This window comes from Sarcina ventriculi (genome assembly GCF_900456775.1).
Classification (GTDB): domain Bacteria; phylum Bacillota; class Clostridia; order Clostridiales; family Clostridiaceae; genus Sarcina; species Sarcina ventriculi.
The window spans coordinates 1-57,671 of record NZ_UAUL01000010.1 but is presented as its reverse complement, the minus strand read 5'-3'; the positions used below and the strand labels follow the sequence as shown (position 1 = coordinate 57,671).

Below are 57,671 nucleotides of genomic sequence, written 5' to 3'. Positions count from 1 at the left end.
CTGAAATTACACAAACTCAAGATTCTCCCAAAATACCACAACAAACCTCTGAACAATCTACACAGATACCATCTACTGATCAGTCGTCTCCGTCTCAGGATGCACCAGTAAAGAATTGTACAAATATGTACGCAAATCCTGATTACCAACATTTTGTTGTTGAATATAGGGGAAATATTTTAGAACAAGTATCTAAATATGAATATCTTTGTGCTGCTATTTTAAATAGACAATATGCTATCATCGCAATTAAGCCATCTGATTTAGCAAGAGCTAGAAAAGACATTCCTGCTATAATATCTATAAATTTTAGAACCATGCATGTTTTGCAACAAATTTCCTATTTAGATGCTTCAAATATATCTAATATAAAGATAAATCCTTATCTTTCTTTAACAGGGCGTGATGTTTTAATTGGAATAGTCGATACTGGTATTGATTATTTAAATAAGGAATTTATAAAAGAAGATGATACAACTAGAATTATAGCCATTTGGGATCAAACTTTACCTACTAATCCTGAAAAAGGTGTATATCTTGGTACAACTTATACAAATGATGATATAAATAAAGCAATAGTTCTTTCTAAACAAGGAGGAGACCCATACTCTATTGTTCCTAGTAAAGATGAAAATGGTCACGGAACTTATGTAGCATCAATTGCTGGTGCTAGAGGCTATGACAAATCTATTGAAGGTGTAGCAAATGACTGTGAATTTGTAGTTGTTAAATTATCTCCCTCTCCCAATTTCACTAAGACACATTTAGAAAATGGAATACGTAATGTACTAACATACACTTCATCAGAAATAATGGCTGGAATAGAGTTTATTTCAAGAACAGCTATTTCTAAAAATAGACCTGTTGTTATAATATTATCTACTGGTAGCACCGAAGAAAGCCATGATGGTAATATTATCTTTACAAGATACTTAAATAGTCTTGCTTCTAATAGGTCGACTGCTATTATCTGTGGATTTGGAAATCAAGGTTCAGCTAATGGACATACTTCTGCTATTTTAAACAATATGGGAGAAACCAAGTCCTCTGAACTTTCAATTCCGCGAGAAATGAAACACTTAACGTTTAGAGTATGGTGTCGTAAACCTGGTAAAGCTGCTATAAACATCATTTCTCCATCTGGTCAAAACTCACAATTTATAATACCTAAAATTTGTGTATATAGAACTATTAAATACGTAAAAGAAAACACTACTTTAGATGTTTCAATTTTCACACCAGAAGCCGTTACTGGTAATCAAATGATAGTATTAGAATTTTCTGATATAAAACCTGGCATATGGACAATTCAACTAAAATCACAACATGATGACTCTTTTAGATATGATATATGGTTACCACCAAAGGAAACTTTGCCAGATGGAACACAGTTTTTAAATCCAGATCCTTATGTTACTTTTACTATTCCATCAGCTACTAGAAATGCTTTAGCAACATCTTATTATGACCAAACCTTAAATACTATCGTTTCTGAAAGTGGAAAAGGTTTTACTTTAGAAAATATTATAAAACCAGATTTAACAGCACCTGGAATTAATTTAAAAGCTACATCTCCTGGAGGGAAAACAGTTTTTGTTTCTGGCTCAAGTTGTGCTACTGCTGTTGTTGCAGGAGCTATAGCTTTGCTCTTCCAGTGGGGAATAATTGATAAAAATGATATATCGATGAATGCTATTAAAGCTAAATGTTATTTATTATATGGAACATCTAAAAGAAGCATAGACTCTTATCCCAATAAAGAATGGGGTTGGGGAAAACTCGATTTAGAAGGCACTTTCAATTTTATAAGTGGCAACAGAGGATATGCTATCTTTTCTGATTATATAGAATATTTTAATAAAAATTTATTTATAAGAATTCCAAAAGAATTAGGAGATGATATTTATGAAAGCTGATCCTTCTGCACCAAACGATTTATTTATAAATCCTATGTATAAACACTATGTAGCACAATATCAAGGAGATATAATTTCACAATCAATAAAAAATCCCTACATTTATGCAATCATTATTGATGATAAATATGCTATAGTTTCAATTCCTGTTAATAATTCTATAGATAATATACAAAAAGATATCCCTGCAATTATTTTTATAAAAAGAGGCTATATTTACACTCTCGAAACTCTCACTGTTATGACTGCTGCTAACATTAATCTTTTACACCTTGACAATCCATTATCTTTATTTGGAAATGGAGTTTTAGTTGGCTTAGTTGACACAGGCATTGATTATTTAAATCCTGAATTTATGTTTAAAAATGGTGAAACAAGAATTCATAGAATATGGGATCAAACACTTCCAACAGATAAAACTAATCAGAACGTACCTTTTGGAGTAGAATATACCAAAGAGCAAATAACTGATGCTATAAACGTTAGTAAATCTGGTGGAAATCCTTATGATATAGTAAATAGTAAAGATACAATAGGACATGGCACATCCATGGCTGGTGTTATTGGCGCAACTGGAATAAATCCAAACTTACAAGGTGCTGCACCTAATTGTGAATTTGCAGTAGTTAAACTTGCACCTTATATAAATCCCCCCTTGAAAATAAAAGAAAATTTTCCTATTTTTGACTTAACATCTATATCCTCAGCAATAACATACCTAGTTAATTATGCATTAAATATTAATGCTCCTATGGTTGTATATATTCCTCTAGGTTCTAATTTAGGGAATCATAATGGTGAAGGAATATTAGAAGATATTATTGATACTTTATCTATAAATAGAGGTATAGTCATGGTTACAGGTTCTGGAAATCAAGCTAACAAAGGTTATCACACATCAGGAATGCTATCTAATCCTGGTGATTTTAATATTGTTCAACTATATATTTCTCCTGAACAAAAAAATCTATTATTGGAATTTTGGATTAGCGAACCCCATAAAGTATCTTTAAGCATGCTTTCTCCATCTGGCGAAAGCACTGGAGTTATTCCTAGTACTTTAAATAGCCAAGATACTAACACATTTATCTTTGAACAAACCACTGCTAAAATAAGCTATTCTATTCCAGAGCAATTAAGCGGCGATGAACTTATCACTGTATTTTTAGATAATATTCAATCTGGTACATGGACTTTTAAATTAAATGCTGATTATACATTAAATGGAGTTTTCAACGTATGGATTCCACAAGAAGGTATTACTGTGGGAAACACGCAATTTCTTTCTTCAATTCCTTATAATACAGTTACAAGCCCTGGCACATCAAGATATATAATTACTGTGGCTTGTTATAATCAAAATAATGATAATATTGTAATAAGTTCTGGTACTGCTTCATTAAACAATATAATAAACGTAGTAGATTTAGCAGCCGGTGGAGTTAATGTACAAACCATAGGAGCTAATAGCACTACTATATCTACAGTAAATGGAACGAGTGTTTCTGCAGCTGTTGTAGCTGGTGCTTGTGCACTTTTACTTGAATGGGGAATAATAAATGGAAACGACCCAAATATATATTCTCAAAGTATAAAATACTATTTGACAGGAGGAACTAGAAAACGTTCTGGTGATGTTTATCCAAACCCACAATGGGGCTTTGGTATTTTAGATATGATAAAAGTTTTTAGGAATATGACATAGATAATTATATTTATACAATTCAACGCTTCATTAAAAAACTATACAGTTAAATTAAATATATTTAAGGAAGTAAATAATATTTACTTCCTATTATTTTATTGATTATTTAAATTACCATAAATTACATAATTATATATGCCATTTAATACTTTCTCCGCATTTTCAACATTGCCAAAATTATAATCTATTTTATAAGTTCCTTGAGATAAATTAACATTAAATGAAGCATTGCTCTCTTTAATATTTGATGGAGCTAAAGTTATATCATTATTATTTATATAAACATTTATATAATTATCTTTTTGATTATTTTGTGATATAGTATATTCTATTTGTCCTTCCCCAGTATTTGAATTTAATGTCGTAACTTCTCCTTTAAAAGAATTGTTATTCACATTTCCTTCCAAACTATAAACTACAGAAGTATTATTATTTGAACTATCTTCATTTGAGTTTTTAGTTAAATTACTATTTTGTGTGGATCTATAAGGATATATTATATAATTCCTAACTATTCTAGGATATCCAGCAGATAATGATATATACTCTCTAGTACATTGTGCTGTAATAGAATTTTTTAAAGCCTCTATCTTGTTATTATCATCTATTTTTTCTAACTTATTATTATTCACATAGTATACATTTCCTACATTATTTAAATTAGCATTTATTATAGGATTATTTCCATTAACATCTAAATTGGTAAAAGGAATATTATATACATAATTTCTAGATAGATAATAATTTACACTAAAAAACAATGCTATACAAACAATTATCAAACCTATAATATACAATAATTTATTATTTTTCTGTATTTTTTTATCCACCCTTAATTTTCTTTGTTTTTCTTTTTTTCCCATAATGAGATTTTCCTTTCATAAATTTAAACTTTATTACGTATATATTATTTTAATTTAACTCCATGACAAATATATGGCACTAAAAAAGACTTTACAATTTTATTGTAAAGTCTTTTTGGGTTATTATTGTAAATATATATATCCTTGAAAATTTCCTGTCGCAACTTTGCTCTTAAAATCATTAAAGGATAACTTTTTAAGAGCTCCATTTGTTCCACCTACATTAGATTCAGTATAATAAATCCATTTTTCTGGTGAACTGTTATCTACATATTCTATATAAACTAAATGCCCATATCCTGTACTTCCACCATTTCTACAAAGTATAGAATTACTTCTAACATCGTTTACATTGCTACTTGTAGGTGCACCTTTCCTTACTGCTGCACTATACCATTGATTAGCATTTCCTGTTATTGACCATACACTATGTCCTAATTTTTCTTTAGCTCGTCCCTTAACATACCATACGCATTGTCCCCAACTACTACCGTTATTATAATATGCACTATGTGTAAAATCAGCTAAAACATATCCTACTTTTGATGTATTAATATCTGCAGATGATGTTGTAGGTTTTGTAAATGTCACATAAGAACTGCTTACATATCCATATCCACTTCCATATTTAATTTTATACCATCCACTTAATGTCTCCACTATATTTATCTGAGATCCATTTGATAAACTTCCTAAAATAGTTGAACTTGTACTCGCACTTTTTCTTACATTTAAACTTGATCCATTTGTTTTTATATATGCCGTTTGATTACCTACCGCACTATTATTTCCAGAACTTTGAGTCATTGATATATAGGAACTACTTACGTATCCATAACTATTACCATATTTAATTTTATACCATCCACTTAATGTTTCTACAATCTCTACTTGTGCTCCATTTGATAATGTTCCTAAAATACCAGAATTCGTTGTTGCATTTTTTCTTACATTTAAATTTGAGCCACTTGTTTTTACATAGCCTACTGTAGCTGATGATTGTCCATTAAAGCTCACATAACTACTGCTTATATATCCATAACTTGATCCGTAATTTATTTTATACCATCCATTTAATGTTTCCACTATTGTAACTTGTGATCCATTTTTTAAGCTTCCCAATATGCTAGAATTAGTACTCGCACTCTTTCTTACATTTAAGTTAGCACCATTTGTTTTTATGTATGCTACTTTCACTGACCTTGAGTTACTATTTGTGCTTTCAATCTCATTAGTAGTATCTTCCGAGGCAAATGCAACTTGTGTATTAAATAAGTTCATTTGACCTATCAGAAGCCCTGATAAAACTACCTTACATAATATTCCTTTTTTCATTTATTTTCCTCCTTAAATACTTATTATATATAAATTTTACCATCTTAATTCTTTTTTGTAAAATAATCTGTACCATAAATTTATGTTTTTTTATATTTTTTTATAAAAAATACCTATTTTTTACTTTTTCTTTTCATAATATAATATCGCTCTTTCGCCTTTATAGCTATGTTTCAAGCATTCATAATTTATTAATAAATTTAGTTTTTATTTTTTTATTAATATTTTGTAAATTTTTATTTTTAATGAATTTTTATTATATTTAATCATTTTTTACCTATTAAATTAAAATTAAAATTTACATAATATTAAAAACAATATTATCTTAGAAATAAATAAAAAAGCTATGAAAAATATTTTTCATAGCTTTTTTATAATGCAAGATTATATATGTTTATTATATCATTTTTATTTAATTTTACAAAATTACCACATAAACCATTCTTAGTTGCTCTTTTTGCCATATATTCAAAGTTAGAACTATCTATATAAACTTCTTTTAAACTTGTTGGAAGACCAATTTTTTTATAAAAATCTTTTAATGCTTCTATTCCTCTTAATGCAGTTTCCTCTAAATTGTCATAATTTATATCTATATTCCAAACTCTATTAGCTAATTGAACAAACCTATTTATATCCACTTTATAAACATATTTCATCCAAGCTGGAAGTATTATACTAATACCTGCGCCATGGGTTATATCATACAAGCCACTTAACTCATGTTCTATAGTATGTGTAGCAAAATCTCCTTTTCTTCCTACACTTAAAAGTTCACTATGAGCTGCAATACCTCCTAGTAAAATCTCCAATCTAGCATCATAATTTTCTTTATCATCTAATAATTTTTCACCATTATCTATAAGAGATTTTATTGTGCTTTCACAAAGCCTGTCCGCAAGATCAGCTCGTGCATTTGGAGTAAAATAAATCTCTAATATATGAGCTATTAAATCAGCTACACCGCATTGTGTCTGATACATTGGTACTGTAAATGTCAATTCTGGATTTAAAATAGAAAACTTTGGTGCTATTGATTTATGACGAAGAAGTCTCTTTTCCTTATTTTCTTCATTGTTAATTACAAGAGCTTCACTTGTTTCGCTCCCTGAACCTGCAATTGTTAAAATTACTCCAAGAGGCAATCCATCTCTTTTTATTTTACCATTTCTAAATATATCCCATATATCTTCATCATTATTTACACCTATCGCTATTGCTTTAGCTGAATCTATTACACTTCCTCCACCTATTGCTAAAATAAAACTTATATCATTTTCCTTACATATTTTTATGCCTTCTCTAACTAATGATACCCTAGGATTAGGCATAACTCCAGATAACTCTATAAATTCTATATTATTCATTTTTAAAGATTTTACTACTTTTTCATAAAGTCCTATTTTTTTAATGCTTCCTCCGCCATAATGCAAAAGAATTTTATTACTATACTTTTTTATTTCTTCACCAACTAAAAGTTCACTCTCTCGCCCTATTATAATCTTAGTATTGCTACTAATTGTTAAATTCTCCATTTCTATTCCTCCATAAAATACAATTATTAGCATAAAAAATTAAATAAATATGTTTTGATATTACAATACATTTTTTATATATTAAGATTATAATTAATATAATAAAAAAAAATAAGAACCACTATTATAATTTTTTTTATCTTTAGTGGTTCTTATTTAAGAAATAAATATAATTAAATTATATTAAGCTCCGTATATAAAAACATCTGCTTCTGTGTCTGTTAATTTATCAGTATATGCTTGTCTTCTATTAACTGTATGATAAGCCTTTAAATTTTCGACATAAATTTTCATTATATTTATTTTCTCCTCTGGTGTTAAATCATCAAATTTTACACCAATTATTCCATTTTTTATTCGAGCAACAGTTCCTTTAATAAATACATCATGTCCAAATTCTGATATATTCATTTCTAATTTTTCGCCTACTTTTAGTATACTATTTGTTACTTTTTCTATAGTTTTGTTTTTTGCATTATCTTCTTTATAAAGGTCTATTCCAACTCCTTCATCAGATATATTTAATATCCTACATGCAACAAAACCATCATTTTGTATTTTAAATCTTGACTTCATAGGTACTTTTAAATCAACACGTTCTGTAGCTCTATATACAGGTTTTTGATATGCTACTCTTATACATACTAAAAGACCATAAACATTATATATTCCCCACGCAATATTTATAACATATCCTTCGATGTTTATCATACCATGTAGTATGTAATATGTTCCTATACACCATGATAAAACAGAAAGAATTACAAGTACTATGTGAGGTAATGTAACTTTTAATTGATAGTATGCCTTATCATTTGATATATCTTTAGGAGTTACATTAAATTTAGTTTTTAATCCAAACAATTCTCTTATAACAGATAATGATATATGAGGTGCCATTGCAACTTCATATATATGAGACCATCTTATACTTCTATTTCCAGGAGATAGTATTTTAAAAACTAATATCTGACCTAAATAAAATGGAATAAATACTGTTAAAAGATTTAATACAGTCGCTCTTAAAACAAGTACACCAAACATAAGATACGCCATAGGCCAAAGCATATATACCATTTTTTGAATACTTGAAAACCAATATATGACTCCATCTATGTAAGCTATTTTTTGAGGCAAAGTTAATTTCTTTCTAAATAACGGATTAAATTCTCTTATTACTTGAAGATTTCCTCTGCACCAACGATCTCTTTGCTTTACAAGATCTGCATATGTTGTAGCGCTTAATCCATAAACAAGTTCTTCATTTATAAACAAGGTTTCATACCCTTCCTCTTGAAGCATCATTCCTACAGCCATATCTTCAGTTATAGAACATGTTGGATATCCTCCAATTTGGTCTACATATTTTTTTCTAAATATAGCATTAGTTCCTATATGTAAAACTGCATTTATTGAAGCTCTTGCTGCTTGTATATCCCTCATGAAGAAATCTTGTTCATTTGGTATATGCTTGTCTAAGTTATATTGATACATATCTTGATTATAATAAACCTGAGGTATTTGAACAAAAGCTAATTTTTCCTTTGAAAAATATCCAACTGTTCTCTCTAGGAAGTTTTTCTTAGGAATCATATCTGCATCTAATACTGCAAATAAATCACCTTTTATTATTTTTAAAGCATTGTTTATATTACCAGCTTTAGCTCCTTCATTACCTTCTCTTGTAATATATCCAGCACCATATCTTTGGCATAGCGCTTTCATACTATCACGCTTACCATCATCACAAACATAAACTTTTAATTTTCCTTTTACATAGTTCATTTTTAATGCTGCTATTAATGTTTTCTCTACTAATTTTAAAGGTTCATTATACGTACATATAAGAATATCAACATTTGGTATTTCACCTTCTTTAAAGTCTGCCAATGTTTTTCTTTCAACAACATATTTTTTAGTGAAAAGATATTGGAAATTGAAAAATTGAAGCATTCCAATAATCTCTGCAATAATTAATATAATTCCTAAAACAAAACTTAAAATAGAATTATTAGGAACAGTTGTAAATCTCCAAACTATATAAGTTACGCATACTATAATACTGACTATTAGTAGCACCTTTTTAAAGTCAGGTTTTACTTTTGCTAATATGAAACTTACTGTTAAGATACACATAGCAATAATAAAGTATATAATAAAGTATATCATTTATTTCCCCCTCTAATTTAGATATTTCTCCTTTCTTTATATTTAACAATTATATTAATTGCTTAATTAATATTATAATAGGATTATAGCCCTATTACAATATGATAGTAGCTTTATTTTTCAATTATGCGCATAAAAAAAACTGCATTTATAATAATTTATTCCAATATTTTTAAATAAAATATTTTATTTATAATTGAATTAAACTATTATAATGCAATTTTTATTTTTTAGCCTTTAGATATAGTTGTCCCAATTTCAGGAATATCTACAGTTTTCTTTTCTATTATATATTTTTGAACTTTTCTAGTATCGTGATATGCTTTTAAATTATCTGCATAAATACTTACTATATTTTTTCTTTCATCACATGTTAATTCTTTAAATTTAACACCCACTAAATCTTTATCTATTCTAGTTATTACACCTTTTACAAAAGAATCTTTATTGTTAGCGTCATGTAAATTTACAAATATATCTTGTCCAATTTCTAATTTTGTTTTTCTTAGACTAACTTTATCTTTTTTAACTGATTTGTTTGTTGCTAGACTTATGCCAACGCCTTCATCTGATATATTTATAACTTCACATTGACCAAGTTCACAACCATTTATTCCAAATTCAGTCTTCATAGGTGTTTTCAATGCTATTCTTTCTGAAACTCTAAATATTGGCTTTTGATAAGCAACCTTTATACAAGTTATAATAGCCATAAAATTATATAAACTCCAAGCCATATTTATTAAGTAAGGACCTATTCCAATATATCTCTCTACTAAACAATAAGTTCCAATTGACCAAGAGATCACTGATAATATTGCAAGTACTATATGTGGCATAGCTACTCCAAGTTGAAAATATGGTTTTTTACTCAAACCATCCTTTGGTGTAACATTAAATCCTATTTTAAACTTAAGCATTTCTCTAATTACTGATAATGATATATGCGGTGCCATTGATACCTCATATATATGAGACCATTTTAAACTCCTTGTTCTTGGAGATAATGCAGCAAAAACTAATATTTGCCCAAGGAAAAACGGAATAAACATTTCCAATAAGTTTTCTAAAGTGGTATTTAAAATTAAAACTCCAAAAGTCAAATATAAAATCGGAGCTATAATATATACCATCTTTTGCAAACTAGAAAACCAATATAAAACTCCATCCCAATAAGCTAACTTTTGTGATGCTGTAAGACCTTTTCTAACTAAAGGGTTAAAACCTTTCATTACTTGAAGATTTCCTCTACACCAACGATCCCTTTGTTTTACTAAATCCTCAAAAGTTGTAGCACTTAATCCATAAACAAGTTCTTCATTTATAAATACTGTTTTATATCCTCTATCTTGTAAAAGCATACCAACAGCCATATCTTCTGTTATTGATGTTGTAGGATAACCCCCTATTCATCAACATATTTTTTTCTAAATACTGCATTAGTTCCTATATGTAAAACAGCATTTATAGACGCTCTTGCAGATTGTATATCTCTCATAAAGAAATCTTGTTCATTTGGAACTTTCTTTCTAAGATTATATTGATACATATCTTGGTTATAATAAACTTGAGGAGTTTGTACAAATGCTACATTTTCTTCTGAGAAATATCCAATAGTTCTCTCTAAGAAATTCTTTGTTGGAATCATATCTGCATCTAATACTGCAAATAAATCACCCTTTATAACTTTTAAAGCATTATTGATATTTCCTGCCTTAGCACCTTCATTACCTTCTCTTGTTATATAGCCTATGTTATATTTACCACATAATCTTTTTAATTCATCTCGTTTACCATCATCACAAACATATACATTAAGCTTACCCTTAACATAGTTCATTTGAGTAGCTGCTAACATTGTTTTTTCAACTAATTTTAATGGTTCATTATATGTACATATAAGAACATCCACTTCTGGAATCTTATCCTCTGCAAAATCAGATAAGGTTCTTTGTTTTAATTTGTAATTTTTAGTAAATAAGTATTCAAATATAAAAAATTGTGATACACCTATAAGCTCAGAAATTAATAATATCGCTCCCAGTGCAAAATTTAACACTGAATTTGATGGAACTGTTGTAAATCTCCAAACTATATAAGTAATAGTTATTACGCTACTTATTATTATTAGTAATCTTCTATATTCCGGTTTTATTTTTGCTAATACAAAACTTACTAAAAGAAGCACAACAGCTATAATAAAATATATCATTTTTTCAACCTTCCCTATTTATTATTATTTTTTCATTTTAATGCTATATTTAAACTCACCCCCTTAACTCTACTTTATTTTACATTATTTAAACTATTTTATTACTTATAATAAAATATATTTGTAATGTAATTTTACAACCAACATATAGCACTTAATCTTTTGATTACTTACCATTTACTACTAAAGGTTAGCCTTTTTCCATTCTTCTAATGCTTTACTCAACTGATCTGGACAGGATGTTCCCTTTCCTCTACAATCAACGCCTCTTAATTTTTCAATTACTTCATCTATGTCCATACCATCTATGAGCTTTGATAAACCAATTAAATTTCCTGGACATCCATTTACAAAATTCAAGTTTTTAATCTTGTTATCAATTATATCAAAACTCATTTCTTTTGCACAGACTCCTGATGGTTTAAATTTCATAAAATCCCCTCCTTTTACTCACATATTATCTTATACCTAAATCATTTTACAATCAATAAGAAATTTATTAAGTTCATATTTTATTATTATTTTAATTTTTTATTATTAATATATTAATATTTTCATTTATTTTTTTATGATTTTTTTACTTTTATAACAAAAATAAAGAGTATTATCAAAAGATAATACTCTTTATTTTTAAGCTTCTTCATAAAATACTTTATAACATCTCATAGTTTCATATATATCAGCTTTTGAAGCAACTTCATATGGAGCATGCATATTTTGAAGAGCTACACCACAATCTATAACTTCCATATTATATTGAGCTAAGATGTAAGCGATAGTTCCACCGCCTCCTTGATCAACTTTTCCAAGTTCTCCGGTTTGCCAAGTTACATTATTTTTATCCATAATATTTCTTAAATGTGCTATAAATTCTGGATTAGCGTCATTGCATCCTGACTTTCCTCTCGCTCCTGTATATTTACTAAACACAACACCATTTCCTAAAAAAGCAGTATTTTTCTTTTCAACTACTGATGGGAAATTTGGATCATATGCAACAGTTACATCAGCTGATAAAAATTTAGAATTAGCTAATGCTCTTCTTAGCTTAAGTTCTGAATAATCTCCTAATCTATCCATAACTTCTGCTAAAATATTTTCAAAATATCTTGAAGTCATACCAGTAGCTCCTACGCTACCAATTTCTTCTTTATCTACAAATAATCCTACACAAGTCTTATTAGTATTTTTAACGCTTAGCATTGCTTCAAAAGAAGTATACGCACATATTCTATCATCATGACCATATCCCATAACCATACTTCTGTCTAAGCCATAATCTCTAGCTTTTCCAGCTGGCACTATTTCAAGTTCTGATGATACAAAATCCTCTTCCTCTATATCATATTTTTCTTTTAAAAGAGCTAAAATATTTTCCTTTACCTTTTCTTTAGCACCTTCATCATTAACTGGAATACTTCCAACTAAAAGATTTAAATCTTCTCCTTCTATAACTACTGAAGCTTTTTTACCTAATTGATCAGATGATAAGTGAATTAGAAGGTCTGATATTCCAACAACTGGATCTTCATCATCTTCTCCTATAGAGATATTTATTAAAGAACCATCTTTTTTAATTATAACTCCATGAATTGCTAGTGGAAGAGCCACCCATTGATATTTTTTAATACCTCCATAATAATGAGTTTCTATCATCGCAAGATTTGAATCTTCATATAATGGATTCGCTTTCAAATCTATTCTAGGAGCATCAATATGTGATCCAACTATCCTTAATCCATTTTCTAAAGGTTCATCTCCTATTATAAACATAGCTAGACTTTTTCCTTTATTAGTTGAATATAATCTATCTCCAACCTTTATTTTTTCACCTTTTTTTATTATTTCATCTAAATCTTTATACCCATTAGACTTAGCTATTTCTATAAGTTTTACAACGCATTCTCTTTCTGTTTTAGCTTTTGATATAAAATCTTTATATCTATTTGAAAAATCAAATACTTCTTTTTTATCTGCATCTGAATATTTTTCCCATGCACAAACTATTCTTTTTTCTATTTCTTTTAACATGCATTTAGCCTCCCCAGTATTAATTAAATTAATTTTATAATAGAACTATCATATTGTCAAAGTATTCTTTTATGCTTAAATATAACTAATAATATTATTGTTACACATGTTAACAACAATATTATTGCATAAAACCCAGCTACATATTCCTTAAACGGCATATAACTAAAATTCATAGAAAAAATAGCTGTTATAAGCTCAAGTGGTAGAAATATTGCTGTAATTATGGTAAAGACCTTCATAAGTTCATTTGTTTTATTAGCTATTTCAGATTCATAAGCCTCTCTAACTAAAGCTAATTCTTGAGATAAATTATCTAAAGATATCATAAGCTTCTCTAATTTCTTGCTTATAGCTCTAAAAAATATTATTGCTTCTTCGCTTATAACACCGTTTTCATTAAGCAAAATAACATCACCTATATATCTTAATGGTTTTAAAAGTTTTCGAAGCTTATATGTTTCCCTTCTAATAAACAACAATGCATTTAATTGTTCCTTGTGAGGTTCTTTTAAAATATCAAGTTCTATTTTATCACCTCTAGTTTCAAGTTCTGATATTATATTATAATTTTTTACTATAATTCTATCTAAAATATAGTAAAGTATTATAGAAGGTTCCCTTATTTCTTTTAACAGATGACAATTCTTATCCTCTTTTATATCTCTTATAAGTTCTTCTAAAATTTTTATAGGGCTTTTATAAACTGTTATTATAAAATCTTTTCCTAAAAATATATTCATCTCTTTTGATTTTATTTGTTTATTTTGTTGTTCTAATATTCCTATTAATATAAATATATAATTATTATAATAATCTATTCTTTGTTGTTGATTATAATCTAAACATTCTTTAATGCATTCTGTACTAAATGAATATGGAATATTTTTTATTTCTGCCGATTCTGCAACAATCCAACATTTAAAAGTATTTTTTTTCCAATTATTTTCTATCTTAAATCCATCATCGATATTAAATATAACCATATCTTATCACCTAACTTTTGATATGGTCATATTTTTTTCATATTAAACAAATTTTATTCTTCCTCAAGTTCCATCATTCTTTTTTCTATAATTTCTACAGGAGTTGTATTAGACATTAAATTGTATCTATAATTTGCAGCAGCTGCCTCTATAATAACAGCTATGTTTCTTCCTGGTCTTACTGGAACTCTCAGTTTTTTAATATTGACACCTAATATTTCTAGATATTCATTATTTATTCCTAATCTATCATAATCTCCATCATCTTTCCAATGTTCGAAATGTATTACTATTTTAATTTCTTTAGTAGCAAGTATAGAACTCAAACCATAAAGAGCTGCTACATCTATTATTCCCATACCTCTAACTTCCAACATTCCAAAAGTTATCCTAGGAGATGTCCCCATAAGCTCTCCATCTAATTCTTTAATATCTACCGCATCATCTGAAACAAGCCTATGTCCCCTTTTTATAAGCTCCAAAGCAGTTTCACTTTTCCCTATTCCACTTTCCCCAGTTATCAACATACCTATACCATATACATCAACTAAAACGCCATGAAGCCTAGTTTCTGGTGCCATTTGATCTGCTAAGTACATAGTTAACTTACTTATAAATTTCGTAGTTATCATATCTGTTCTTAAAATCCATGTTTTATTTTTTTTAACAGCTTTTAAAACTTCTTCTTGTATTTCTAAATCCCTAGTCACTATCATACATGATATATCAAAAGAAAAAAACTTATTTAGTCTTTTCTTTCTAATATCTTGACCCATATCTTCTATAAAACTCCATTCAGCTTTTCCAATTACTTGAATTCTTTCTGGAGCAAAATAATTATAAAATCCAGCAAGTTGAAGTCCTGGTCTATTTATATCATTTACACTAATAGGCACATTCTCTTGTCCTTTTATTAAAACCTCTAAGTTAAAATCTTTGATAAGCTTTTCTATAGTTACGCTCAATTTTATCACCCTTTAAACTAATGTTATTTTTTGCTTATAATACTGTCTTTTTTATTATTTATTTTTATTGTCTCTAATTGAGCCCTTAAATTATTTTTAAATCTGTCTATATAATCTCTTCTTAAAACTTGCTGTTCCTTTTTTTCTTCATCTGTTAAACCAATTTCCTTACTTTTTTTACTTAATTCATTGATTCTGCTTACCAATTCATCTATATTCATTTATTTTATCTCCTTTTAAAATAATTTATAAAAATACATCTTTTTAACAATAATTATTAAACATTTATTCATGCTTATATTTAATATTATACATAAAAATTATGCCATAAAACCTTACAAAAATAGACCTAGTAAAAACTAGGTCTATTAAAACCAAAATATCAAATCTCCCATTATGCCGTCACACCTATAGCTTTATACCTGCGTCTCGCAGGTGGGTTTTACTCAACTTTTACTAATAATCTTCTGTTATCTAAAAGATAATACCAAAAGGTTGAAGTCCTATTAGCTTGAATTTTTTGCAAATCCCGAAAATATAATGTAGGTTAAAAATATAGGCTTCGCGTACATCTTAGGATAATTAATTTATGACTTAATTATAGCACAATATAATTTAAAATCAATAAATTTTTAATTTTTTTATAAATTTTATATATTTAAATCATACATTATTTTATCAATATCTAAATCATCATCCTCGCAAGCTATGGCTAATAAAAACTCCCTATACCCATAATTGTCTTCATCTATTTCTCTTGCAACAAATTCAACTTCCACATCTAAATCTGAAACCAAATCTTCCATTATTTCCTCTACTGAGTCTTGTGCAATATCATTTAAATAAGGAATTACGCCCTCATTAATCCATCCTATACTATCTTCTTCAAAATCCGTTTCTTCATTTGCATAACATTTAGCTGCATTTATTTCCACATCATCAAATTTATAAATTACTTTAACAACTAAGGCATTTTCATAATTCACATTTTTAATAATTTCTAATTCTGAATCTTTTAAATAATTTAAAATCTTTATTTTATCCATAAATATTATCTCCCTAACTTTTATTCATTATATAATAGTTCCTTATATTTTTTTCTAACCTCATTAAATTCATTATCATCCTCTACAAGGTTATATTCTATTTTCTCTAAAACAGTATCTACTCTAAATATAAATGCATCATCTTCATTTTTTTCTCCCTCAAGAGGCGATAATATTATATATTCCTTTTCATATTTTGTATCCTCATTTAAAAATATTTTTGCTACAACTTCAAATTCTATTTTATTTCCATCTTCATCTCTAAAAGCCATCACTTTATTTTCTTCCATATTAACTTCCTTTCCTGTTTACTGCACAAGCTCTGATATATTATTTTTAAAAAACACATATTCATAATGAAGAGCTCTAGTTAAAACAACATATAATAATTTCTTATCCATTTCATTATCTGCATACACATCATCATCTAAATTATAAACTATAGAACAATCAAACTCTAGTCCTTTAGTTAAATACGACGGTATTATTATTTTATCTAAATTTAATTCTTTGTTATCTTCCTTAACTAAAGTAAACTCATATTTTGAGTATTTTCTAATCGCATCTTTTATTTTTTTACATTCTTTTTTATTTTTCCCTATTATAGCTATAGAAGTTCTACCAGCTTCTATTATTTTTTCAACTATTTTATCTACCATTTCACAAAACTCTTTATTATTATTAAACTTTATAATTTCAGGTTTATCTCCGTGTCTTAGTATTGGTTTTGCAGAGATTTCATAATTTTTTTGCTTTTGCAAAACTTTATTGGCAAATTCTATAATTTCAACTGTGCTTCTATAACTTTGTTTTAAAACTTTGTATATGCTTTTTCCATCAAATATATTATCTACTACATCAGACCACGACTTTATTCCCTTATAATAATATATTCCTTGCCCTAAATCTCCTACAATAGTTAATGAATTACCTTGCGTCATCATAGATATAACTTTCATTTGTAACATTGAATAATCCTGTGCCTCATCTACGACTATATGTTTTACTAAGTTATGTTCTGTAATACCTTCTATCTTAAATTTAATATATAACATGGCTGCTAAATCATCTGAATCCACTATATCATTTTTCAAATTTTCTTCTAATGAATTTTTTATATATTCTCCTAAATCTTTCGGTATTACATTGCATATTACTTTTTCAAAAAATTCTTCATCTTTAAACATATCTAAATATATATTAGATGTATTTAATCCCTTCCATTTCTCAAAATAATCATTAAACTCCTTCTTCAAAACCCCTTGAAATTCTCTTTTAAAATTATCTCTCTCATCATATAACAGTATAAGTTTTTCACGTCTTTCTTTAGAATCTTCCATTTGTTTTTTTAGTCTAGCTATTTTATATTCATAATTAAAATCTATCTTATCTAATACTGTTAATACTTTTTCTTTAATCTTTAAAGAAAAGTATCTTTTTATTTCATCTTTTCTCTTATTTATAGGGTATTTTATTAAATCTTTTGTAAAAAGCCTTTTTATTTCCTTTTTATCAAAAAGAGTATACCCTTTAATAACTATATTCTCTATATTAGAATCTTTAGTTTCTAAAACTTTTAAATAAATATCTAATATTTTCTTAAATTGCCAAGAACCCTTAAATCTACTTTCCTTTAAAAGAAACTTAATTTTTTCATCATCTTTGTCCTCTAAAAAACTTATAAACTTCTTATCTTTTGTTATTATTTTACTTTTTGATTTTATATTCAAAAATTCACTTGCTATATCCTCAAAAGTTTTTTGCTTAACATGATTAACCCCTAAATCAGGTAACACTTCTGATATATAGTCTAAAAATAATTTATTAGGAGCGATAACTAAAATATCCTTAGCCTCTAAAACTTCTTTATATCTATACAAAAGATATGCTAACCTATGAAGCGCTACGGTTGTCTTACCAGAACCTGCTGATCCCTGTATTATAAGAGGAAAATTTTTATCAGCTCTAATTACTTCATTTTGTTCTTTTTGTATAGTAGCAACAACTTCTTTTAATTTATTTCCTGTCCCGTTCTCTAAATTTATTCTAAGAAATTCATCAATTAAAGCTTCACCTTCCTCATTATTTAGATTAGCTTTTAATATTATTTCATTTAATCCCTCATCAAAACATTTTACAATTTCATTATCTTCATATAAAAATTTTCTTTTTAATTTAAGTTCTCCATTTATTACTCCAGCTGGTGCCTTATAATATGCCTCCCCTTGAGTTCCACTATAATATAAATCCGCAATTGGTGCCCTCCAATCAATTACTTTCTCCTCCCCCTCCCTAACATCTCCTAAGCTATTTTTTCCTATATAGAAACTCTCAATATCCTTTCTAAACTCTCTAAAATCTATCCTTGCAAAATATGGTTTTAAATTTGACTCCTCATATACTTCTAAATTTTTTTCAACTATATTAAAAAGCTTTTTATTTATAAAAAGTTCCTCATTATACGCACCCTTAGCCCCCTTTTCAAGATCACTTATTTTATCCTTTAAGTTTTTTTCATCTATCTTTATTCTACTTATCTCATTATGTATCCATTTTCTAATTTCAACTAATTTTTCTTTTTCTTCATTTAAAACATCTTTATCTCTATTCATAATATTAAATTCCTTTCTAAAATCCGTTTTAACATAACATTAATATATTATAATAAAGCTAATAAAAATAGACAATCAAAAAGTAGATTGTCTATTTTTATTAATATTTTATTTTTCATATTTGTCATGAAAAAACTTTGATAAACTTTCTAAAGAACTAATTAAAACATCCTCTTCTTGTTTATTCAACTTCTCTATAGTAGCTTTTATCATCTCATCATGAAACTTCTTATGAAGATAGCTAGCGTTTTTCCCTTTTTCAGTTAATTTCACCAAAACTATTCTTCTATCCTCTTCTATCCTACGTCTTTCCACATATCCCTTTTTTATAAGTTTATTAATAGCAGTTGTAAGTGTGCCAACGGTTATACTAAGATCATTTGCAATCTCTGACATTGTTCTCTCTTCCTTCTCACCAATTGCCTCTATTGTATGGATTTCAGTTACTGATAAATCTGATAATTCCTCGCTTTTTTTTAAAGATTTTTCTTCTATTCTTAAAATATCATTAAATAATTTAACTAAAAGATTATTTAACACACCCCTATTATCTGTCATACATTCATTCCTCTCTTTTATTCTCTCAAATTCTTATTTTTTTATCTTGTTTTAATAAATATTAGATAAAGAATGAAATCTTAATACCTCAATTTACAAATAAATTTTCATTATAATATATTTCGATAATCGAAGCATATTCGTAAAATTAGTACTAACAATTTACTCTAAATATCTTTTCCTTTATAGCAATTAACTATTTCTGCAAAATATAAAATATGAGTATCTCCAGCACTATAAAAACTATCTTTTATATCATTAGGAAGCTCTTCTGTCTTCAATTTATTGCTATATAAAACTTTACATTCATAATAAACATCACACTTATCCACAATTGCAAACATTTCGTCTTTACCACTTATAAAATTTATCTTTGCTTCGTTTTCTTTATCCACATTTCTTCCAGATTTGCTTCCGCAAACACCTAATGCTTGCTTTAAATCACTGCTAAAAGGAATGCTTACTGTAAAAGAATTACTCTTTTCTATAAATTCATTAGTATATCTTTGTGGTCTTATAAGAGCCATAAATACTGGCTTTCCCCACATAAATCCAACAGAACCCCAACTTATAGTCATAGTATTCACTTTATCATCAACTTTAGCTGTTAAAAACGCGCCTTGTTTGTGTAAATATTCCATAGATAAATTCAATTTTTCATTAAAATCCATAATTTTTCCTCCATTTAATATAATTTAACTTCTTTTAAAAGCTTTTTTGCTCTTTCTATTTCTCTAATATGTTTTATCTTATACTCTTCTCTTTCTTTGTTTAAAGCAGTTTCATATTTTTCATATTCGATTTCTGCCTCTTTTAAAAGTTGTAATCCTAACCCTGTTGGGTATTCACCTTTAAAAATAACCTTTTTTATTCCTGATTGTATAATGCTAATGCAACAAAATACACACGGCTGAGTTGTTACATAAAGTGTTGCTCCATTGCAACTAATTCCATGTTTTGCACATTGATTTATTGCATTAGCTTCCGCATGACCTGCTCTACAAAGTTCTAATCCAAGTCCTGATGGAATATTTCTCTTTCTTCTTTCACAATATCCAATATCAGAACAATGTACAGTTCCAGTTGGTGCACCATTGTATCCTGTTGCAATTATTTGCCTATCTTTTATAATAACAGCCCCAACCTGTCTACTTAAACAAGTGCTTCTTAATTTGCTATCTTCTGCAATATCCATAGCCCACTCTGTAAATAACTTACGTTCCATAGAAAATCCCCCTCTTCTTTAGTTTCTCTACTTTATATTTTAAAACATTTTAGATAATTTGCAATATACAGACTAAATTACTATTAATTTTGATAAATGATTTTATTCTTCTTCACTAATATATAAAAAAATACAAGATTTTATTACTTATAAATTTTTTATATTTAATTTTACATTTTTGTAAAATTATGTTAAAATTAAATAGGGGTGAATATATGAATATAGATAAAGAAATTAATAAAATATGGTCTTATTATGATAATTTTAATTACCAAGAAGCATTAAATATATGCGATAAAATACTAAACAGATATCCATATTTTGAAGAAATTTTAGAAGTAAAAGCTTATATTTTTTATATAAATGGTTATTTAGAAGAAAGTATTGTTTGCTGGGAAAGCAATTTTTCAGAAAACAATAATACATCTGCTAAATTTTGTCTAGATAACTTAAAAAATTATAAAGAGTTAAAAAATTTATATAATGATGCTTTAATAGATATTGAAAACAAAAAATTAAATAATGCTTTAGATAAATTGATAACATGTTCTCATAGTGATTTTAATAAAATACCTGTTGGAAATGCCATAGAAAAATGTAACCTTTTAAAACTAGGTGTTCTATCTAAAGATATTGATATAGAAGAAGAACTAATTTTTAAAAAAACTAATTCTATTTTTAAATTTAATTTAATTCAAAACATAAGATATATATTAAAATGTATAAAAAATTCGTTAAAAAGAAAATTATCTTTGAATTAATTAAATAAGGCTTAAAGAGTATCCTTTAAGCCTTAAAAATATATGTAATTAATCTACATCTTCTTTTTCACAAAGTTTTTCTAAATAGGTTCTAAGATTTGCTTCTTTATCTTCAGAAACTATTGCAACCACATAATCTCCTGCACGAATCATTGTATTTCCATTTGGTATTATATCGCTACCACTTCTCTCAACTGATACCATTAAAGCACCATCTGGAAGCTTTATATCTTTTAATTTTTTTCCAACTATTGGTGTTCCTAAATGAACTATATATTTTACTAAAACTTTTTCTGAACCATCACCAACTATCATACCAGTATTAGCTTTTATTCTTCTCTCTAATAATGATTCATAAATTGGTTTACTTCCGATTAAGTCTGCAACTAAAAAAGCTACACCGCAAACTACGGCAACTGCACCTAATTGTGAGAAGTTTCCACTCATTTCACAAACTAATATAAGCCCTGTTAAAGGTGCTCTAACTATTGATGAAAACATTCCTGCCATTGCAATTAATATAAAATTCATTAATAAACCTTGACTAAGACCAAAATAAGTAACTGATATATCTCCAAATGCAACTCCAACTAATGCCCCTAATGTTAAAAGTGGAAACAATATTCCACCTGGAGAATCAGATGAGAAACTTATCATTGAAAATATAAACTTAAATACTAAAAGCATTATTGCTACTTTAATTGCCATGCCATTAACTAGTATATTATTTATAAGATCATTTCCACCACCTAATATTTGTGGCATAGTCAAACCAAAAACTAAAGCAAACATAAATGGAATCATCATTCTATATCTAAGTTTAGCTTTTATTTTTTTATAAAGGTCTTGAGTTTTTAACAGTACTAGATTATAAAATGCACCTGCAAATCCTAATATAATTCCTAAAGCTATAAGTAATGCATAATCTTCAAAAGGAATTACTGAAAGTGCATGGGTATCTAGGATAGGCTTAGATCCAAAAAATATCCAAGTAACTAAATCTGAACTAACAGCAGCTGCTATCGCAGATAATAAAATTATAGGAGAAAAATTTTTATGTACTTCTTCCATCGCAAACATAGCACCTGCTAAAGGCGCATTAAACGCTGCTGAAAGACCTGCTCCTGCTCCACTTGTTAAAAGAAATCTCTCCTCTAATTTTATTCTTTTAAACAACTTACTTATTATTTGTCCAACACTTGCACCTAATTGAATTGAAGGCCCTTCTATTCCAAGAGATAAGCCCCCTCCAATAGCTATAACTCCACCTATAAATTTAGTTATTAATATTCTAACTGGTGAAACTTCAAAATATCCTGTAAGCATACCTTCAACTTGTGGTATACCGCTACCACTTATCATTCCATCATTTTCAACAAGTCTACCAACAATATATCCCATTATTGCTAAAACTATTATGCCTAGAATTATATATATTTTGTTGGCATCCATAAAGGCATATGCCGCTTTTGTATACCCATCTAAATAATCTAATATAAGCCTATATAATGATATTACAAATCCAGCACCTACACCTATTATGATACTTTCTAGAATAACTCTAAGTTTTAACCCTTTTAAAGTTTCATAGACTTTAGATGTTTTATTACCCAAAGTTTACACTCCTTTCTTAAAATTCAGTACGATTTATTATAACTCTTAAAATACAGTTACTCAACCATTATAAGATATTACTAACCATAAAAAAAACTAATCCTTAAAATAATTAATATTAAATTTACAATCTAAAGTATTAGTTATTTTTAGATTTCAAACTAAAAATAACTTCTCCAATTATTTTTATTCCTTCTTCAATTTCCTCCTCACTAGTCCTAGAAAATCCTATTCTCATCCAATTCTTTTCTTCTTTATTTATAAAAAATATATCCCCTGGCATAAACACTACATTCCTTTTATAACATTCTTTTAAAATATCTCTAGTATTTAACCCATTAATTTTTACAAATATATAAAGTCCACCATTGCCTAAAACTTTATCATATGGTATATACTTTTCTATTGTCTTTATAGTAAAATCGTATCTATCTTTATAATATTTTCTTATTTTTTTTACATACCTCTTAAAAGAACCACTTTCCATATACTTGTGAAAAATACCTTGATCTATAAAAGATGTATGTATATTTCTAGCGCGTTTTACACTCTCTAAAACATTTATAAGTTTTTCATCTGCAAAAATCCAACCAATTCTTATCCCTGGAAATAATATTTTAGAAAAGCTCCCAGCATAAATAACACCATTTCCCATATTACTTAACGCTATAAGAGGCGCTACATGGGAACTTGAATATACTAATTCTTCATTAAATCCATCCTCTATTATAGGTACTTTATACTTTTTACAGATATTATATACATTTTGCCTCTTCTCACCATCCATTACTATACCTGTTGGATTATGGTATGATGGAATCAAATATATAATTTTAGGAGTATACTTTTTTAAGGTTTCTTCTAAACTATCTAAGTTTATTCCATCATCATCCATCTTTATGGGTTTTATATTCAATTTATGAGCTTTCATTATTTTTATAGCAGTATTATGTGTTGGATTCTCACAAGCAATCACATCATTTGGTTTTGTAAGAGTACTAAGAAGTATATCAAAAGCTTCAGTAAAGCCATTTGTTATTAGAATATCCTTTCCATCTGTAAGTACACCTTTTTTCCTCATATATTCCTTTATATATTCTATTAATGGTTTATATCCCTTTGCATATCCATAATTTAAAAGTTTATCTCCCTCCATAGAAAAAACATTTAAAAAAGCCCTTTTAAACTCTTCTAAGTCAAAAAAGCTCTCATCTGGTGCTATACTTTTAAAGGAAATCATTCCTCTCTTCCACGGCAATTCCGTTTTGACCACATCTAACTCTTCACATAGTCTACCGTAATCCTCTATAAAATTATTCCATTTCACTTTAAAATCATCACTTTTTATCTCTTTTTCAATAGCTACAAAAGTTCCTTTTCCTCTAAAAGTTTCTATAATTCCCTCGTTTTCTAAATTTTCATAAGCTAATATTACAGAATTCCTACTAATACCTAAAACTTTACTAACTTCTCTAGTTGATGGAAGTTTACTTCCCTTTTTTAATATACCCTTATCTATCTCTTTTTTTATATGGTTTTGTATCTGAATGTGTATCTTTTCTTCTTTATTTATATTTAAGGATGAAAAAATCAAAATCTCACCTACTTATTCTTTATTCTTCCCTAATTATAATATAAAAAAGCAATTAAATATAGTTACGTATACTTTTAACTTTTCCATCTTCTATATAAACTCTTGGAATTCTTTGCTTTATCATACATAAAACTTCATAATTTATTGTTCCCATAGCTTTAGCCATATCATCTGCATCAAATTTTAAATCTTTATCCTTACCTAGAACTATAACCTCATCTCCTACATGAACATCTCCTATATCAGTTACATCAATCATACATTGATCCATACATATAGTTCCAACTACCGGAGCAAATTTTCCATTTATTATAACTTTAGCCTTTCCAGTTAAAGCCCTAGAATAGCCATCTGCATATCCAATAGGAAGTGTTGCTATAATACTCTTTCTTTCTGTTTTAAACTTCCTTCCATAACTTACGTACTCATTCTTGTCCAAAATTTTAACATGAGCTACCTGTGTCTTTATAGTTATAGCCTTTTTTAAATCTAAATTTTGTTTTAATACATCTTCTGATGGATAATAACCATAAAGAACTATTCCAGCTCTTACACCATCTAAGTACGTATTAGGCATATCTATTATAGCCCCGCTATTTGATACATGCTTTAAAGGTATATTAACTCCTTTACTTACTAGTTTTTCATTAAAATCAGTAAATTTTTTATATTGCTTATTTGAATAATTTTTATCACTTTCATCTGCGGTAGCAAAATGAGTAAATATTCCAACCACTTCTAAACCTTTTAAAGAAGAAATTTTCAAAATTTCATTTAAACTATTATCATTTATTAAAAAACCTATTCTTCCCATTCCTGTATCTAACGCTACATGAACTTTAGCTTTTTTTCCTAAATTTAATGCTATTTCTGATAATTTTGTAGCATACTCTAAATCAAAGATTGTTTGCTCAATATCATAGTTTATTAAATCGGCTGCAAATTCTAAAGGAGTATAGCCAAGTATCATAATAGGAGTATTAATATTTCCATGCCTAAGTTCCATAGCCTCTGTTATAACTGCTACTGCAAGTTTTGTAGCCCCATTTTCTACTAATGTTTTAGACACATCTAAAGCTCCATGACCATAAGCATCTGCTTTAACCACTGCTATTAATTCTTTTGTATCAACTCTTCTTTTTATACTATCTATATTATATTTTATTGCATCTAAATCAATTTCTGCCCATACAGGTCTTATCATTTTATTCATTTTCTATTTACCTACCTTTTAAATTCCGTATCTTAATCTCTATTATTATTATATTAAAAATCTTATTAAAAGAAAGAACCACCAAAGACCTTATTTAAGTCCTTAGTGGTTTTTTATATCTTCTTTATGTAAATATGTATTTATTATATTTCTTCAATGCTTATAACATCATATCCTGCTTCATCTATAGCATCAATTATTTCTTGATTATTCTTTGAAGTTTCAGCCTTTGCATATTTTCCATCTAAATTCACTTCAATTGAAGTAGCTCCTAATTCTTCTAAAGCTTCTTTTACATGTGCAACACAATGTTGACAACTCATTCCATCTATCATTATTTTTTTCATAATTATCTCTCCTTTTACATATACTCCCCACCCTCGGGGGGTAATTTATTTTTATTATATACCTTTATTTCTATTTGTCAATATTTAATATAATATAAAAATAAAATATTACACTAAAATTTTAAAATAAATCTATCTTAGTATTTGATTTTTTTTGAAATTATATTCCTCATCTGAAATTTCACCTTTAGAATATCTTTCATTTAATATCTCTAAAGCCTTATTATTTAAATTATCACTTTTAGAAAGATTTAGCTTATTAGAAAGATTAAATTTATTTTCGTTATTGTTATTTCTAAAAATTTTATAGGCAAAATAAACTATAGCACATATAACAATTATAGTGATTAAAAAGCCTAAAAAACCAAAGCCAAAGCCCCCTGAACCTCCAAATCCATAACACATGATATCAACTCCTTATTCTCTACTCCCCCGTGGGGTGGTATATATGTATTATATACCTTTATTTTTTAATGTCAATACACACAAAAGGGTATCTTTTTAAAAAGATACCCTTTTTGTATTATATTTAATTCTTTTTTATTCTAAAATAACTTTTTCTTTCTTATCTCCATCTATTATCTTTTTTATTTTATTGAATCTTTTAGCTACACTAACTGTCACTACCATAGTACCACTTACATTTAACATAGTTCTTCCCATATCCAAAATTGGATCTATGGCAATTATAGCACCTACTAAAGGTAAATATTCTCCCATTCCCATACCGCTTATAACAACAGATACTGCTATAGTCGCAGTACCTGGAACTCCTGCAATTCCAAGCGAACTTATAACAACTATTACTAAAAGCATAGCATAAAAGCTAAAGTCCATTGTTATTCCAGCCATGTTTCCTAAAGTGATAGCTATAAGAGTTGGATATATTGCCGCGCATCCATTCATTCCTGCATTAGAGCCTAAACTTCCAACAAAGCTTGCTATCCCTTCATCTACTCCTACATTCTTACTTAATGTTTCAATAGTTACTGGAAGAGTACTTAAACTTGACCTTGAAGTAAAAGCTAAAATTAAAGGTTCCATAACATTTTTTAAATATTTTATAGGATTTAACCCGTTTAAAGCAATTATAAATAAATGAATAATAAACATTATAAATATACTCAAATATATAGCAATTATAAAATCAAAAACACTAGCTATTGCAGTTATCCCTTTTTGTGAAATAGTATTAGCCAAAAGAGCAATTACAGCATAAGGCATAAATTTTATAACACTCATCGTTATGCTAATTGTTATTTTATAGCTTCCTATAACTACACTTTCTATGCTCTCCATTACTTTTATATCTTTTCTTTTAAGTCTTCTCATAGCAAGACCAATAAAACTAGAAAATATAACAACTCCAACTATATTTCCCTCTACCATTGCTTTAAAAGGATTACTAGGAAGCAATTCTCTTAAAGTAGATATAACAGATGTAACCTCTCTTGCTGTTGTATCTGATAAAACACTTTGAGTATTAGTACCTAAATTAAATAAATTACCTACAATTATAGCTACAACACTTGCTAATAATGTAGTCAATAATAACATTACTATAGATGTCGTAACGATTTTACTTAATTTATCATCATCTTCCATTCCAATTATTACTTTTATTATTGAGAAAAATATTAATGGCACAGTTATCATCTTTAATAAGTCCATAAATCCATAACCAAATAAACCAAACCATGCAGTTGTTTCATTTATCCAAGTAATTTCTGTCGGATTATTTGGAAATCCTGAAACTAATTGTATAATAAATGCCATAACAAATCCTAATAGTATCGCTAAAAACATCCTTTTTGAAAATTTTATTTTCTTTTTTTCTAAGATTCTCATTAAATAAAACAAACCTAATAATATTCCAATAAATAATATTGTTTTTACGTTTGTTATCATAAGAAATTCTGATAAAAATTTATTACTTCCCATTTCGTCCCCCATTATCATATTAAACCTATGATTTTTATATGTTATTATATTACATTTTATATCCATTTATGTCAATATAATTATCATTAATAAATAAAAAATTCTAAGATAAATTTAATTTACCTTAGAATTTTAAAATTATCTTCTATTCTTCTTCAACTAATTCATACATCTCACTAGCCCTATCTACATACATTATCCCATCTAAATGATCTATTTCATGCATAAAACATCTTGCTAAAAGATCTTGAGCTTCGTATATTTTTTTCTCTCCATGTTCATCTAGAGTTTCTATTTTAACTGCAATTGGTCTTTCAACTAACCCTTCATGCATTACATAACTTAAACATCCTTCATAATCTTCATGAACCTCTTTAGAAACTGCTAAAATTTTAGGATTTATAAGAACATATTCATTTTCTCCATCACCAAAATTTATATAAATAACTCTCTTAGTTACTCCTATTTGCGGAGCAGCTAAACCAATTCCATCTACCGTAGCTAATGTATCCTTTAAATCATTTATAATAGATTTTGCCTCTTCTATATTTAAAATAGGATCACATACCTTCCTTAAGCAAGGTGCACCCAATTGAACTATCTCTTTAACTGACATATTAAATTTCTCCTTTTCTTAACCTCTTTAAATATATTAAAGCACAAATTTCATACTTTTTCATCATAAAAAATATTTTAGTTATAATTTAAATAAAAATATTAATATTGAAATTAAACTTAAAAATATACTTAAAACACACAAATATGTAACTGTTTGATTAATACTTAATCCTTTTTCTAAAAGCCTATAATGAACTTGACTTCTATCTGCCTTATATATTGGCTTTTTCCTTTTTATTCTCTTTAATATTACAAATATATTATCAAAAATTGGTATACCTAAAATAAGTATTGGTATTAATATCGAAAGAGTTGTTGTTTGTTTAAAAGCACCTTCTAGCGCAATAATAGCTAAAATAAAACCTAAAAAATTAGCTCCGGAATCTCCCATAAAAACTTTAGCAGGATATTTATTAAATATTAAAAAACCTAAAGTCATCCCAACTAAAGCTATAGCTATTGATGCTGAAACATTTTCTCCTTTAATCAAAGCAATTATAAACATCGAAGTAGCTGAAATTGATACAATCGATCCAGCAAGCCCGTCTATCCCATCTATCCAATTTATAACTGTTGTTACTCCAAATATCCACATTACTGTAAGTATTAATTGTAGAAATTTATGTAGTATTATGTAATTTCCTGTAAAAGGATTTGCAAAACCTATAAAAACTATTCCTGACTTATATATAAATATAGCTGCTATTATTTGAATAATTAGCCTAGGTGTTATAGGAAATTCTAAAGATTTTGTTTTATTATAATCATCTAATAATCCTATTATAAAAACCATAGTCGAGGCTATTAAAATTATTATAGATTCCTTTATATATGCAAGCTTATTTATGAAAATCAGATAAACGAAAAAAAATGAGATAAACATAGGAACTCCTCCTATTAAGGATATTGGATTATCATGTTTCTTTCTCCCTGTAGGTTTATCTGTGAATCCATATTTATTAGATAGTTTTATTAAAGGCAACATTAAAATACATACTATTAAAAATGAACTTATTAATATAAACAAGTAAGTTAACATAAAATTCACCCTTAAGTTACATATGTTTCTTTAAAGCTATTTTATTTCTCCTTTAGCGCAAATAGAAAACATATGATATACATCTGTTTTTTCTCTCTTTTCTTTATACTTACTTATTATGTTTTTTATTTCACTATTTAATACTAAAAATTCTTCTTTTGTTAAATATAATTCATCAAAGTTTAAATTTATACTGTTGAAATCTTCTTCATCTCTATTTTCTATTGAGCTTATAATTTTTTCTTTGGATTTTTCATAATAATCATTAATAACCATTGATATTTGAGAATTATAAATCTCTCTTGTTTTTCTCTTTATATCTTGATTTTCTATCCTAAAATCATGTGCTGTTAAAGAATAATATTTTGCAATTATCCCCTTTATTTCTTCAGTTTTTACAAGCTTTACAATTCCTACTCTTTCTAATTTTTTTACGTGATAATAAACCTTTGAAGGAACTTCTTCAAAAAAATCTGCAATTTGTTTTACAGTAGCCTCTTCTCTATTATTTTTTAAAAATGCTATTATCTTTAAACGATATGGATCCGAATAAGCTTTTATTTCATCTATTGTTGTTAATTTCATAGTTTGTTGCATATTAACTCACCTCTATCAAATAAAACATCATACTAATTATACTATATTTTATAAAATAATTAAATATATATTATTTTTTGAATTTATTGTATTTTATATTATTCTTTATTATAAAAAAATAGGTTTAAGGAAATTATCCTTAAACCTATTTTTTATCCCCTTTGATCTATCATAGATTTAACTTTCATAAGTCTTGTCAAAGCTCCTCTTTCATTTTCATCAAGCTTCATTCTTATATATTTTATAGTTTCTTCTAATTGAGGAATTGTCATATATTCAAGAGCATTAACTCTTCTTCTTGTTTTCTCTATCTCATCTGCCATAAGTTGACCTGATTTTTCAACCTCTGCAAGTTCTAAAAGCTTTGGAAGCACTCTGTAAAGTTTTCCTATAGCATCATCTAATTCTGCTGAGGTATTCATAAATCCATAAGGGTAAATACTTCCCTCATCTCCTTCTAATTCTCTTTTAAAATTCATTATAGGAACATTAACGCTCATTACATTTTTAGTTCCAACCTCAACCTTTATATTTTCTTTTGGATAAGCTATAGCTTCTTCTAAAAATTCTGAACTCATAACAGCTCTTGCCATAACAAAATCTTTTAAAGAATCTCCAAGTTCTTTTTCAACCTCTGCTCTAATCTTATTATTATATTTAATAAGATTTATAAATTGTCTCATAAGCTCATCTTGTTTATCTTTTAAAAGCTTATGACTTCTTTTAGATGTAACTAATCTTTTCTTTAGCTTTGATAGTTCCATTCTTGTAGGATTTACATTTAATTTTTGAGCCATATTCTACTCATCATCTCCTGGCATATACTTTTCTAAGTATTCATCTCTAATTCTCTTAAGCTCTGTTTTTGGAAGTATCTTAAGTAGTTTCCATCCAAGCTTTAATGTTTCTTCTATACTTCTATTTGTTGTAAATCCTTGTGAAACATATTCTTTTTCAAAAGCTTCAGCAAATTTAGCATAAGCTTTATCAGCATTTGATAGTGCAGATTCACCTAAAATTGCAGCAAGTTCTTTAGCTTGTTTACCTTGTGCATAAGCTGAGAATAATTGATTCATTGTATCTGCATGATCTTCTCTAGTTTTTCCTTTACCAATTCCCTTATCTTTAAGTCTTGAAAGAGATGGTAGGACATCTATTGGAGGCATAATTCCTTTTTTATAAAGCTCTCTTGAAAGCATTATTTGACCTTCTGTTATATATCCTGTAAGGTCAGGAATTGGATGAGTTTTATCCTCCTCAGGCATTGTAAGAATTGGAATTTGAGTTATTGAACCTTCTTTTCCAATTATTCTTCCTGCTCTTTCATAAAGTGTTGAAAGGTCAGTATATAAATATCCTGGATATCCCCTTCTTCCAGGAACTTCTTTTCTAGCTGCTGATACTTCTCTTAAAGCTTCTGCATAGTTTGTTATATCTGTCATTATAACCAAAACATGCATTCCCTTTTCATAAGCTAAATATTCAGCTGCAGTAAGAGCCATTCTAGGAGTTGCAATTCTTTCAACCGCTGGGTCTGATGCTAAATTCATAAATAAAACAGATCTGTCAATTGCACCTGTGCTATTAAATTCTTCAACGAAAAACTCTGCTTCTTCAAATGTTATACCAATTGCAGCAAATACAACAGCGAATTTTGAATCGGAATTTAAAACTTTAGCTTGTCTTGCTATCTGTGCTGCAAGTTCTGCATGAGGAAGACCTGCTGCTGAGAATACTGGAAGCTTTTGTCCTCTAACTAAAGTATTTAAATGATCTATTGCAGAAATTCCTGTTTGAATAAATTCTGATGGGAAATTTCTAGCAACTGGATTTATAGCCTCACCATTTATATCAACTCTCTTATCTGGAATTATTTCTGGACCATTATCCTTTGGTCTTCCCATTCCATCAAATACTCTACCTAACATATCTTCAGATACACCAAGTTCCAATGGTTTTCCTAAAAATCTAACCTTTGTATCTTTAAGATTTATTCCAGAAGAACCTTCAAAAAGCTGAACCATAGCTTTATCTCCGTTAACTTCTAAAACCTTACCACGTCTCATTTCACCAGTTTGCATTTCAATTTCAACTAGCTCATCGTATTTTACACCTTCCACGCCTTCAACAGCCATTAAAGGTCCTACAACTTCTGTCACTGTTTTATATTCTTTAAGCACTATATAACCCCTCCTTCGTTAATTAATTTATCTATTGATTCTTTTAACTCAACTAATATATCATCCATTTTAACTAATTCTTCTTCAGGAATATATTTACTTCTAGCAATTCTATCTCTAACTTCAAGTTCTAATATTTTATCTAAATAAACACCAGCATCTAATGCTCTTTGTCCCTCATGCATAAATGCAAGTACAAGTTTTAACATTTTATATTGCTTCTTAAGAGATGAATACGTATCAACCTCATGGAAAGCATTTTGTTGTAAATAATCTTCTCTTATAGATTTTGCTACTTCAAGTTTTAATTGATCTCCTTCTGATAATGCATCAATACCAACTAGTCTTACTATTTCTTCAAGTTTTGATTCTTCTTGAAGAAGCGTCATAGCTTCTGTTCTAAGACTTGACCAATCAGAAGATACATTTTCATCCATCCATATTCCCATTTTATCTAAATATAATGAATATGAAGATAACCAGTTTATTGATGGGAAATGTCTCCTATAAGCTAATTGTGCATCTAATCCCCAGAAAACTTTAACTATTCTTAAAGTTGATTGAGTTACTGGTTCTGATATATCTCCACCTGGAGGAGAAACTGCTCCAATTGCTGTAATTGCCCCTTCTCTTTCCTCTTTTCCTAAAGTTACAACCTTACCTGCTCTTTCATAATATTCTGCAAGTCTTGAACCTAAATATGCTGGATAACCTTCATCTCCTGGCATTTCTTCAAGCCTTCCTGACATTTCTCTAAGTGCCTCTGCCCATCTTGAAGTTGAATCTGCCATTATAGCCACAGAATATCCCATATCTCTAAAATACTCTGCAATTGTAATTCCTGTATATATGGATGCCTCTCTCGCCGCAACTGGCATATTTGAAGTATTAGCTATTAAAACTGTTCTCTTCATTAAACTTTCACCAGTTTTAGGGTCAATAAGTTCTGGGAACTCATTTAAAACGTCAGTCATCTCATTACCACGTTCTCCACATCCAACATAAACAACTATTTCTGTATCTCCCCACTTAGCAACTTGGTGTTGAACAACTGTTTTCCCAGCACCAAATGGTCCTGGAACTGCTGCAGCTCCTCCCTTCGCAACTGGGAAGAATGTATCTATTACTCTTTGTCCTGTAGTCATTGGTTCTACTGGATTTAATTTTCTAGCATATGGTCTACCTTTTCTTACAGGCCACTTTTGCATCATTGTTAACTCTTTCAATCCATCTTCAGTTTCTAAAATACAAACTATCTCTTCTACTGTAAAACTTCCTGATTTTATTTCTTTAACTGTTCCTGATACTTTATATGGAACCATTATCTTATGAAGTACAACTGGAGTTTCTTGAACTGTTCCAATTACATCTCCTTCACTTACTTTATCTCCAATTTTAACAACGGGTTTAAAATCCCATTTTTTTTCTCTATTTAAAGATTTAACTTCAACTCCCTTAGTTAAAAACGAACTATTTGCAGCCTTCATAAAAGCGTCAAGAGGTCTTTGTATTCCATCAAACATAGCTTCCATAAGTCCTGGTCCAAGTTCTACTGAAAGAGGCTCTCCAGTTGTTATAACTGGATCTCCAGGTCCTATACCAGATGTTTCTTCATAAACCTGAATTGAAGCCTTATCACCTCTCATTTCAATTATTTCTCCAATAAGCTTCTTTTCCCCAACTTTAATAACATCAAATACATTAGCTTCATCCATAGAATCTGCTACAACTAATGGTCCTGAAACTTTTACAATTCTTCCGGTTTTCAAACTTATCATCCTACTTTCTATAATATATTAACGCCTACAGCTTTTTCAACATTATCCGAAATTCTTTGTTTTCCTATATTTAAACTTCCTTGATTACTTGGAATAAGTATTATTGCAGGAAGCATTTGTTTTGAGTATCTCTCTATTGTTTCTTCAATATCTTTAGCTACATGCTCTGTTACAAAAATAATTGCATAATCTTTATGTGCAAGTTTATCAATGATTTTTTTTGCTTCATCACTTTCTACAACTGGAAATACCTCTATTCCTAAAGCTTTAAAAGCTAAAATAGAATCTTTATCTCCAACTACAGCAACTTTTTTATACATAACCATCACGCAACCTTTCTCTTATAACTTCCTTGCTAATGTTATTTAGTTTTCCAACCATAATAGTTCTAACCTGTTTAATCTCACTTTCTTTAGCGTACATATAAGCTAAAACTGGCTCTAATCCCTTTGTTATAAGTTTGGCTTCTTTTATAAATTTCATTAAATAATTGTCTATTAGCTTTTCAAATAAACTAACAGAACCTGTATTTATAAAACTTATAACTCCTTCTTTAACAATTGAATTATATTGCCCTAATACGTGATTTGGTATATTTTCTGTATTTTCTAAAAACATTGCTCTATATTTTTTCTCATCAATAGTTCCTCCAGGAACTAAACTATCTAATAAAAAGTTAACATTCTTTTGTTGCTTCTTAACTCTTAAAAGAGTCTTTATATTATTTAAATCTATAATACTATTTATATATTTATCTAAATATTTATCATTTAACTCTTTAGATTTTCTTATATCATTTATGTGAGCGTATAAATATTTATCTGCTATTATATCTATAATTTGAGGATCCTTATTTTCTTCAAACCTATTATTTATCTCCTCAATACATTTTTCTATATGTTTAGGTAAACCTCTTAGAGAATCTCCTAAAATAGCATTTTTTAAAATAGAAGAATCTATCATTCCAACTGGTATTAACATATTGGAAAAATCTTGTTTTAAGATTTTTCCTTTTATTAAAACCTTTATATTATGATAATCATATTTTATTGCCATAACATCAATAAGACCTTTTACAGGAGAAGCTTTATACATAGTTTCATATAATCTAACTAACTCCTTAGATAGAAGTACTTCATATTCTTCTGGTCTTTTTATATCATTCATAAATGCTGCATAATCAGTTTCTTGTAAAACTTTAAGCGCATCCTCTGATGTATTTGCATCTATCATTCTTTCTATCTTTGATTTATCAAGAAGTCTTTTTTCATACACTCTAATTCTAGGAATTAATTGGAGAAATTGCATTGAATCCATCTACTTCCCCCTCCTTAATTAAATAATACCTTAGTTACCTCTAATTCTAATTCACTTCTTAGTGATTTAACTAAAGATTCAAAAGTATTATTTATTTGTATTCCATTTCTATCTAAAATAAACCCTCTATCAAAATTACCATTAGTTAAAATAGAGATTTTACCTTTTTTTCCTAAACTTATTAATTTATTATTTAAATCTAATAAAAATTTATTGTTTATTACATCTTCATCTTTTTTATTTATTATTAAAATTTCTGTTCCTTCTAAATCAAGAGAATCTAAAGCTCTTAAAATATATTCTTTATATTCTAAAGTTGAAAGGCTATTTAGCCTCTCAACTGCTTTTTCAAATACTTTGCTTATCATGTCTTGCTTTGCCTTAAGTTCATTATTTCTAACCTTTAACCTAGCATTTGATATAACTCTATTTTCTCTTGCTTTAGCTTCTATCTTTGCTTTTTCTATTAACTCAACTTCTAAATTTTTAGCCTTTTTAGTTTCCTTTGCTATTATACTATCACTTTCAACTTGTGCAGCATTTAAAATTTCATCTCTTTTTTCTTCTGCATCCTTTATAATTTTAGAAGTTATGTTGTTTAAATTTGACATCAGCTTCCACATCCAATCTTTCTTAGAATAAATTGTTAACTAATAAGAATGATATAACGAATCCTAATAAAGCATAAGTTTCAACCATTGCAGAAAGGATTATACCTTTTGTATTGTGATCTGGGTTTTTAGCTAATATTTGAATACCAGACGCTGCAACCTTACCTTGTGCTATTGCTGATAATAAACCTGTTATAGCAATTGGCAATGCTGCTGCAAATAAATATAAACCTTGTGATAAAGTAGTTGTTGTACTTAAATTATTTAATATTAAGAAACCTATAACGAATCCATAAAGACCTTGTGTACCTGGTAAAAGTTCCAAAACTAATGCCTTACCAAATTTTTCAGGTTCCTCAGTAACTAAGCCTGCTGCAGCTTCTCCAACTATCCCAACACCCTTTGCTGATCCTATTCCTGATAATCCAACAGCAAGTGCTATTCCTAAAGCTCCAAATATAAATCCACTATAACTAGTAGCATTTGATAAAAAATCCATAATTGTCATTGTATAATTCCCCCTAAATTTTATTAATCTATTAAATTTACATATTTATTTAAAGTTTTAAAAGGTGCAAATTCCTTGCCACCACCATCGTAAAACTTTGAAAAATATTCAACATATTGTAATCTAGCTGTATGAACATATGCACTTAAAAGTGATAATGCTAAATTAAATGTATGTGCTGCTATAAAAGCTACTGCTCCAACTATTATTCCTATAATTCCCCCTGGAAGCATTCCTATAAGAAGATTTAATGCTCCTGCGATAGATCCTCCTGCAAGACCTATTGCCATAAGTCTTGTATAAGAAACTAAATCTCCAATATAACCTGTTATATTGTATAAAGAATAAGCACCTTGTCCAAGTTTTGCTCCTACTGACTTTTCAGCTCTACCACCTGTTAAAATTATTATTATTGCAGCTACTATAACTACAATTGTTGCTATGGTTTTAGTAATAGATGGTAAACCTATCATTCCTCCACCTAACATAACACCAAGCCCTATTAAAATCATATACCAAGCACCTACATCATAAAAAGCACCTAATATATCACCTTTTTTAATCATCATATAAGCTTTTATTCCAAGCCCAACGAATATTTGAAAAACACCAAAACCAATTGACATTATAAGAATTGTTGTAACATCTTTTGTTGTACTTATAAATACAGGAAGTGGTATTGCATCATTAAAAAATGCTCCATATACAAAACCAAACAATATACTAGGAATACTTAAATATGCAAAAAACTTTGCAAAATCTGTACTCTTTTGATTATTTTTAAGAAATTTTATAGCAATCAATGAAGCTATTAACATTACTAATCCATATCCTACATCTGCTATCATCATTCCAAAAAATAAAAGATAAAAAGGCATCATTACCGGTGTTGGATCTATATCTCCATATTTTGGAACACTATACATATTAGTTATAGATTCAAAAACTTTAGCTATTTTACCATTTTTAAGTTTTACAGGAACTTTATCATATTCCTCTTCCTTAGCTTCTTCAAATGTTAAATAAAAATCATCATTTATGGCACTTTTTATAACGTCATTAAATTTTTCATTTTTATCTACTGGAATCCAACCTTGCATAACTACAGTTTTTTTAGTTTTTAAAAAATTTTTAGTAACTGTTAATCTTTCTTTTAAATTCCCATAATATTCATATGCCATTTTAAGTTCATTTTCTTCAGTTGTAAGATTTTTTAATTCTTCTCTTATGTTACTTATATTGTTATCTAAAGATAAAATTTCTTTTTGAAAATCTTCTAATATAACTTTAGGCATTTTTTCATAATTTGAATTAAAAGCACTAAATCCACATTCCTTTAATTTTTCTAAAAAAACATCTTTTTCATCTTCATGACTTATTGAAAAAATATAAATTTCTTGATTATTTGAACTTATAACTTCAACATTTGTTAGTTTAAACTCATTTTCCAGTCCCAATATTACTTCTTCATATTGTTTTGGAACTGTTCCTAAAAACACACTAACTTTTTTAAAATTTTCAACTTCTTTAAAAGATGCATCAAAGTCTTTCCAAGGAGTTAAAACATCAATTTCCTCTTTTATTGAAGATTTTTTTGTTTCTAAAGCTAAAAGCTTGTCTTCTTTTTCTTTAATTATTTTATAAGAATTTTCCCAAGAACTACTTTTAACTTTATTTTCAAGAGCTTTTAAAGTTAAACTTTCTTTTTGATTTTTTAATGATTGAAGTCCTGATTTTTTTGGTAAGTAAGTTTCAATAAAGTCTAAAGCTGATTTAGCTTTTGATAAATTTTCCTCACACTTTGCAAGATTTGAATCACTTTTTTCCCTTTCTAAGCTTTCAAATTCTTGATTTTTCTCTAGAAAATTTTCATCTTGTAAATTTATAAATTCTACTTGATAAAAACTTTGAATGCTTTCTATAAGCTTTTCTTTTTGTGATTCAAAAGATAGCAAAGTAAATTTATTCATTTTAACTATTGCCATCTGTATTCACAACCCTCTCAATCACTAATTTAATGGCCTTATCGATTTTATCATCAGATAGATTATAAATATTTTCACATTTTTTTACTCCACCCTTCAATAAAATAGCAGCCTCTTTCTCACCAGATAATACGGCATCATTTATAATTTCAAAAGCTTTCTTTTTACCCTCATCCACAATTTTTTTGTATTCTTCATCTGCTTGTAGCGTAGCTTTAGAAATTATCTCTTTGCTTTGATGATGAGCTTGTTTAATCATCTCTTCAGCTTGCTCTTCGACCTTTTTTATTTCATTTATTGCTTTTAGTGCCAAAGTTTCACCACCTTTATTAAAGAAATAATAATATATATTAATACTTTATATAGTATTAATTAACACTTAATATACTTTAATTATACACAAAACTCAAAAAATTACAATACGTTTTATAGTTTTCATTGAAATTTTTAATATATTTATTTATTTTTTTATATTATTCCATTTTTATCTTTTAAAAATATAGTATATTTTTGATTTTATTGGTTTATTATATATTTTTTATATTACTAATTCAACAATATTTATAAAAAATAATCGGTATAAGTTATTAAATAACTTACACCGATTCACTTGTTCTCTTAAATAAATTTTATATTATTTTCATATCCAAATTCTTCTTCGTTAAATATTAAATAATTATCTGTCCATACAACTTCGCCTTTGTTTAAATAATTTAAAATATCTAAATTAAACTTTTCTATATGAGATTTATTATATGGCGCTTTCTTTTTAAGCTCTAAACGTACATTCCTTTCTTCTTCTTTAGAGATATCTCTTATTAAAAAATCAGGAAGCCATTTTTTCTTATTAAAACAAAGATAATCATACTTTATTATTTCTTTTAACACATTCTCATTTTCTCTATTAAACCTTTCTATATTAAAGTCTAAAAGAACTTTATAATATTCCACATTTCCTAAACTCCTTTTAAAATGACCTATTTTTTCAAAGTACATTGCCATTTCAAAATAAAATTCAAAAGGAGTTTCATATCTATTTAAGAAAAAACGTAATACATTATTGAATTTCCCTGAATTATAATATTTATCAACAATTTTTTCAACCTTTTTAAGCTCCAACAAATCATTATAAGATAAATCATTATTTTTAAGAATTTCATATGGTGCATAAGGTGAGTATACAATTCCCCATTTTTCTGCCTCATCTCTCATTGCAGAACCTTTTAAAAGCTTTAAAAACCCAAGCTGTATTTCATTAGGATTTAACGAATGAACATCATTAAATGATTTTTTAAAAGAATTATAATCCTCTTGTGGAAGCCCTGCAATTAAGTCTAAATGTTGAATAACATTTTTATTTTTTGCTACTTTCAACACTTTTTCTGCTACATTTTCAAAAGTAATTATTCTATTTATATTTTTTAAAACTTTATGATTACTTGTCTGAACGCCTACCTCCAATTGAAACCTATTCTTTGGCGCTTTATTTAAAACCTCTATTTCTTCATCACTTAAAAGATCAGCTGCAACCTCAAAATGAAATCTAGTTTTTGTATCTTGTTTACTTAAAAATTCCCATATTTCTATACTATAATTTTTATTGCAATTAAAAGTTCTATCTACAAATTTAACAAGTTCAACACCCTTATCTATAAAAAACTTAAGTTCTTTTTTTACTCTTTCTACATCTAAAAACCTAACTCCATTCATAACAGAAGACAAACAATATTTGCATTTAAACGGACATCCTCTTGACGCTTCATAATAAACTATTTTATTATCTAAATCATCATCTTTATCATATGGAAATACTAAATCACTCATATTTAATTCTTTTCTAAATCCATTAAAGAAGATATCATCATTTTTTTTATAATACAATCCTTCTATATCTTTTAGCTCTTTCTCACCTAATTTATACTTAACAAAATCTCTAAATGTAGCCTCACCCTCTCCAACTATAACATAATCGCAAAAACTATCTTTTAAAAATACTTGTGCTTCATAGGAAACTTCTGGTCCTCCATAAAGTATTTCTATGTTTTCATCTATAATTTTTATATGTTCAGCTAACCTTTTTACATACTCCATGTTCCATATGTAACAAGAGAAGGCCACAACATCTGGCTTCTCCTCCATAATTCCTTCTAATATGTTCTCTAATCTATCATTTATCGTAAACTCTTTTATCTTTCCTTGAAAATTTAAATCCTTTGTGTATGCTCTTAAATATCTCACTGCTAGATTGCTGTGGATGTACTTTGAATTTATCCCCGTTAATAGTATCTTCATTATTTATAATTCCTCTCTTTTTAGCCTTAATGTATATTATTTTATCACAAATTCTTCCCTCTTGTATTTCAAAATATTTTTCTAAAGTTTTTTGAAAATTAAAAAAGCCAAATTCAGCTAATGGATTTATATTAGAAAATTTAAACTCCTTTGTTGTACCATCTGGCATTAACACATTTATATTATCTTTTATAATTTCTTTTACCCTTTTTTCTCTATCCCAAATATATAAATTACCGCCTACCTTTAAATTTTGCCAGATTTCTTTTAATACCATATCACGCTCTCCTTTAGTTGCCAGTTGACTTAATGAAAAAAAAGTAACCCCATTGTCATAAAAATTTTTATATTGGTTACTTAAGTCTTCTGAATAATAATCAACACTTATTTCGTCCTCTTCTCCTTTTAATATATTATATATCACTCCATAATTATCATTGCCAACATCTAATGTATTTCCACCAAATTTCACATCTTTCATATTTATAACCAAGTTACTCATAGTATCCCCCCTTACCGTTAACTTAATTATATAATATTTTTACATTTTTTTCCATAAAAAAATTTAGATTTTACTCATTTAAAACTTCTAACATAAATCTAAGCTTTACAGAATAATATTAAATAAACATTATAAGGTGGTGTATTATTTAAATGATTAAAGATAATTTTTATAAAAACTCCTTTCTTTTAACTTTATCTAATCTTGCTACAGGAGTTTTAGGTTTTATATTTTCTATATATCTTTCAAAAATTTTAGGTCCGGAAGGAATGGGTCTTTATGGGCTTGTTATGCCAATATATAATCTCTTTATTTCTATAATGACTGCTGGAATAGTAGCTGCTATATCTAAAATTACAGCTGTTTACTCTTCCAAAAATAATTATCATGATATTATACAAACTATGAAAGTTGTAGCGATATTTAATTTTATATGGTGCTTATTTATAGGAATTTTAGTATTTTTTCTATCTCCCACTATAGCTAATTTTTGGATTAAAGACCCTAGAACTGTAAAAGCTATAATGGTTACATGTCCTGCTATGATTTTTATTGCCCTTTCAAATATCCTTAAGGGATTTTTTTATGGAGATTCTAAAATAATTATGCCATCATTTATTGATATTTTAGAAAAATCGTTAAGAGTTTTTATTTTAGCCATCTTAATTTTTATGTTTAAAGTAACAACATTAGAGGGATTGGTTACATTAGCTTATGTATCATTATGTCTTGGTGAGCTTCAAAGCCTTATACTTTTATTTGGATATTTTAAAATTACGATTAGAAAATATCCTAAAAACATAGTAAAAAAAGAGAATAGTCTTCAACTTTTATTTAATGTGCTTATAATATCATTTCCTTTATGCCTAAATGGATTTCTACTTAACATATTTAGCACTATATCAACTATAATGGTGCCAAGACGTCTTATAAGTACAGGACTTAGTTATTCTCAAGCTTTAGCCCTTATTGGCAAATTTGGTGGTATGGCACTTTCTATAATCACCTTTCCCATGATTATAGTAAATTCTATAAATACTTTACTTATCCCTAATTTATCCCAAACTTTAAGCAAAAAAGATTATACTGGAGCCACTTTAAGAATTAAACAGGTATTAAAAATTTCATTTTTAATTGGATTGTTTACAGCTGTACTTTCTCAATGTGTTTCTGACTCCTTAGGCATTATGTTTTTCGGAAGAGATGATTTAGGTAAAATGATACGACTATCAGCACTTGTTATGCCACTTGCTTTCGTATCATCTACTATGTATGGTATATTAAATGGATTAGATAAACAAAGCATAATTCTTAGAAATAATATTTTTATATCTATCTTAGAAATAATTTGCTTATTTATATTTACAGGAATACCATCAATAAATATATATGGGTATATACTTACTATGCTTATTTCATCTATCGTATCTTTATCTATAAATATTCATGAAGTATACAAGAATATAAATCTTGAAATATCAATAGGAAAGTTGCTAATATATATATTAATATCTATTTTATCCTGTCTTATTGTTAAAAATTTTATATTAAATTTTTTAACTTTAGATTATAGAATCGAAGTAATTGTTGCATTTGTTATATTTTTTATAATTTTTTCTTTTTTAATTTTTGATAATAAGATAAAAAGAATTCCTAAAAATAAATATGCAAAAAAATAAAACCATGCAGAATTTACATGGTTTTTTTATTTTTATCTTAAACGTTTCTTTAAAAATCCTGGAAGTTTTCTTATAATTTTAGGAGAAATGTCTTCTAAATCTCCTCTTCTAAGTCCACCTGTATATACAAGTACGCAAAGGTAAACAAAGCTTGCAATGACAACTATTACTATTAAAAGTACAAGACCTATTAATGCGTCTAAACTCTCTAGGTTAACAAAAAGACCTAGTCCTTGTTTTATAGCTATAATTAATATGCTCATGCAAATAGAAGCTAAAAGTGGTCTAGCTAAGAGCTTAATTATTGAAATTTTAATTTTTAAACTTTTTTGCATTCTAAAATGATTCAAAATTAAAATAGTTAAAAAGGCTAAAACTCCACCTATTACTGCACCATAGATGTTTATTGCTGGAATAGCTACAAGATACATATCACATAAAAATTTGACTCCCACTCCAATTGCAAGAGCTATAAGTACATAATAAAATTGATTTACACTTTGAAGTATTACATCTTGTATCAAAACTATTCCCATTAAAGGTATTATAGCTGATCCTACCATCATAAGTCCTGAACCATCTGTTTGAGCATATAAATATTTATAAAGATCTGGTGCTAAGATAGCAAGTCCAAAAGCTGCTGGTACTGAAACTATGTATGCCATTCTTAATGCAAAATTTATCTTATCTTTAACTAGCTTTTTGTCCTTTAAAGCAAATCCTCTAGCTATAGTCGGCATAGCCATATATCCTAAAGAGGTTATAAATACCATTGGTACATTGTAAAGGCTTTTATATCTAGTTGATAAGAATCCAAAAAGAATTGTTGCTTCCTTATGGCTAAAACCTGCCACAATAAGCCTATTACTTACAACTAGCATATCTATTATGCTCCCTAGATTTTGAAGACCAGTACATAATGTAATTGGTATTGCATATTTTAATAATGTTCTAAATATTTCTTTATTGCTTTGCCTTTCAATATCTGGATTTTGTTTATCTCTTGCTTCTCTTTCGCCACCATAAATATTGTATATGTAAACTAAATAAATTAAAGCAATTAAAGCTCCAACAGATGTACCTATTGTTCCTCCTGCTGCTCCAAAAACTGCTCCAAATCTCATTAAAACATAAGCACATGCAAGACTTAAAACAACATTTATAACCTGTTCTATAACAGTTGTTACAGCCAATGGTTTTGCTTGATTTCTACCTTGAAAATATCCTCTATATGTAACTAATACTGTAGTTATTAGTACTGTAGGTGATAAAAATATCAATGGATAAACAAGATCTGATGATCCACTAATTTCGGCTAAAAAATGAGAACCAAACATTAATGCTAATGTAAATACAGTTCCTATAACAAGAAATATAGTTCTACTCATTTTAAATGTTTTTATAGAGTCCTTATAGTTACCTACAGCTTCAAGTTCTGCTACATGTTTTGATATTGCAACCTGTATCCCTACATTAGTAAGTGCGTATACAAATACAAATATTTCATATGTTTTACCATATATCCCCATACCATAATCACCAATTATTCTTGTAAGTATAGGTACATATATTACAGATAATACTTTAGATACTATACTTGCAATAGATAGTATGGCAAAACCTCTTCCCATTGAATCACGTTTCATCTTAAGTTCTCCTGTCTTTAAATTGTAAATTTAAATACATCCTTTTTTATTCTTTTAAATATAGGTGGAAGACCCTCAGCTATTGTTTTGTTTTTTAAATAATTAAACTTCTCTGGCACTTCCTTAAAGTTTACTTTATATGCATAAAGAAATTGATAATTTAAACCATATTTATTATCAAAAAATGAATTTAATTCTTTATTTCCATATTTAAAATCTCCTATAATTGGATTTCCTAAAAAAGCTAAATGTGCTCTTAATTGATGACTTCTTCCAGTTATAAGTTCAATTTCCAAAAGTGAGTATGCTCCATTTGTTTGTATAATTTTAACATCCATAGCTATCTTCTTAGTATTTGGCTTCATATCATAAAATACTTTAGATACATTATTTTCTTCATCTTTTGTGATAAATGCTTCGTATCTACCTTCATTTATTTTTCCTTTTACTAAAGCACAATAATATTTTCTAATCTTCCTATCCCTTATAAGTTCATTTAAAATCTTTAAAGATTCAAAATTTTTCCCAAAAAATACAAGCCCTGAAGTATTTCTATCTAATCTATTGCATGGTGCTGGAGTAAATGTAATTTCATTTTCTGGCATATAATCACCTTTTGCATTTAGATATGATAATACATAATCATTTAATGTTAACTGCCCATTTTTCCTATCAGAGTGAACCAAAACTCCTGGCCACTTCTCTACTAATAATATATTTTCATCCTCATATGCTATTTGAAGAGAATTAGCATTTACTTGTTGAAAATTTAACTTTTTCTTTTCTTTTTGTATGTTACTTTGTAAATACTTTATCTCTATTAAATCTCCTTCATTTAAAATATATTTTTCCTTTTGTTTTGCCCCGTTTATTCTTATATCTCCTTTTCTAAGCGCTTTAAATATTGCACTTAAAGGTACATCTTTTAAATATTTTCTTAAAAATTTGTCTAATCTTTGTCCTGCTTCATTAGAACCTATTTCTATTTTCAATATTATCTCACTCCTAAATTTTTTTGAAAAATAATGTTAAATGAATAATTTTTAATAAAATTATTCATTTAACTCACAGTATAGATTATTATTATTTTATCTATTTGTCAAATAATTAAAAGCAATTTCACTTTGAAGTGCAACTCCTAAAGCTAAAGCACCCTCGTCTATATCAAAAAGACTATTGTGCGCTGAATGTATTATATTTTTTGCTTCATTTCTAACTCCTAGAAAATAAAAAGCTGACGGTTTTTCAAGAGCAAAATACGCAAAGCTCTCAACCCCAAGCTTTGGTGCTTCTTGCTCTAAAATATTTTCTTCTCCTAAGATAGTCTTAGCACTTTCTCTAACTAAATTAACTGTTTCATTATCATTATAAAGACAAGGATAACTTTCCTTTATGTTAATTTCATAATCACCTCTCATAGCGCTACATATTGATGATACTATCTCTTTTACTCTCTTAACAGCATAAGCCCTATCTTCTAAGCTCATAGTTCTTATAGTTCCACTTAATTTCACTTCATCTGGAATAATATTTTCAGCAGTTCCTCCATTTATAGTAGATACTGTAACTACTGCTGGATTTACAGGTTTTATTTCTCTACTTACTATTGTTTGAAGGGCTAAAACAACATGAGATGAAATAACCACTGGATCTATTGCCATATGAGGATATGCACCATGACCTCCTCTTCCCTTTATTGTTATAAAAAATGGATTTGATGCAGCATTTACAACCCCTTCTTTAACCATTATCTTACCTACATCTAACGTTTCTTCTACATGAAGTCCTACTATTTTATCAACTTTTGGATTTTCTAATACCCCCTCATTAATCATAAGTGGTGCACCACCTGTAGTTTCTTCTGCTGGTTCAAAAAACAATTTAACACATCCACTAAATGAATCCTTGTGTTTATTCAAAATTTTAGCAACGCCTAAAAGAATTGTTGTATGAGCATCATGTCCACAACCATGCATCTTTCCCTTTTCTTTAGATGAATATGAACAAACCTTCTTGTCCACCATAGGCAACCCATCTATATCTGCTCTTAAAGCTATGCACTTTTCTTCTTTATCCTCTTCCTTTTTCATTCCTTTTATAATTGCACAAACTCCTGTCTTAGCTACCTCTAAATAAGGTATATTCTCATTTTTTAAGAAATCTTTTATTATTTTTGATGTTCTATATTCCTCAAACCCCAATTCTGGATGTTCATGAAAGTCTCTTCTCATCTTTACAAGTTCATTATTTATTAATAAAGCCTCATCCTTAAAATTAATTTTCATAATATATCCTCCTAATGCTATTATAATAATATTATATAGAACTTTTTATTATTTATAAAACTAAATATAAAAAAACTGTATTAAAAATAATAAAACTTATTTTAATACAGTAACCTTATAAACTAAGCTAATTTTTTATTTTCTTCTAATTTTCCATATCCTATTATCACACAGGCAATAATAAGTGCTGCTATAGATATTGGAAATAACAATTCTCCATATCCTACCTGTAATAGATAACCTCCTAAAATACTACCTATTATTTGTGGAACACATAAAAATATATTATTTATCCCCATATATTCTCCAATTTTTTCTTTAGGTGCAACTTCAGGTATTAACGCATAAAATACCACTTGCATTATTACAAATCCAATCCCAAAAAGTATAGCAAATATCCAAAGTGTATAAAGGTTTGATACATTCCACCCTATTATAAAACCTGCTATATATATAATGCATGCTATAAAAAATATGTACTGTTTATTCCATTTATCACACCATATACCTACAAATAATGATAAAATCAATCCTATCACCGTAAATGATGTTAAAGCTAGGCTTATTTCACTACTTGTAAAGTGATTAGCTGTTACATAATATGGAATCCAAAATGGAGTGATAAGCCCATAAGCTATATAAAAGAAAAATGCAGTCATAAAAACTCTCATTGCTTTTTTATTTTTTATAAAGTCAAAACTCAATTTCGATTTTTGTTTTACGTGTGCATTATCTTCCCTAACAAAAATACATGCAATTAAAACGGGTATCATAACACAACATAAAATTAATATGAATGGTAATTCTTTATTTATATAAAAAAGATATACCCCTACAAGAAACAATATAGTTCCCCCTAATGAATAAAAAAGTTTCCCAAGTCCATTAACTGTACCTATTTGATTTTTCTTCACCGCTTCTGGCATCCATGAATAATATGAACCTTGTAAAAAATTTAAAGCTCCATATATACCAAATGTTAATAAAAATAATACTATGTAATTAGAAGAAAATCCAAACAAAAGTAAAAATACTGAACCTAAAATTCCTCCAAATAATACCCATGGCTTTCGTTTTCCTATTTTAAAATTACTTCTATCACTTATTACCCCAGATAAATAAGGAAATATCATTCCAGTTACCGGTCCTATTGCACTTATAATGCCTAATTTGAAATCTGATGAAGTAATTGATTTAACTAAAAGTGTCAAAACAGTACTTTTCATATTCCATGATAACCCAAGTCCCAAACTAGGTAAAGCAATTAAAATAGGTGTTAAAATACTCCTATTCATAACTTTATTCATAAAATCTTTCTCCTTTGTATTTTATATATAAAAATAAATATGGTATAGCTACTAAGTATCTACACCATATTTATAATAACTCATTTGAAAATAATTTAAAAGTTAATTAAAATTAACTTTTACTAAACCAATTAAATTTAAATATTATTCCTCTTTATCTCTTTCTCTTTTTTTAAATAAACCCATAAACTTTTTCTCATTTATCTTCTTTATATGCTTCTCTAGCATTATGTTTTGTTCTTCTATTTCAGCAATATTCTCGTTACTTTCCTCTAATTCATCTTCTAAATCTTTTATTCTCTCATCTTTCATTTCTAATTCTTCTAATTGAGATTTAATTTTACTATTTAATCTGATATTTTCTTTTTCAACATCTAATATCTTATTGTCTTTTATGTTTAACTCACTTTTTATATCTATTATTTCTTTTTCTAATTCTCTTTTTTCATCTCTTAACTTGTTATATTTTTGTACTTCTTCTTGCTTTAAGTCAACCTTATCTCTTTCTAAATTAAATACTTGATTTTCTAAAATAGTGCTTGTATTAACTGCTTCTATAATTTCTTTGTTTAATATATCAACCTTATTTTTTAATTCTTTAGATTCATCAGTTGCTTTACTGCAATAAAACTCTATTCTTTTTTTGTCTTGTTTCATAAATAAAACTTCTCTTTGAAGTTCTGAATACTCCCTTTCCTTATCTACTAACGCCTTTTTACTCTCCATAGCTTCATTAGCTACTAAATTTAACTTTTCCCCTAATCTTTCATATAAAATTTTTAAAGATTCATAATCAGATTTTAATTCTACATAATCTTCTTTAATTTCTCTTAATTTAACATCATATTTACCTTCTGCTATGTCGTTTATTACGTTATCGCTTACTCCTAAAATATTTCCAATATCAGCATTGCTAACTCCTCTGTCTGATAATTCTTTTACTATTTCCATTGTTTTTATGTCTAAAGATTTTTCCGCCATTTTTTATGTCTTTCCTCCATTTTATTTTTCACTTGTATAATTTAACTACTCATAATATTATACTAGTTTATTATAATTATTAAAATACATAATTACCTCTAGAATATAATTTATCCATTAATCTTATTTCATTTCATAAAATCCTTACATAAATAATTCTCAAACAGATAAGTCATCTACAAAAGGTGTAGTATTTTTAGAAATTTTATTAATAAATTTAGGACTATAAATATATAAATTATCTATTGCTCTTGTAATTCCAACATAAAAAATTCTTCGCTCCTCTTCTAAATTATTTGAATTTTTATGAGGAATATAATCATCAACTGCATTTATTAAAAAAACATTTTTAAATTCCATTCCCTTAACCCCATGTATTGTACTTAAAACTACACAATCTTCATCTTTTTGACTATTTACTTTTAAACTCTCTTCTACACTATATACATGGCTTAAAAAATCTTTAATATTTCTAAACTCTAAAGCTCCATCTTTAAATTCTTCAACTATACTCAAAATTTCTTCCTCATCTTGCTTATACCTATCGCAATAATATTTTATATACTCTTTATAATCCAGGTCGTTTAATATACTAATTATAGCTCTCTCTGGTGTCTTTTTATTTAAAGCCACTATATTTTTTCTAATATTTGTAAGATTCTTTACTTGAAATGGATGAATATCACAATTATCAATTAACAAATCAAAAACATCTGCACTTTCTTTACTATTTGAAATTTTTTGAAGATGATTCTTAGATATATATCTAAAAGGTTTATTTGCTATATTAAAAAACGATTCTTTATCACATATATTTATAGAAAGTTTTAAATAACTTAATAAATCTTTACATATAAAATGATTATAAAAGTTATACTCTGAATCTAATACTTTAAATGGTATTCTTGATTTTATAAAACTATCTATAATTGCTCTAGATTCAATATTAGTCCTATAAAGCACTGCATTATCCTTAAAAAAATTCTTATCTTTATTGTTAACAATAATTTTAACAATATCTTTTCCCTGTTCCCTCTCATTTGCAATTCTAAAAAAACTTGTTTTCCCCAAATTTTCTTTATGATTTATAACATCCTTATCATTTCTTTCTTTATTCCTTCTTATAACACTTTTAGATAAATCCACTACGCTTTTTGAGCTTCTATAATTATATTTTAAATAAATCTTTTTCACGTCTGCAAATTCCTTATCAAAATTCACCATATATGTGGGTGATGATCCACGAAAAGAGTAGATACACTGATCTTCATCTCCAACACAGAATATATTTGTATTTATAAGCTTTAAAAAGTTTATTTGCGTTATATCGCAATCTTGAAATTCATCAACCAAAATATATTTAAATTGCCTTTTATAGTAATTTAATATATTTTTGTTTTTCTTTAAAATATTATACGTTATATTTTGAAGATCATTAAAATCTAAAAGATTATTTTTCCTTTTATACTTCTCATAAGCTTCATAACATCTATTAAATATATCTTCAGAAGTATTTGAAAAATCTAATTCTATATTAGATTTTTTTAAACATATTAAATTTAACATTTCTTTTACTTTATTATCACTTATATCTTCATTAAAACTTTCAAGTTGTTTCTTTATTATAAAAAATGCAGTATTACTATTTATTATGGATATATTTTTATAAATTCTTACTAAAATTTTATAAAAAAGTCCGTGAAATGTTCCAAAAAACGGTATATTTTCGTCTGAATAATTCTTCTTATATCTATTTTCCATGCTTTTAGCAGCAGCCTTAGTAAATGTTATAACTATAATATTTTTGTAATTTATCCCCTCTTTAGAAATACAATGATTAACCTTATTTAAAATAACACTTGTTTTTCCAGACCCTGGAGGTGCAACAACTAAAATACTTTTTCCTTCTTTTTTAACCGCCATTGATTGAAACTTATCTAATTTCATTATCTACTCCTTAATAAACAATTAATTTAATCTTTTTAAAAATAATTATAGACTTATACAGTATAAAATATCCATAATTTTTACAATTTTATTCATTTTTCAAATAATAATTCTAAATATATTGTAATAAATTAATCTTATGGTTAAAATATTTATTATAACATTAAATTAAGGAGATTCTTTATTTATGAAAAATTTTGACGTAAAAAACGCTAGAAACCTTACCATGTTAGTTGACTTTTATGAACTTACTATGGGAAATGGTTATTTTAAAAACGGTTTAGAAAATAAAATAGCTTACTTTGATATGTATTTTAGAAGAGTTCCAGATGGTGGAGGTTATTGTATAATGGCAGGCCTTGACCAATTAATTGATTATTTATCAAATTTAAAATTCGATGAAGAAGATATAGAATATTTAAAATCTAAAAATTTATTTTCTGATGAATTTATAAACTTTTTAAAAGATTTTAAATTTAGTTGTGATGTTTTTGCAGTTCCTGAAGGAACTCCTGTTTTTCCAAATGAACCACTAGTGACTGTAAGAGGCCCTGTTATTCAAGCCCAATTTATAGAAACTATGATACTTTTATCAATAAATCACCAAACATTAATTGCAACAAAAGCAAATAGAATTTGTAGAGCCGCTAATGGACGACCTGTTATGGAATTTGGTTCTAGACGTGCTCAAGGGTATGATGGGGCAATTTACGGTGCTAGAGCAGCTATTATAGGCGGATGTTCATCGACAGCTTGTACTATAGCTGAACAACTATTTAATGTTCCAGCTGTTGGAACAATGGCTCATAGTTGGATACAATTATTTGGAAATGAATATGAAGCATTTAAAGCTTGGGCAAAAGCATACCCTAATAATTGCACATTCTTAGTTGATACCTATAATGTTTTAAAATCAGGTGTTCCAAATGCTATAAAGGTTTTTGATGAAGTATTAAAACCTCAAGGTATAAGACCTGCTGCTATTAGAATAGATAGTGGTGATATAACATACTTAAGCAAAAAATGTAGAAAACTTTTGGATGAAGCTGGATATTCTGATTGTAAAATACTAGTTTCAAACTCTTTAGATGAATATATAATACGTGATGTATTAAATCAAGGTGCTGAAATAGATGCTTTCGGTGTTGGTGAAAGACTTATAACTGCCAAATCTGAACCTGTATTTGGAGGAGTTTATAAGTTAGTAGCTGTTGAGGATAACAGCGGAGATATAATTCCTAGAATTAAAATAAGTGAAAATGAAGAAAAAATAACCAATCCTGGGTTTAAAAAAGTTTATAGATTATTTGATAAAGACTCACATGCTGCTTTAGTTGATTTAATAGCATTATCTGATGAAGAAATCAATTTAAATGAAGATTTAGAAGTGTTTGATCCTATTCATGTATGGAAAAGAAAAACTATAAAAAATTATTATGCTAGAGAGCTTTTAATTCAAGTATTTGATAAAGGTAATCTTGTATATAACTCTCCTTCTGTTATGGATATTAGAAAGTTTGCACTAGAAGAAAGTACAAAACTTTGGTCTGAAACTTTAAGATTTGAAAATCCTCATACTTATTATGTAGACTTATCAGATGGGCTTTGGAATTTAAAACATAATCTACTTCATAGATATTCTAACATATATAAATAATATTAAAGCTATTAAAATAGATTTTTATTTTAATAGCTTTAATTAATTAGTATTTCTTTATATATATAATATCAGTTAAAATATCCTCTTCAATCCCCTTAAAATCTATATAAGAATCTATATCGTCTATATTTATAGCTTTTTTCCCTTTATTTTTATGCTCTTGTGACAAATACAAAGAAAAAATACAGTCTTCATTAGTATTTTCTTTATGCATTGGACATTTAGAGTAACATTCAAACTTTCTATTACCGCTTGACCAAAATGGACAAATGCTCATTCTTATCCCCCCAACTGTAAAATTTTCATACCCTTTTATAATTATATACTATTATTATAAAAAAATAAAGTTTTTTATAATAAATGAATTTATTTACATATTTGTTTTTATTGCAGTTGTTAATTTTTTGTTTATTATTTATTATCTGACTGTATTAATTATTTATTTTTGTTATACTAGTATAAGTGTATTTTCAAATCCTTACAAAATAAAAAAGAACAGTATTTCTGTTCTAAAAATAAATATAAATATAAATAACTCAAGATGAAATGAACATAGATTAAAATAATTGTTAATGTATTAACAATTATTTTAATTTTACCATATCAATGTTAATTTTACAATAGTTTTCATATTATTAATAAATGTATCAATTATTAATCTCTATCTCCAAATAATATTTGACAGATAATAATTGTTATTATATAATATATAATATCTTGTTTGTAAGGATGATACGTATGGATAATATAACTTCTATATTTAGAGAAAAAAAATTAAAACTTACTCCTCAACGAATTGCTGTTTACAAGTATTTAATGGGAACAAAGGAACACCCATCAGCTGAAATCATCTATAAAGCTCTTCAAAAAGATTATCCTACTATGAGTTTAGCAACTGTTTATAAAGCTTTAAAAACTTTAGTAGAGGTTAACTTAATACAAGAAATCAACGTAGGAGAAGGAAATTTCAGATATGATGGAAATTCAAGTGAACATTGTCACATACAATGTCTACATGGCGGAAGAGTTGACGATTTAGAAGAAATGGATTCTAAAAGTTTAAACGAAAAAGCAGAAACTCATTCAAAATACAAAATTGTTTCAAACAAAATATACTTCTATGGAATATGTGAGGATTGCCAAGGAGAAAGTTTTAATAATTAAAAAAACCAAGTTAAATGCTTGGTTTTTTTAATTTATTTTAAAATCTAAAATTATTTAAATACTTGCTCCACAATTTCTTTCCAATAATTTGGGCTATATCTATCATAATCTAAAATTTCTATAAGCTTATCATTCAAGGGTTTCATAAATTTTTTAGGAAGATTTAAAAAATAAGGTATATTACTTTCATTTCCTTCTGTAATAGATGTTAAAAATACTTTATTTAATCCAGTTAAATTGGAATCAGCCTTTTTGTTTCCTGTTAAAATTCCTTTTTGAGCTATATCATTATAAGTGCTATCACTTATCAAATAATCAAAAAATCTATTTATCCCTGCAATATTTTGTGAACTTGATGTAGCACATACTGTATATCTAGACAGTATCGGCGGAGTTACCTTATAATTATTTATACCTAAATTTGATAAAGACTCTATATTTTCGTAGGATAAATTTTTTGCAACATCACTAGTTGTTATTACCAGTGGAATTTCCCCTTCATTTAAATCATTTAATACATCCAAATTAGATTGTATGAATTTTTTTTCATTTATTTTATAACTATTGTTTAATTCACTTAATTCTTTAAACATATTAGGTATATCAACTACATCTAAATATTTGTTTTTATCCCCATTATATATACTAACTAAATTATTTTCTTTTATGATACTATTAGAAACTATAGAACTTATAGCTAAATTTATATTCAAATCCTTAGGCAGTACGTATGGAATTTTAAAATCTTTATTTTTAATCATTGATTTTATAAAATCTATCTTATCATTTTCTGCAAATTGATTATTTAATTTATTTTTGTTATATAAAATTTCTATACTACTTGGTAGAAGCCCCATACCTAAATTTTTATTTCCTACCTTTCCATATGCAAAAACTATATCATAAAACTTGCTTTGTGATTTATTTTGATTAAAGTAGCTAGTTAAATCTTTTATAAGTCCATACTCATTTAACGTTAAAAAGGTTTCTCTAGATGATATAATCACATCATATTTTTGATTAATTATATTATCTTTAATATTTTTTAAATCATTACTATTAAATATATTTACTTGATAATCTTTATGAGTATTTTTGAAATTCTCTAGAAGCATTTCTATGTACTCAAAACCTTCTAAATCTTTTGTCTCTATAACTATATTCAAACTCTTACTATTATTTTGAGGAGTAGAATTTATATTTTGGCATCCCTGCATTGCAATTAAAACAAAAACAATAATGAAACTAATAATTATATTATTAAAAATTCTTTTTTTATCCACTAATAACTCACCTATTTTCTCTTTTTTTATTTTATATGTTTATTATGTCTATTTATAAATAAATATATAAATATGACCATATAATTTTATTGAGGTGATTTAATGAAATTTAATGTAATTTTTATAAAAATTAAATCTTTAATTTTTACATTCTGTCTATCTATCGTTATTTTATTTAGTTTTTTACTATCAAATAAACTTTATCAAAATAATCTCACTAGCATCCCAACCGCTACTAAACCCCAAGCTGAAGAATATTTAAAGTGTGATTTAAATGGAGACAATAAAGATGATTTAATATATATAAGTTCTAAAGATAACATCTATTATATGGAAGCACATATAAACAATAAAACATATTTTTTTAATACTAAAAATCCAAATACTTTAGGAACTTATAATATATCTTACCCTTTATCTGTTAAATTGATAGATTTAAACAATGATAACATTCCAGAGATTATAACAGAAAGTTCTTTAAACTCTGCATCTATTACTCATATATTTATGCTTCATAATAATGAATTTAAAGAAATCTTTTGTTCTACAAACAATTTTTTAGGAATTTTAAATTCTTCTAATTATGCTTCCCCCATTTTAATTTCATCATCATTAAATACTCCATCTGAAAACTTAAACACTTACATTTTAGATAATAATATTCTAAAAAATATATCTATAAATAATTTATCATTGCAAAGCCTAAATATTATAAATAATATTATTTCTTTTATTGAATCTAGTGAAAATACTTACGATAATATCTCAAACCTTTTTAGCAATAATATCTCTAGTTTAGAAATTTCTTTATTACAAAATTTAAAAACAGATGGCTACTCTTATATTCTTGAAAATTGTTTTTTAGAATCTACATCTTCTTATTCTTCACTATATACCTTAACATTTAAAAAATATAACGAATATGAAAATAACAAGTTTATATTAAATATTGGCATTGATAAAATCAACGATACACTATTAATAACTTCAATAAAATAAAAGGTCGCTTATGCGACCATAAAACTAACTTTATATTCTTACTATTATTGCTCATCTTAATAAATTATTTCTCCGTTTTTATACATCTCTATAACTCGTTTTAAAAACCTTTTTCTATCATCATTCACTAAACTCCTAACAGCTTTTAACATTGATAAATTTGGATCTCCATCAAGTTCTGGTTCTATTATTTCAACATCTATATCATCATACTCGACATCTTGATTTTGATAATTATTATTAAAACCATTTGAACTTGTGAAATTGTCTGTTGTATTATTTGTGTTGTTAAAAGTTTGACTGTTATAATTTTGTGCATTGTTGTTATAGTTTTGGGCATTATTCATATTGTTCAACATATTTAAAAAATATGAAAAATCCATATTGTTTTCATTTGAATTATTGTTCATATTATTTGTAACATTGCTAAAATCATTTTGACCAACTTGAGGATTAGAATTTTGATTTAAAAGATTTCCTAAAGAATTTATATCAAATCCATCTCTATTCATTGAATTCATGATATTGCTTATTCTTTCAACTTCATTAGGATTTATACCCAACATCTGTAACATTTGAGGATTTAAACCCATAAAATTATTATTATTATTATTATTATTATTATTATTATTTGAAGTATTATTATCCTCTCTTGATTTACTTCT

53 protein-coding genes (1 of these 53 running past the window's edge) are annotated in these 57,671 nt (G+C 27.2%); 7 read left to right on the top strand and 46 right to left on the bottom strand.

What is annotated here, in order from left to right; genetic code table 11:
- Positions 1–1,916, top strand: the 3' portion of a protein-coding gene (locus DR020_RS09605; RefSeq protein ID WP_112365820.1) for a S8 family peptidase. It extends 4 nt beyond the left edge of the window; 1,916 of the gene's 1,920 nt are visible here — the last part of the coding sequence; its start codon lies beyond the left edge, outside the window; its stop codon occupies positions 1,914–1,916.
- On the top strand, positions 1,906–3,621 hold the full coding sequence (locus DR020_RS09600) for a S8 family peptidase (RefSeq protein ID WP_112365819.1): 1,716 nt from the start codon (positions 1,906–1,908) through the stop codon (positions 3,619–3,621). The genes DR020_RS09605 and DR020_RS09600 overlap by 11 nt, the downstream gene beginning before the upstream one ends.
- A 95-nt stretch (positions 3,622–3,716) precedes the next feature.
- Here the strand turns inward: DR020_RS09600 and DR020_RS09595 are convergent, their stop codons facing one another.
- From DR020_RS09595 to DR020_RS09515, 17 genes are all read right to left on the bottom strand, one after another.
- Entirely contained in the window at positions 3,717–4,484 is a 768-nt protein-coding gene (locus DR020_RS09595) for a hypothetical protein (RefSeq protein ID WP_112365818.1), read from the bottom strand.
- Positions 4,485–4,607: 123 nt separating this feature from the next.
- Entirely contained in the window at positions 4,608–5,819 is a 1,212-nt protein-coding gene (locus tag DR020_RS09590; protein ID WP_112365817.1) for an SH3 domain-containing protein, read from the bottom strand.
- Positions 5,820–6,190: 371 nt separating this feature from the next.
- A complete protein-coding gene (locus DR020_RS09585) occupies positions 6,191–7,354 on the bottom strand; it encodes an iron-containing alcohol dehydrogenase (RefSeq protein WP_058991832.1) in 1,164 nt (387 codons plus the stop codon).
- Between the two features lie 183 nt (positions 7,355–7,537).
- The gene (locus DR020_RS09580) at positions 7,538–9,523 is read right to left on the bottom strand and encodes a glycosyltransferase (protein ID WP_112365816.1); all 1,986 of its coding nucleotides are present in this window, start codon (positions 9,521–9,523) and stop codon (positions 7,538–7,540) included.
- Positions 9,524–9,753: 230 nt separating this feature from the next.
- Positions 9,754–10,932 carry a glycosyltransferase family 2 protein gene (locus tag DR020_RS09575; protein WP_321523640.1) on the bottom strand — a complete coding sequence of 393 codons (1,179 nt, stop codon included), beginning with the start codon at positions 10,930–10,932 and terminating at the stop codon, positions 9,754–9,756.
- Complete coding sequence (locus tag DR020_RS09570; protein WP_112365814.1) at positions 10,929–11,735, bottom strand: glycosyltransferase; 807 nt, start codon at positions 11,733–11,735, stop codon at positions 10,929–10,931. The genes DR020_RS09575 and DR020_RS09570 overlap by 4 nt, the downstream gene beginning before the upstream one ends.
- 183 nt (positions 11,736–11,918) lie before the next feature.
- Entirely contained in the window at positions 11,919–12,167 is a 249-nt protein-coding gene (locus DR020_RS09565) for a TIGR03905 family TSCPD domain-containing protein (protein ID WP_055257045.1), read from the bottom strand.
- Between the two features lie 198 nt (positions 12,168–12,365).
- Positions 12,366–13,766: an aminopeptidase gene (locus DR020_RS09560; protein ID WP_112365813.1), complete on the bottom strand. Its 1,401-nt coding sequence runs from the start codon at positions 13,764–13,766 to the stop codon at positions 12,366–12,368.
- Positions 13,767–13,822: 56 nt separating this feature from the next.
- Complete coding sequence (locus tag DR020_RS09555) at positions 13,823–14,752, bottom strand: magnesium transporter CorA family protein (protein WP_055257047.1); 930 nt, start codon at positions 14,750–14,752, stop codon at positions 13,823–13,825.
- 53 nt (positions 14,753–14,805) lie between these two features.
- Complete coding sequence (hprK, locus tag DR020_RS09550; protein ID WP_055257048.1) at positions 14,806–15,717, bottom strand: HPr(Ser) kinase/phosphatase; 912 nt, start codon at positions 15,715–15,717, stop codon at positions 14,806–14,808.
- A gap of 23 nt (positions 15,718–15,740) precedes the next feature.
- On the bottom strand, positions 15,741–15,938 hold the full coding sequence (locus tag DR020_RS09545) for a DUF896 domain-containing protein (protein ID WP_055257049.1): 198 nt from the start codon (positions 15,936–15,938) through the stop codon (positions 15,741–15,743).
- Between the two features lie 429 nt (positions 15,939–16,367).
- A complete protein-coding gene (locus DR020_RS09540) occupies positions 16,368–16,763 on the bottom strand; it encodes a hypothetical protein (RefSeq protein ID WP_055257050.1) in 396 nt (131 codons plus the stop codon).
- A gap of 20 nt (positions 16,764–16,783) precedes the next feature.
- Complete coding sequence (locus DR020_RS09535; RefSeq protein ID WP_112365812.1) at positions 16,784–17,053, bottom strand: DUF1292 domain-containing protein; 270 nt, start codon at positions 17,051–17,053, stop codon at positions 16,784–16,786.
- A gap of 18 nt (positions 17,054–17,071) precedes the next feature.
- Positions 17,072–19,375, bottom strand: coding sequence for an RNA polymerase recycling motor HelD (helD, locus tag DR020_RS09530; RefSeq protein ID WP_112365811.1), 2,304 nt, complete (start codon positions 19,373–19,375; stop codon positions 17,072–17,074).
- 108 nt (positions 19,376–19,483) lie between these two features.
- Positions 19,484–19,933, bottom strand: a complete 450-nt coding sequence (locus tag DR020_RS09525; protein WP_055257053.1) for a MarR family winged helix-turn-helix transcriptional regulator — start codon at positions 19,931–19,933, stop codon at positions 19,484–19,486.
- Positions 19,934–20,100: 167 nt separating this feature from the next.
- Positions 20,101–20,604 (bottom strand): flavin reductase family protein, encoded by a 504-nt coding sequence (locus DR020_RS09520; protein WP_058991843.1) that lies wholly within the window; start codon positions 20,602–20,604, stop codon positions 20,101–20,103.
- A gap of 14 nt (positions 20,605–20,618) precedes the next feature.
- Positions 20,619–21,158, bottom strand: a complete 540-nt coding sequence (locus DR020_RS09515; protein ID WP_070101121.1) for a deoxycytidylate deaminase — start codon at positions 21,156–21,158, stop codon at positions 20,619–20,621.
- A 215-nt stretch (positions 21,159–21,373) separates the two neighbouring features.
- Between DR020_RS09515 and DR020_RS09510 the strand changes: the two genes are divergently transcribed.
- Complete coding sequence (locus tag DR020_RS09510; RefSeq protein WP_055257055.1) at positions 21,374–21,919, top strand: tetratricopeptide repeat protein; 546 nt, start codon at positions 21,374–21,376, stop codon at positions 21,917–21,919.
- 48 nt (positions 21,920–21,967) lie between these two features.
- Here DR020_RS09510 and DR020_RS09505 read toward each other — a convergent pair whose 3' ends face one another.
- The 20 genes from DR020_RS09505 to DR020_RS09410 all read right to left on the bottom strand — a co-directional run bounded on the left by DR020_RS09505 (position 21,968) and on the right by DR020_RS09410 (position 42,055).
- Positions 21,968–23,533 carry a ClC family H(+)/Cl(-) exchange transporter gene (locus DR020_RS09505; protein ID WP_112365810.1) on the bottom strand — a complete coding sequence of 522 codons (1,566 nt, stop codon included), beginning with the start codon at positions 23,531–23,533 and terminating at the stop codon, positions 21,968–21,970.
- A 139-nt stretch (positions 23,534–23,672) separates the two neighbouring features.
- The gene (pdxR, locus tag DR020_RS09500; protein ID WP_055257057.1) at positions 23,673–25,127 is read right to left on the bottom strand and encodes a MocR-like pyridoxine biosynthesis transcription factor PdxR; all 1,455 of its coding nucleotides are present in this window, start codon (positions 25,125–25,127) and stop codon (positions 23,673–23,675) included.
- A 52-nt stretch (positions 25,128–25,179) separates the two neighbouring features.
- Positions 25,180–26,340: an alanine racemase gene (gene alr, locus DR020_RS09495; protein ID WP_055257058.1), complete on the bottom strand. Its 1,161-nt coding sequence runs from the start codon at positions 26,338–26,340 to the stop codon at positions 25,180–25,182.
- Positions 26,341–26,483: 143 nt separating this feature from the next.
- On the bottom strand, positions 26,484–26,690 hold the full coding sequence (locus tag DR020_RS09490; protein WP_055257059.1) for a heavy-metal-associated domain-containing protein: 207 nt from the start codon (positions 26,688–26,690) through the stop codon (positions 26,484–26,486).
- A gap of 129 nt (positions 26,691–26,819) precedes the next feature.
- The gene (locus DR020_RS09485; protein ID WP_055257060.1) at positions 26,820–27,092 is read right to left on the bottom strand and encodes an SHOCT domain-containing protein; all 273 of its coding nucleotides are present in this window, start codon (positions 27,090–27,092) and stop codon (positions 26,820–26,822) included.
- Between the two features lie 135 nt (positions 27,093–27,227).
- Positions 27,228–28,628 (bottom strand): cation:dicarboxylate symporter family transporter, encoded by a 1,401-nt coding sequence (locus DR020_RS09480; RefSeq protein WP_112365809.1) that lies wholly within the window; start codon positions 28,626–28,628, stop codon positions 27,228–27,230.
- A 145-nt stretch (positions 28,629–28,773) separates the two neighbouring features.
- A complete protein-coding gene (def, locus tag DR020_RS09475) occupies positions 28,774–29,244 on the bottom strand; it encodes a peptide deformylase (RefSeq protein WP_058991850.1) in 471 nt (156 codons plus the stop codon).
- Between the two features lie 81 nt (positions 29,245–29,325).
- A complete protein-coding gene (locus DR020_RS09470) occupies positions 29,326–30,285 on the bottom strand; it encodes an MraY family glycosyltransferase (protein WP_055257063.1) in 960 nt (319 codons plus the stop codon).
- Between the two features lie 36 nt (positions 30,286–30,321).
- On the bottom strand, positions 30,322–30,882 hold the full coding sequence (locus DR020_RS09465; protein WP_112365808.1) for an ArsR/SmtB family transcription factor: 561 nt from the start codon (positions 30,880–30,882) through the stop codon (positions 30,322–30,324).
- A 152-nt stretch (positions 30,883–31,034) separates the two neighbouring features.
- Entirely contained in the window at positions 31,035–31,679 is a 645-nt protein-coding gene (locus tag DR020_RS09460) for a V-type ATP synthase subunit D (protein ID WP_055257064.1), read from the bottom strand.
- A gap of 3 nt (positions 31,680–31,682) precedes the next feature.
- On the bottom strand, positions 31,683–33,062 hold the full coding sequence (locus DR020_RS09455; RefSeq protein WP_055257065.1) for a V-type ATP synthase subunit B: 1,380 nt from the start codon (positions 33,060–33,062) through the stop codon (positions 31,683–31,685).
- Positions 33,062–34,831, bottom strand: a complete 1,770-nt coding sequence (locus DR020_RS09450; RefSeq protein WP_112365807.1) for a V-type ATP synthase subunit A — start codon at positions 34,829–34,831, stop codon at positions 33,062–33,064. Before DR020_RS09450 ends, DR020_RS09455 begins: the two co-directional genes overlap by 1 nt.
- A gap of 17 nt (positions 34,832–34,848) precedes the next feature.
- Positions 34,849–35,166 carry a V-type ATP synthase subunit F gene (locus tag DR020_RS09445; protein WP_173636584.1) on the bottom strand — a complete coding sequence of 106 codons (318 nt, stop codon included), beginning with the start codon at positions 35,164–35,166 and terminating at the stop codon, positions 34,849–34,851.
- Entirely contained in the window at positions 35,153–36,157 is a 1,005-nt protein-coding gene (locus DR020_RS09440) for a V-type ATP synthase subunit C (protein WP_058991855.1), read from the bottom strand. The genes DR020_RS09445 and DR020_RS09440 overlap by 14 nt, the downstream gene beginning before the upstream one ends.
- A 14-nt stretch (positions 36,158–36,171) precedes the next feature.
- Entirely contained in the window at positions 36,172–36,768 is a 597-nt protein-coding gene (locus DR020_RS09435; RefSeq protein ID WP_055257068.1) for a V-type ATP synthase subunit E, read from the bottom strand.
- 22 nt (positions 36,769–36,790) lie between these two features.
- Complete coding sequence (locus DR020_RS09430; protein WP_055257069.1) at positions 36,791–37,276, bottom strand: V-type ATP synthase subunit K; 486 nt, start codon at positions 37,274–37,276, stop codon at positions 36,791–36,793.
- Between the two features lie 23 nt (positions 37,277–37,299).
- Complete coding sequence (locus DR020_RS09425; RefSeq protein WP_235865685.1) at positions 37,300–39,246, bottom strand: V-type ATP synthase subunit I; 1,947 nt, start codon at positions 39,244–39,246, stop codon at positions 37,300–37,302.
- 1 nt (position 39,247) lies between these two features.
- On the bottom strand, positions 39,248–39,574 hold the full coding sequence (locus DR020_RS09420) for a V-type ATP synthase subunit H (protein WP_112365805.1): 327 nt from the start codon (positions 39,572–39,574) through the stop codon (positions 39,248–39,250).
- 305 nt (positions 39,575–39,879) lie between these two features.
- Positions 39,880–41,499, bottom strand: a complete 1,620-nt coding sequence (locus DR020_RS09415) for a B12-binding domain-containing radical SAM protein (RefSeq protein WP_235804547.1) — start codon at positions 41,497–41,499, stop codon at positions 39,880–39,882.
- Complete coding sequence (locus DR020_RS09410; protein ID WP_235804548.1) at positions 41,429–42,055, bottom strand: hypothetical protein; 627 nt, start codon at positions 42,053–42,055, stop codon at positions 41,429–41,431. Before DR020_RS09410 ends, DR020_RS09415 begins: the two co-directional genes overlap by 71 nt.
- A gap of 152 nt (positions 42,056–42,207) precedes the next feature.
- On the opposite strand from DR020_RS09410, the gene spoVB reads away from it, so the two are divergent.
- Positions 42,208–43,734, top strand: a complete 1,527-nt coding sequence (gene spoVB / locus DR020_RS09405; RefSeq protein WP_112365804.1) for a stage V sporulation protein B — start codon at positions 42,208–42,210, stop codon at positions 43,732–43,734.
- 32 nt (positions 43,735–43,766) lie between these two features.
- On the opposite strand, the gene DR020_RS09400 is transcribed toward spoVB, so the two are convergent.
- The 6 genes from DR020_RS09400 to DR020_RS09375 form a co-directional block, all read right to left on the bottom strand.
- Positions 43,767–45,380 carry a putative polysaccharide biosynthesis protein gene (locus DR020_RS09400; RefSeq protein ID WP_112365803.1) on the bottom strand — a complete coding sequence of 538 codons (1,614 nt, stop codon included), beginning with the start codon at positions 45,378–45,380 and terminating at the stop codon, positions 43,767–43,769.
- A 17-nt stretch (positions 45,381–45,397) separates the two neighbouring features.
- Positions 45,398–46,372, bottom strand: coding sequence for an RluA family pseudouridine synthase (locus DR020_RS09395; RefSeq protein WP_055257075.1), 975 nt, complete (start codon positions 46,370–46,372; stop codon positions 45,398–45,400).
- A gap of 96 nt (positions 46,373–46,468) precedes the next feature.
- Positions 46,469–47,665 carry a M20 metallopeptidase family protein gene (locus DR020_RS09390; RefSeq protein ID WP_112365802.1) on the bottom strand — a complete coding sequence of 399 codons (1,197 nt, stop codon included), beginning with the start codon at positions 47,663–47,665 and terminating at the stop codon, positions 46,469–46,471.
- 122 nt (positions 47,666–47,787) lie between these two features.
- A complete protein-coding gene (locus tag DR020_RS09385) occupies positions 47,788–48,972 on the bottom strand; it encodes an MFS transporter (protein WP_112365801.1) in 1,185 nt (394 codons plus the stop codon).
- A gap of 144 nt (positions 48,973–49,116) precedes the next feature.
- Positions 49,117–49,953 carry a hypothetical protein gene (locus tag DR020_RS09380; protein WP_112365800.1) on the bottom strand — a complete coding sequence of 279 codons (837 nt, stop codon included), beginning with the start codon at positions 49,951–49,953 and terminating at the stop codon, positions 49,117–49,119.
- A gap of 159 nt (positions 49,954–50,112) precedes the next feature.
- On the bottom strand, positions 50,113–51,900 hold the full coding sequence (locus DR020_RS09375; RefSeq protein ID WP_112365799.1) for an ATP-dependent helicase: 1,788 nt from the start codon (positions 51,898–51,900) through the stop codon (positions 50,113–50,115).
- Between the two features lie 187 nt (positions 51,901–52,087).
- On the opposite strand from DR020_RS09375, the gene DR020_RS09370 reads away from it, so the two are divergent.
- The gene (locus tag DR020_RS09370; protein WP_112365798.1) at positions 52,088–53,557 is read left to right on the top strand and encodes a nicotinate phosphoribosyltransferase; all 1,470 of its coding nucleotides are present in this window, start codon (positions 52,088–52,090) and stop codon (positions 53,555–53,557) included.
- Positions 53,558–53,603: 46 nt separating this feature from the next.
- Here DR020_RS09370 and DR020_RS09365 read toward each other — a convergent pair whose 3' ends face one another.
- Positions 53,604–53,837, bottom strand: coding sequence for a hypothetical protein (locus DR020_RS09365; RefSeq protein ID WP_055257081.1), 234 nt, complete (start codon positions 53,835–53,837; stop codon positions 53,604–53,606).
- Positions 53,838–54,298: 461 nt separating this feature from the next.
- Between DR020_RS09365 and DR020_RS09360 the strand changes: the two genes are divergently transcribed.
- Positions 54,299–54,724, top strand: coding sequence for a transcriptional regulator PerR (locus DR020_RS09360; protein WP_112365797.1), 426 nt, complete (start codon positions 54,299–54,301; stop codon positions 54,722–54,724).
- Between the two features lie 50 nt (positions 54,725–54,774).
- Here the strand turns inward: DR020_RS09360 and DR020_RS09355 are convergent, their stop codons facing one another.
- Positions 54,775–56,007, bottom strand: coding sequence for a type 2 periplasmic-binding domain-containing protein (locus tag DR020_RS09355; RefSeq protein WP_112365796.1), 1,233 nt, complete (start codon positions 56,005–56,007; stop codon positions 54,775–54,777).
- Positions 56,008–56,109: 102 nt separating this feature from the next.
- Here DR020_RS09355 and DR020_RS09350 point away from each other — a divergent pair, with 102 nt between their 5' ends.
- A complete protein-coding gene (locus DR020_RS09350) occupies positions 56,110–57,006 on the top strand; it encodes an FG-GAP-like repeat-containing protein (RefSeq protein WP_112365795.1) in 897 nt (298 codons plus the stop codon).
- A gap of 56 nt (positions 57,007–57,062) precedes the next feature.
- Here the strand turns inward: DR020_RS09350 and DR020_RS12250 are convergent.
- Positions 57,063–57,671, bottom strand: a 609-nt coding sequence (locus tag DR020_RS12250; RefSeq protein ID WP_112365794.1) for a hypothetical protein, incomplete at its 5' end; no start/stop codon positions are given.

Coding starts and splice junctions, on each gene's coding strand:
- DR020_RS09600 (WP_112365819.1), top strand. CDS start 1,906: ATGAAAGCTGATCCTTCTGCACCAAACGATTTATTTATAAATCCTATG.
- DR020_RS09595 (WP_112365818.1), bottom strand. CDS start 4,484: ATGGGAAAAAAAGAAAAACAAAGAAAATTAAGGGTGGATAAAAAAATA.
- DR020_RS09590 (WP_112365817.1), bottom strand. CDS start 5,819: ATGAAAAAAGGAATATTATGTAAGGTAGTTTTATCAGGGCTTCTGATA.
- DR020_RS09585 (WP_058991832.1), bottom strand. CDS start 7,354: ATGGAGAATTTAACAATTAGTAGCAATACTAAGATTATAATAGGGCGA.
- DR020_RS09580 (WP_112365816.1), bottom strand. CDS start 9,523: ATGATATACTTTATTATATACTTTATTATTGCTATGTGTATCTTAACA.
- DR020_RS09570 (WP_112365814.1), bottom strand. CDS start 11,735: ATGATATATTTTATTATAGCTGTTGTGCTTCTTTTAGTAAGTTTTGTA.
- DR020_RS09565 (WP_055257045.1), bottom strand. CDS start 12,167: ATGAAATTTAAACCATCAGGAGTCTGTGCAAAAGAAATGAGTTTTGAT.
- DR020_RS09560 (WP_112365813.1), bottom strand. CDS start 13,766: ATGTTAAAAGAAATAGAAAAAAGAATAGTTTGTGCATGGGAAAAATAT.
- DR020_RS09555 (WP_055257047.1), bottom strand. CDS start 14,752: ATGGTTATATTTAATATCGATGATGGATTTAAGATAGAAAATAATTGG.
- DR020_RS09545 (WP_055257049.1), bottom strand. CDS start 15,938: ATGAATATAGATGAATTGGTAAGCAGAATCAATGAATTAAGTAAAAAA.
- DR020_RS09540 (WP_055257050.1), bottom strand. CDS start 16,763: ATGGATAAAATAAAGATTTTAAATTATTTAAAAGATTCAGAATTAGAA.
- DR020_RS09535 (WP_112365812.1), bottom strand. CDS start 17,053: ATGGAAGAAAATAAAGTGATGGCTTTTAGAGATGAAGATGGAAATAAA.
- helD (WP_112365811.1), bottom strand. CDS start 19,375: ATGAATAGAGATAAAGATGTTTTAAATGAAGAAAAAGAAAAATTAGTT.
- DR020_RS09525 (WP_055257053.1), bottom strand. CDS start 19,933: ATGACAGATAATAGGGGTGTGTTAAATAATCTTTTAGTTAAATTATTT.
- DR020_RS09520 (WP_058991843.1), bottom strand. CDS start 20,604: ATGGATTTTAATGAAAAATTGAATTTATCTATGGAATATTTACACAAA.
- DR020_RS09515 (WP_070101121.1), bottom strand. CDS start 21,158: ATGGAACGTAAGTTATTTACAGAGTGGGCTATGGATATTGCAGAAGAT.
- DR020_RS09510 (WP_055257055.1), top strand. CDS start 21,374: ATGAATATAGATAAAGAAATTAATAAAATATGGTCTTATTATGATAAT.
- alr (WP_055257058.1), bottom strand. CDS start 26,340: ATGAATAAAATGATAAGACCTGTATGGGCAGAAATTGATTTAGATGCA.
- DR020_RS09485 (WP_055257060.1), bottom strand. CDS start 27,092: ATGTGTTATGGATTTGGAGGTTCAGGGGGCTTTGGCTTTGGTTTTTTA.
- DR020_RS09480 (WP_112365809.1), bottom strand. CDS start 28,628: ATGGGAAGTAATAAATTTTTATCAGAATTTCTTATGATAACAAACGTA.
- def (WP_058991850.1), bottom strand. CDS start 29,244: ATGTCAGTTAAAGAGATAGTTCAATTGGGTGCACCTTGCTTAAGGAAG.
- DR020_RS09470 (WP_055257063.1), bottom strand. CDS start 30,285: ATGTTAACTTACTTGTTTATATTAATAAGTTCATTTTTAATAGTATGT.
- DR020_RS09465 (WP_112365808.1), bottom strand. CDS start 30,882: ATGCAACAAACTATGAAATTAACAACAATAGATGAAATAAAAGCTTAT.
- DR020_RS09460 (WP_055257064.1), bottom strand. CDS start 31,679: ATGGCTCAAAAATTAAATGTAAATCCTACAAGAATGGAACTATCAAAG.
- DR020_RS09445 (WP_173636584.1), bottom strand. CDS start 35,166: ATGGTTATGTATAAAAAAGTTGCTGTAGTTGGAGATAAAGATTCTATT.
- DR020_RS09440 (WP_058991855.1), bottom strand. CDS start 36,157: ATGGATTCAATGCAATTTCTCCAATTAATTCCTAGAATTAGAGTGTAT.
- DR020_RS09435 (WP_055257068.1), bottom strand. CDS start 36,768: ATGTCAAATTTAAACAACATAACTTCTAAAATTATAAAGGATGCAGAA.
- DR020_RS09430 (WP_055257069.1), bottom strand. CDS start 37,276: ATGACAATTATGGATTTTTTATCAAATGCTACTAGTTATAGTGGATTT.
- DR020_RS09425 (WP_235865685.1), bottom strand. CDS start 39,246: ATGAATAAATTTACTTTGCTATCTTTTGAATCACAAAAAGAAAAGCTT.
- DR020_RS09410 (WP_235804548.1), bottom strand. CDS start 42,055: ATGAGTAACTTGGTTATAAATATGAAAGATGTGAAATTTGGTGGAAAT.
- spoVB (WP_112365804.1), top strand. CDS start 42,208: ATGATTAAAGATAATTTTTATAAAAACTCCTTTCTTTTAACTTTATCT.
- DR020_RS09400 (WP_112365803.1), bottom strand. CDS start 45,380: ATGAAACGTGATTCAATGGGAAGAGGTTTTGCCATACTATCTATTGCA.
- DR020_RS09390 (WP_112365802.1), bottom strand. CDS start 47,665: ATGAAAATTAATTTTAAGGATGAGGCTTTATTAATAAATAATGAACTT.
- DR020_RS09385 (WP_112365801.1), bottom strand. CDS start 48,972: ATGAATAAAGTTATGAATAGGAGTATTTTAACACCTATTTTAATTGCT.
- DR020_RS09380 (WP_112365800.1), bottom strand. CDS start 49,953: ATGGCGGAAAAATCTTTAGACATAAAAACAATGGAAATAGTAAAAGAA.
- DR020_RS09375 (WP_112365799.1), bottom strand. CDS start 51,900: ATGAAATTAGATAAGTTTCAATCAATGGCGGTTAAAAAAGAAGGAAAA.
- DR020_RS09370 (WP_112365798.1), top strand. CDS start 52,088: ATGAAAAATTTTGACGTAAAAAACGCTAGAAACCTTACCATGTTAGTT.
- DR020_RS09365 (WP_055257081.1), bottom strand. CDS start 53,837: ATGAGCATTTGTCCATTTTGGTCAAGCGGTAATAGAAAGTTTGAATGT.
- DR020_RS09360 (WP_112365797.1), top strand. CDS start 54,299: ATGGATAATATAACTTCTATATTTAGAGAAAAAAAATTAAAACTTACT.
- DR020_RS09350 (WP_112365795.1), top strand. CDS start 56,110: ATGAAATTTAATGTAATTTTTATAAAAATTAAATCTTTAATTTTTACA.